The 57671-nt window shown below is 35.4% G+C and carries 58 protein-coding genes and 2 pseudogenes (1 of these 60 running past the window's edge); 48 read left to right on the forward strand and 12 right to left on the reverse strand.

Annotation, left to right across the window (positions count from 1 at the left end; all coding sequences use genetic code 11):
- Positions 1-98: 98 nt before the first annotated feature.
- Positions 99-1013, forward strand: a complete 915-nt coding sequence (locus HMPREF9171_RS110415) for an aldo/keto reductase (protein WP_000939990.1) — start codon at positions 99-101, stop codon at positions 1011-1013.
- 97 nt (positions 1014-1110) lie between these two features.
- Positions 1111-1989 (forward strand): shikimate dehydrogenase, encoded by an 879-nt coding sequence (gene aroE, locus HMPREF9171_RS110410; RefSeq protein WP_001086863.1) that lies wholly within the window; start codon positions 1111-1113, stop codon positions 1987-1989.
- A 34-nt stretch (positions 1990-2023) separates the two neighbouring features.
- Here aroE and HMPREF9171_RS110405 read toward each other — a convergent pair whose 3' ends face one another.
- On the reverse strand, positions 2024-2986 hold the full coding sequence (locus HMPREF9171_RS110405) for an asparaginase (RefSeq protein WP_000723060.1): 963 nt from the start codon (positions 2984-2986) through the stop codon (positions 2024-2026).
- Positions 2987-3054: 68 nt separating this feature from the next.
- Here HMPREF9171_RS110405 and HMPREF9171_RS110400 point away from each other — a divergent pair, with 68 nt between their 5' ends.
- Complete coding sequence (locus HMPREF9171_RS110400; protein ID WP_000974897.1) at positions 3055-4437, forward strand: HAD-IIB family hydrolase; 1383 nt, start codon at positions 3055-3057, stop codon at positions 4435-4437.
- A gap of 55 nt (positions 4438-4492) precedes the next feature.
- Here HMPREF9171_RS110400 and HMPREF9171_RS110395 read toward each other — a convergent pair whose 3' ends face one another.
- The gene (locus tag HMPREF9171_RS110395) at positions 4493-4945 is read right to left on the reverse strand and encodes a universal stress protein (protein ID WP_000080032.1); all 453 of its coding nucleotides are present in this window, start codon (positions 4943-4945) and stop codon (positions 4493-4495) included.
- Between the two features lie 266 nt (positions 4946-5211).
- On the opposite strand from HMPREF9171_RS110395, the gene HMPREF9171_RS110390 reads away from it, so the two are divergent.
- The 3 genes from HMPREF9171_RS110390 to HMPREF9171_RS110380 all read left to right on the forward strand — a co-directional run bounded on the left by HMPREF9171_RS110390 (position 5212) and on the right by HMPREF9171_RS110380 (position 7949).
- On the forward strand, positions 5212-6423 hold the full coding sequence (locus HMPREF9171_RS110390) for a pyridoxal phosphate-dependent aminotransferase (RefSeq protein ID WP_000688108.1): 1212 nt from the start codon (positions 5212-5214) through the stop codon (positions 6421-6423).
- Between the two features lie 125 nt (positions 6424-6548).
- Complete coding sequence (codY, locus tag HMPREF9171_RS110385) at positions 6549-7334, forward strand: GTP-sensing pleiotropic transcriptional regulator CodY (protein ID WP_001133183.1); 786 nt, start codon at positions 6549-6551, stop codon at positions 7332-7334.
- Between the two features lie 66 nt (positions 7335-7400).
- On the forward strand, positions 7401-7949 hold the full coding sequence (locus HMPREF9171_RS110380; protein ID WP_000158744.1) for a cysteine hydrolase family protein: 549 nt from the start codon (positions 7401-7403) through the stop codon (positions 7947-7949).
- 46 nt (positions 7950-7995) lie between these two features.
- On the opposite strand, the gene HMPREF9171_RS110375 is transcribed toward HMPREF9171_RS110380, so the two are convergent.
- Complete coding sequence (locus HMPREF9171_RS110375) at positions 7996-8976, reverse strand: 3-hydroxyacyl-CoA dehydrogenase (RefSeq protein ID WP_256365589.1); 981 nt, start codon at positions 8974-8976, stop codon at positions 7996-7998.
- Between the two features lie 173 nt (positions 8977-9149).
- Between HMPREF9171_RS110375 and ccpN the strand changes: the two genes are divergently transcribed.
- The 19 genes and pseudogenes from ccpN to HMPREF9171_RS110280 all read left to right on the forward strand — a co-directional run bounded on the left by ccpN (position 9150) and on the right by HMPREF9171_RS110280 (position 25659).
- Positions 9150-9779, forward strand: a complete 630-nt coding sequence (gene ccpN / locus HMPREF9171_RS110370) for a transcriptional regulator CcpN (protein ID WP_100224448.1) — start codon at positions 9150-9152, stop codon at positions 9777-9779.
- 10 nt (positions 9780-9789) lie between these two features.
- Entirely contained in the window at positions 9790-10620 is an 831-nt protein-coding gene (locus HMPREF9171_RS110365; RefSeq protein ID WP_000390096.1) for a pyruvate, water dikinase regulatory protein, read from the forward strand.
- Between the two features lie 12 nt (positions 10621-10632).
- Positions 10633-13277, forward strand: a pseudogene (ppdK, locus tag HMPREF9171_RS110355) (pyruvate, phosphate dikinase).
- Between the two features lie 137 nt (positions 13278-13414).
- Positions 13415-13717 (forward strand): Asp-tRNA(Asn)/Glu-tRNA(Gln) amidotransferase subunit GatC, encoded by a 303-nt coding sequence (gene gatC / locus HMPREF9171_RS110350; protein WP_000703033.1) that lies wholly within the window; start codon positions 13415-13417, stop codon positions 13715-13717.
- Positions 13717-15183: an Asp-tRNA(Asn)/Glu-tRNA(Gln) amidotransferase subunit GatA gene (gene gatA, locus HMPREF9171_RS110345; protein WP_000009533.1), complete on the forward strand. Its 1467-nt coding sequence runs from the start codon at positions 13717-13719 to the stop codon at positions 15181-15183. Before gatC ends, gatA begins: the two co-directional genes overlap by 1 nt.
- Positions 15183-16625 carry an Asp-tRNA(Asn)/Glu-tRNA(Gln) amidotransferase subunit GatB gene (gene gatB / locus HMPREF9171_RS110340; RefSeq protein ID WP_001008627.1) on the forward strand — a complete coding sequence of 481 codons (1443 nt, stop codon included), beginning with the start codon at positions 15183-15185 and terminating at the stop codon, positions 16623-16625. The genes gatA and gatB overlap by 1 nt, the downstream gene beginning before the upstream one ends.
- Positions 16626-16754: 129 nt before the next feature.
- On the forward strand, positions 16755-17669 hold the full coding sequence (locus tag HMPREF9171_RS110335) for a DMT family transporter (RefSeq protein WP_000161966.1): 915 nt from the start codon (positions 16755-16757) through the stop codon (positions 17667-17669).
- Between the two features lie 116 nt (positions 17670-17785).
- Positions 17786-18313, forward strand: coding sequence for a YqeG family HAD IIIA-type phosphatase (locus HMPREF9171_RS110330; protein ID WP_000020580.1), 528 nt, complete (start codon positions 17786-17788; stop codon positions 18311-18313).
- Positions 18313-19431, forward strand: a complete 1119-nt coding sequence (yqeH, locus tag HMPREF9171_RS110325; RefSeq protein WP_000391742.1) for a ribosome biogenesis GTPase YqeH — start codon at positions 18313-18315, stop codon at positions 19429-19431. The genes HMPREF9171_RS110330 and yqeH overlap by 1 nt, the downstream gene beginning before the upstream one ends.
- 93 nt (positions 19432-19524) lie before the next feature.
- Complete coding sequence (yhbY, locus tag HMPREF9171_RS110320) at positions 19525-19842, forward strand: ribosome assembly RNA-binding protein YhbY (protein WP_000958131.1); 318 nt, start codon at positions 19525-19527, stop codon at positions 19840-19842.
- Positions 19843-19971: 129 nt separating this feature from the next.
- The gene (locus HMPREF9171_RS110315; protein WP_001162766.1) at positions 19972-20604 is read left to right on the forward strand and encodes a nicotinate-nucleotide adenylyltransferase; all 633 of its coding nucleotides are present in this window, start codon (positions 19972-19974) and stop codon (positions 20602-20604) included.
- Entirely contained in the window at positions 20601-21188 is a 588-nt protein-coding gene (gene yqeK / locus HMPREF9171_RS110310) for a bis(5'-nucleosyl)-tetraphosphatase (symmetrical) YqeK (RefSeq protein WP_000221167.1), read from the forward strand. Before HMPREF9171_RS110315 ends, yqeK begins: the two co-directional genes overlap by 4 nt.
- Before the next feature lie 63 nt (positions 21189-21251).
- Positions 21252-21773: a cysteine hydrolase family protein gene (locus HMPREF9171_RS110305; RefSeq protein WP_000128169.1), complete on the forward strand. Its 522-nt coding sequence runs from the start codon at positions 21252-21254 to the stop codon at positions 21771-21773.
- A gap of 1 nt (position 21774) precedes the next feature.
- Positions 21775-22131: a ribosome silencing factor gene (gene rsfS / locus HMPREF9171_RS110300; RefSeq protein ID WP_000136423.1), complete on the forward strand. Its 357-nt coding sequence runs from the start codon at positions 21775-21777 to the stop codon at positions 22129-22131.
- A gap of 65 nt (positions 22132-22196) precedes the next feature.
- Entirely contained in the window at positions 22197-22931 is a 735-nt protein-coding gene (locus HMPREF9171_RS110295; protein ID WP_000257075.1) for a class I SAM-dependent DNA methyltransferase, read from the forward strand.
- A 22-nt stretch (positions 22932-22953) separates the two neighbouring features.
- Positions 22954-23205, forward strand: coding sequence for a hypothetical protein (locus HMPREF9171_RS110290; protein ID WP_000583230.1), 252 nt, complete (start codon positions 22954-22956; stop codon positions 23203-23205).
- A complete protein-coding gene (locus tag HMPREF9171_RS110285; RefSeq protein ID WP_000218980.1) occupies positions 23202-24311 on the forward strand; it encodes a nucleotidyltransferase in 1110 nt (369 codons plus the stop codon). The genes HMPREF9171_RS110290 and HMPREF9171_RS110285 overlap by 4 nt, the downstream gene beginning before the upstream one ends.
- Before the next feature lie 92 nt (positions 24312-24403).
- Positions 24404-25116: pseudogene (locus tag HMPREF9171_RS01000000112935) on the forward strand (MerR family transcriptional regulator).
- A 138-nt stretch (positions 25117-25254) separates the two neighbouring features.
- On the forward strand, positions 25255-25659 hold the full coding sequence (locus HMPREF9171_RS110280) for a cupin domain-containing protein (protein WP_000675692.1): 405 nt from the start codon (positions 25255-25257) through the stop codon (positions 25657-25659).
- Between the two features lie 264 nt (positions 25660-25923).
- Here HMPREF9171_RS110280 and HMPREF9171_RS110275 read toward each other — a convergent pair whose 3' ends face one another.
- Genes HMPREF9171_RS110275 through dhaK form a run of 4 tightly spaced genes read right to left on the reverse strand, consistent with a single transcriptional unit; the run spans position 25924 to position 28626 of the window.
- Positions 25924-26637, reverse strand: coding sequence for an MIP/aquaporin family protein (locus tag HMPREF9171_RS110275; RefSeq protein WP_000191476.1), 714 nt, complete (start codon positions 26635-26637; stop codon positions 25924-25926).
- Positions 26638-26646: 9 nt separating this feature from the next.
- Entirely contained in the window at positions 26647-27021 is a 375-nt protein-coding gene (gene dhaM, locus HMPREF9171_RS110270) for a dihydroxyacetone kinase phosphoryl donor subunit DhaM (RefSeq protein ID WP_001279901.1), read from the reverse strand.
- Entirely contained in the window at positions 27021-27599 is a 579-nt protein-coding gene (dhaL, locus tag HMPREF9171_RS110265) for a dihydroxyacetone kinase subunit DhaL (protein WP_000453279.1), read from the reverse strand. Before dhaL ends, dhaM begins: the two co-directional genes overlap by 1 nt.
- A gap of 37 nt (positions 27600-27636) precedes the next feature.
- Positions 27637-28626 (reverse strand): dihydroxyacetone kinase subunit DhaK, encoded by a 990-nt coding sequence (gene dhaK / locus HMPREF9171_RS110260; protein WP_000722656.1) that lies wholly within the window; start codon positions 28624-28626, stop codon positions 27637-27639.
- A gap of 173 nt (positions 28627-28799) precedes the next feature.
- Here dhaK and dhaS point away from each other — a divergent pair, with 173 nt between their 5' ends.
- The 9 genes from dhaS to HMPREF9171_RS110215 all read left to right on the forward strand — a co-directional run bounded on the left by dhaS (position 28800) and on the right by HMPREF9171_RS110215 (position 37173).
- Positions 28800-29336 (forward strand): dihydroxyacetone kinase transcriptional activator DhaS, encoded by a 537-nt coding sequence (gene dhaS, locus HMPREF9171_RS110255; protein ID WP_000204281.1) that lies wholly within the window; start codon positions 28800-28802, stop codon positions 29334-29336.
- Between the two features lie 9 nt (positions 29337-29345).
- On the forward strand, positions 29346-30332 hold the full coding sequence (gene dhaQ / locus HMPREF9171_RS110250) for a DhaKLM operon coactivator DhaQ (protein ID WP_001232461.1): 987 nt from the start codon (positions 29346-29348) through the stop codon (positions 30330-30332).
- Between the two features lie 117 nt (positions 30333-30449).
- Positions 30450-31166, forward strand: a complete 717-nt coding sequence (locus tag HMPREF9171_RS110245) for a YebC/PmpR family DNA-binding transcriptional regulator (RefSeq protein ID WP_000532903.1) — start codon at positions 30450-30452, stop codon at positions 31164-31166.
- Positions 31167-31320: 154 nt separating this feature from the next.
- Positions 31321-32010 carry a gamma-glutamyl-gamma-aminobutyrate hydrolase family protein gene (locus tag HMPREF9171_RS110240; RefSeq protein ID WP_000905846.1) on the forward strand — a complete coding sequence of 230 codons (690 nt, stop codon included), beginning with the start codon at positions 31321-31323 and terminating at the stop codon, positions 32008-32010.
- Between the two features lie 101 nt (positions 32011-32111).
- Entirely contained in the window at positions 32112-32945 is an 834-nt protein-coding gene (locus HMPREF9171_RS110235; RefSeq protein ID WP_000152904.1) for an amino acid ABC transporter substrate-binding protein, read from the forward strand.
- A gap of 141 nt (positions 32946-33086) precedes the next feature.
- Entirely contained in the window at positions 33087-33911 is an 825-nt protein-coding gene (locus HMPREF9171_RS110230) for a MetQ/NlpA family ABC transporter substrate-binding protein (protein ID WP_000768251.1), read from the forward strand.
- A gap of 133 nt (positions 33912-34044) precedes the next feature.
- A complete protein-coding gene (locus HMPREF9171_RS110225; RefSeq protein WP_000176418.1) occupies positions 34045-35421 on the forward strand; it encodes a M20/M25/M40 family metallo-hydrolase in 1377 nt (458 codons plus the stop codon).
- On the forward strand, positions 35414-36484 hold the full coding sequence (locus HMPREF9171_RS110220) for a methionine ABC transporter ATP-binding protein (RefSeq protein WP_000032385.1): 1071 nt from the start codon (positions 35414-35416) through the stop codon (positions 36482-36484). The genes HMPREF9171_RS110225 and HMPREF9171_RS110220 overlap by 8 nt, the downstream gene beginning before the upstream one ends.
- Positions 36481-37173: a methionine ABC transporter permease gene (locus HMPREF9171_RS110215; RefSeq protein ID WP_000574036.1), complete on the forward strand. Its 693-nt coding sequence runs from the start codon at positions 36481-36483 to the stop codon at positions 37171-37173. Before HMPREF9171_RS110220 ends, HMPREF9171_RS110215 begins: the two co-directional genes overlap by 4 nt.
- Before the next feature lie 48 nt (positions 37174-37221).
- On the opposite strand, the gene HMPREF9171_RS110210 is transcribed toward HMPREF9171_RS110215, so the two are convergent.
- Both HMPREF9171_RS110210 and brnQ read right to left on the reverse strand, forming a co-directional pair.
- Positions 37222-38277: a zinc-dependent alcohol dehydrogenase family protein gene (locus tag HMPREF9171_RS110210; protein WP_001200715.1), complete on the reverse strand. Its 1056-nt coding sequence runs from the start codon at positions 38275-38277 to the stop codon at positions 37222-37224.
- A gap of 121 nt (positions 38278-38398) precedes the next feature.
- The gene (gene brnQ / locus HMPREF9171_RS110205) at positions 38399-39757 is read right to left on the reverse strand and encodes a branched-chain amino acid transport system II carrier protein (protein WP_000769347.1); all 1359 of its coding nucleotides are present in this window, start codon (positions 39755-39757) and stop codon (positions 38399-38401) included.
- A 175-nt stretch (positions 39758-39932) separates the two neighbouring features.
- Between brnQ and sstT the strand changes: the two genes are divergently transcribed.
- From sstT to HMPREF9171_RS110185, 4 genes are all read left to right on the forward strand, one after another.
- Positions 39933-41141 carry a serine/threonine transporter SstT gene (gene sstT, locus HMPREF9171_RS110200; RefSeq protein ID WP_000819592.1) on the forward strand — a complete coding sequence of 403 codons (1209 nt, stop codon included), beginning with the start codon at positions 39933-39935 and terminating at the stop codon, positions 41139-41141.
- Positions 41142-41309: 168 nt separating this feature from the next.
- Positions 41310-41858 carry an ECF-type riboflavin transporter substrate-binding protein gene (locus HMPREF9171_RS110195; RefSeq protein ID WP_001095696.1) on the forward strand — a complete coding sequence of 183 codons (549 nt, stop codon included), beginning with the start codon at positions 41310-41312 and terminating at the stop codon, positions 41856-41858.
- Between the two features lie 16 nt (positions 41859-41874).
- Positions 41875-43551 (forward strand): ABC transporter ATP-binding protein, encoded by a 1677-nt coding sequence (locus tag HMPREF9171_RS110190; RefSeq protein WP_000651257.1) that lies wholly within the window; start codon positions 41875-41877, stop codon positions 43549-43551.
- Entirely contained in the window at positions 43544-44374 is an 831-nt protein-coding gene (locus HMPREF9171_RS110185) for an energy-coupling factor transporter transmembrane component T family protein (RefSeq protein ID WP_001118815.1), read from the forward strand. The genes HMPREF9171_RS110190 and HMPREF9171_RS110185 overlap by 8 nt, the downstream gene beginning before the upstream one ends.
- A 34-nt stretch (positions 44375-44408) precedes the next feature.
- On the opposite strand, the gene HMPREF9171_RS110180 is transcribed toward HMPREF9171_RS110185, so the two are convergent.
- The 3 genes from HMPREF9171_RS110180 to rsmG are packed head-to-tail and all read right to left on the reverse strand — an operon-like array spanning position 44409 to position 47200.
- Complete coding sequence (locus tag HMPREF9171_RS110180) at positions 44409-45080, reverse strand: potassium channel family protein (protein WP_000850144.1); 672 nt, start codon at positions 45078-45080, stop codon at positions 44409-44411.
- Between the two features lie 12 nt (positions 45081-45092).
- A complete protein-coding gene (locus tag HMPREF9171_RS110175; RefSeq protein ID WP_000680110.1) occupies positions 45093-46472 on the reverse strand; it encodes a TrkH family potassium uptake protein in 1380 nt (459 codons plus the stop codon).
- A 14-nt stretch (positions 46473-46486) separates the two neighbouring features.
- Positions 46487-47200, reverse strand: coding sequence for a 16S rRNA (guanine(527)-N(7))-methyltransferase RsmG (gene rsmG / locus HMPREF9171_RS110170; protein WP_000188798.1), 714 nt, complete (start codon positions 47198-47200; stop codon positions 46487-46489).
- Positions 47201-47327: 127 nt separating this feature from the next.
- On the opposite strand from rsmG, the gene HMPREF9171_RS110165 reads away from it, so the two are divergent.
- The 10 genes from HMPREF9171_RS110165 to HMPREF9171_RS110120 all read left to right on the forward strand — a co-directional run.
- Positions 47328-47882 carry a LemA family protein gene (locus tag HMPREF9171_RS110165; RefSeq protein WP_000537055.1) on the forward strand — a complete coding sequence of 185 codons (555 nt, stop codon included), beginning with the start codon at positions 47328-47330 and terminating at the stop codon, positions 47880-47882.
- Between the two features lie 20 nt (positions 47883-47902).
- Positions 47903-48793, forward strand: a complete 891-nt coding sequence (htpX, locus tag HMPREF9171_RS110160) for a zinc metalloprotease HtpX (protein ID WP_000966818.1) — start codon at positions 47903-47905, stop codon at positions 48791-48793.
- Between the two features lie 104 nt (positions 48794-48897).
- A complete protein-coding gene (locus tag HMPREF9171_RS110155; protein ID WP_000927544.1) occupies positions 48898-49431 on the forward strand; it encodes a YceD family protein in 534 nt (177 codons plus the stop codon).
- A 234-nt stretch (positions 49432-49665) separates the two neighbouring features.
- Positions 49666-50355 (forward strand): response regulator transcription factor, encoded by a 690-nt coding sequence (locus tag HMPREF9171_RS110150; protein ID WP_000516681.1) that lies wholly within the window; start codon positions 49666-49668, stop codon positions 50353-50355.
- Positions 50345-51850, forward strand: a complete 1506-nt coding sequence (locus HMPREF9171_RS110145) for a HAMP domain-containing sensor histidine kinase (protein WP_000791105.1) — start codon at positions 50345-50347, stop codon at positions 51848-51850. The genes HMPREF9171_RS110150 and HMPREF9171_RS110145 overlap by 11 nt, the downstream gene beginning before the upstream one ends.
- Before the next feature lie 148 nt (positions 51851-51998).
- Complete coding sequence (gene nrdR, locus HMPREF9171_RS110140) at positions 51999-52478, forward strand: transcriptional regulator NrdR (RefSeq protein ID WP_001203682.1); 480 nt, start codon at positions 51999-52001, stop codon at positions 52476-52478.
- Positions 52478-53653 carry a DnaD domain protein gene (locus HMPREF9171_RS110135; protein ID WP_000074513.1) on the forward strand — a complete coding sequence of 392 codons (1176 nt, stop codon included), beginning with the start codon at positions 52478-52480 and terminating at the stop codon, positions 53651-53653. Before nrdR ends, HMPREF9171_RS110135 begins: the two co-directional genes overlap by 1 nt.
- Positions 53650-54552, forward strand: coding sequence for a primosomal protein DnaI (gene dnaI, locus HMPREF9171_RS110130; RefSeq protein WP_000843626.1), 903 nt, complete (start codon positions 53650-53652; stop codon positions 54550-54552). The genes HMPREF9171_RS110135 and dnaI overlap by 4 nt, the downstream gene beginning before the upstream one ends.
- A gap of 47 nt (positions 54553-54599) precedes the next feature.
- Positions 54600-55910 (forward strand): ribosome biogenesis GTPase Der, encoded by a 1311-nt coding sequence (gene der / locus HMPREF9171_RS110125; protein ID WP_000244019.1) that lies wholly within the window; start codon positions 54600-54602, stop codon positions 55908-55910.
- Positions 55911-56065: 155 nt separating this feature from the next.
- Positions 56066-57671: the 5' portion of a pilus expression-regulating Snf2 family helicase gene (locus HMPREF9171_RS110120; RefSeq protein ID WP_000089127.1), read on the forward strand. 1493 nt of this gene lie beyond the right edge of the window; only the first 1606 of its 3099 coding nucleotides appear in the window; the start codon lies at positions 56066-56068; its stop codon lies beyond the right edge, outside the window.

Here is a 57671-nt window from a genome sequence, read left to right on the forward strand (position 1 = left end):
CTTTTTGCATTTGTAATAGTAAGCCTTTTCATAGAAATTTTGTTATAATGAATTGATTAATCTTTCTGTTAATACAAACAGATTAGAATGGGGTGCATATGTTACAAAACATTGGACAAACAGGCATTCAAGCAACTCGAATTGCTTTAGGTTGTATGAGAATGGGTGACTTGGAAGGAAAACAAGCTGAAGAAGTAGTTGGAACAGCATTAGATTTGGGTATTAATTTTTTTGATCATGCTGATATTTATGGGGGAGGGCTATCTGAATTACGCTTTCGAGATGCAATCAAACATTTAAATGTCAATCGTGACAAAATGATTATTCAATCTAAATGTGGGATACGAGAAGGTTACTTTGATTTTTCTAAAGAGTATATTTTATCATCAGTAGATGGTATTTTAGAAAGATTAGGGACAGAATATTTAGATTTTCTCATTCTTCATCGTCCAGATGTATTAGTTGAGCCTGAAGAAGTAGCAGAAGCATTTTCCAAACTGAGGGCAGAAGGTAAAGTAAAACACTTTGGTGTTAGCAATCAAAACCGGTTTCAAATGGAATTGTTACAATCCTACCTTGACGAGCCCTTAGCAGTGAATCAACTTCAATTATCGCCAGCACATACACCAATGTTTGATGCAGGGTTAAATGTTAACATGTTAAATAAAGCTTCAATTGAACATGATGATGGCATTGTTGATTATTGTCGTCTTAAAAGAGTTACCATTCAAGCTTGGTCTCCATTTCAAATTGATTTATCTCGTGGTTTATTTGTTAATCATCCGGATTATAAGGAATTAAATGAAACCATAGCTAAACTGGCAAAAAACTACAATGTTAGCAGCGAAGCTATTGTGATTGCATGGATTTTACGTCATCCTGCCAAAATACAGGCGATTGTTGGTTCAATGAATCCATCTCGTTTAAAGGCAATTGATAAGGCTAATGATATCGCTTTAACCCGTGAAGAAAGGTATGATATTTACCGTAGTGCAGGTAATATATTGCCTTAAACTAAGGGAGAGAGTATAAATTACATACTCTCTTTTTAATTGAGTCAGTTTTTGGTAAAATGAACTGAAATAAATTGTTAAGAAAGAAGGTTATACAATGAATTCATTAAATGGGGAAACTTTACTAACTGGTCTAATTGCCAATCCTGCACGCCACTCTCTATCCCCGTTAATGTGGAATACCTCTTTTCAAGAAAAAAACATGAATTATGCCTATCTGACATTTGAAGTAGAAGAGGGTAAATTAACAGAAGCTGTTCGAGGTGTCAGGGCATTGGGTATTCGTGGTGTTAATGTTTCAATGCCATTTAAACAGAGTGTTATCCCTTTGCTAGATGATTTATCTCCTCAAGCTAAATTAGTGGGTGCTGTAAATACTATCGTTAATCAAGGTGGAACCGGACGTTTAGTAGGCCATATGACAGATGGTATTGGTTGTTTTAAAGCTTTAGCAGCTCAAGGTTTCAGTGCTAAAAATAAAATAATTACAATAGCTGGTATTGGTGGTTCAGGTAAAGCAGTTGCAGTTCAAGCAGCTATGGAGGGAGTTGCGGAAATTAGATTATTTAATCGTAACAGCTCAAATTACGATAAGGTCATTGACTTATCAGATAAAATTAAAAAACAGTTTCAAATAAAGGTAGTCGTTGATTATCTAGAAAATAAGACAGCATTTAAAGACGCTATTAGAACTAGTCATTTTTATATTGATGCTACTAGTTTAGGAATGAAGCCATTAGATAATTATAGTTTAATTAACGATCCAGAAATTTTAACACCGAATTTAGTAGTTGTCGACTTGGTTTACAAGCCTAAAGAAACAGCATTGTTACGATTTGTTAGACAAAATGGAGTGAAACATGCTTATAATGGTCTAGGGATGCTGATTTATCAAGGAGCAGAAGCATTTCAATTAATAACGAATCAAGAAATGCCTATTAGCAGTGTTGAGAGAGTATTACAAACTGAAAATTAATAAAAAACTCTAGAAATATTTCTAGAGTTTTTTATCAACCTTCAATATAGTCTTTTAGATTTTGCCCTGTGAGACCTGCATTGAGTGCAATGAGTAATTTGAGTCTGGCTTTGGGAGCGTTTAGTTCTTTAACAAACATGACACCAGATTCTTGTAATCTTGCTCCGCCACCTTCATATCCGTAAACCGGCTCAGCAATACCGTTAAAACAGCGAGACACTAGAACAACAGGGACACCTTGCTCAATTAATTCTTCGATTTCTTGTGCAGCTTTTGGGGGCATATTCCCTGCACCGAGTGCTTCAATAACTAATCCGCTAATATTTTGAGAATTTAAAAAGCTAATGATACCACTATCACCCATGCCAGCATATGCTTTCACGATAGGAACAGTTCCTGTAATTTTATCTAAATCAAAACGAACTCTCTCTTCAGTTGCTTTAAAGAAAAGCAGGTCTTGTTTCATAATAATCCCAAGGGGTCCATGTGTAGGGGTTTGGAAGGTTGAAACGTTTGTTGTATGTGTTTTTGTGACATATTTAGCAGCATGTATCTCATCATTCATGACAACTAGCACCCCTTTGTCGGCAGCTTTAGTACTATTAGCGACACGGAGGGCTGATAGGTAATTATAAACGCCATCGCTACCAAGTTCATTTGTGCTTCTCATAGCACCGGTAATGATGATTGGGATTTTAGGGAGTATCATTGTGTCTAAAAAATATGCTGTTTCTTCTAAGGTGTCAGTCCCATGCGTAATGACAACACCATCAAAATTACTGGCATGTTGTTTCAGATAGTGATAGATATCAAGCATATGATGAGGGGTGATTTGGGGACTGGGAAGATTTAGAAAATCTACAACAGTCAAATCAAGGTCATCTAATGATAAATCAACGTATTTCATTGGGTTATCGGCGCTGGACATGACCTGTCCCTTCTCGTTAGCATTCATGGAAATCGTTCCACCTGTGTGTAGAACAAGGATTTTTTTCATTGATTTTATACTTCTTTCAAGTTGTGATATAATTTATTTTATCATAAAAAAGAGGGGATGTTGACCCAGTGGCAATTAAGGCAGTATTTTTTGATATTGATGGTACACTTCTTAATGATCGTAAGAATGTACAAAAGTCAACAATTAAAGCAATTCGAAATTTGAAAGACCAAGGAATACTAGTCGGTTTAGCAACGGGGCGAGGTCCTAGTTTTGTACAACCTTTTTTAGAAAACCTTGGTTTAGATTTTGCTGTAACCTATAATGGTCAATATATCTATAGTAGAAGTGAAATTATTTATACCAATCAATTATCTAAGACAACTGTCTATCGTCTGATTCGTTATGCTGGAGCAAGAAGAAGAGAAATTTCATTAGGAACAGCCTCGGGATTACTCGGTTCAGGTATTATTGGTCTAGGAACTAGCCGTTTGGGGCAGATTGTATCTAGCCTTGTTCCGAGAAAATGGGCAAAAGCGATTGAACGAAGCTTTAAGCATTTTATTCGTCGGATTAAACCTCAAAATATTGATAGCCTCATGGTTATCTTACGAGAACCTATTTATCAGGTCGTTTTAGTTGCAACAGAGGGCGAATCAGAGCGAATTCAAAAACAATTTCCTCGTGTTAAATTGACAAGAAGCAGTCCTTACTCAATGGATGTCATTTCTGAAGGGCAGTCAAAAGTTAAGGGAATTGAACGTGTTGGTCAACGCTATGGTTTTGATTTATCAGAAGTGATAGCATTTGGAGATTCTGATAATGATATTGAGATGTTATCTCAAGTTGGCATTGGTGTTGCCATGGGGAACGCTAGTCAGCAAGTGAAAGAAAATGCACGTTATACAACTGCTGACAATAATGATGATGGTATCTCTAAGGCATTAGCCCATTATGGACTTATTCAATTTGAGATTGAAAAAACATTCAGTAGTCGTGACGAGAATTTCAATAAAGTAAAATCCTTCCATCTATTAATGGATGGTGAAACTATTGAAACGCCACGCTTATATGACAGTAAGGAAGCTGGTTTTAGGTCGGACTTTAAAGTAGAAGAAATCGTTGAGTTCTTGTATGCTGCTAGTCAAGGTAACCAAAAAGTATTTGACCAATCTATCCGTAATTTACACTTAGCTATTGATAAAGCAAGAGATAAGGTTATTTCTAAAGACCATCCAGAAACACCATTAGTGGGAGAAGTGGATGCCTTAACAGATTTACTTTACCTGACTTATGGCTCCTTTGTTCTTATGGGAGTCGACCCAAAACCTCTTTTTGATACAGTACATGAGGCCAATATGGGTAAAATCTTTCCAGATGGCAAACCTCATTTTGATCCTGTTACTCATAAAATTTTAAAACCAGACGACTGGGAAGAACATTTCGCTCCTGAGCCATCAATTCGACGTGAATTAGATAGCCAAATTCAGAAATCCTTAAATCGAAAATAAAAATATCCTGAGTTAATATAACTCAGGATATTTTAGAAAGTGAGCGTATTTAAATTTACATTGTCTTATTAGGGTCACGTACAATGAGTAAATCTACTTTAGCGTGACGAAGGATGTATTCTGAGGAAGATCCGATAAGGAAACGTTCAAAGGTATTAAGACCTGTTGCACCAACCATAATCAAGTCTACTTTTTCTTTTTCTGGAATATCATGTGCAAGTAATGTTTTGGGATTACCAAATTCAATGACTTGTCTAACTTTATCTGCTCCTTTTTCACGAGCTTGTTTTTCATATTCCTCAAGGACATCTTTTGCTTCTTTTTCTAATTTTTCATAGATATAAGTATCAAATGTCGCAAAGCTTTGTAGAGCACGTGTATCTATAACATGTGTCAAGATTAATTCAGAATCATTGCGAAGAGCAACGTTAACTGCCTTTTCAAAAGCAAGTTCAGATTCTGTTGATCCATCAATAGCGACAAGGATGCGTTCATATTTTTGTGACATAAGCCTGTCCTCCTCTAAATATAACCAAAAGAGATAACCTCTTGCACTCAACTAGCCATCTTATCAGAAGGAGTGAGTGATGAGTAAGTTAGATATGTTGGTTATTCATTTTATAGCTATATTATAACGTTTTTTCTAGAAAAATGAAAGCGTTTTATGTTAGTTTTCTGAAATAGCTTAATATTAACTTAATCGCTTGATAAACCGCAGTAAATGTTTCAATTTTGAGAATATTTGTTTTATAATGGAAGATACGAGGTATTTTTATGAAGATATTTGATAAATCAATGAAGCTGGAACATGTGGCTTATGATATTAGAGGCCCTGTTTTAGAAGAGGCGGACCGCATGAGGGCAAATGGTGAAAAGATATTGCGGTTAAATACTGGAAATCCAGCTGCCTTTGGCTTCGAAGCGCCAGATGAAGTCATTCGTGATTTAATTACGAATGCGCGTGAATCAGAAGGTTACTCTGATTCGAAAGGTATTTTTTCAGCTCGTAAGGCTGTTATGCAGTATTACCAGTTACAAAACATCCATGTTGACATGGATGATATATACATTGTTAATGGTGTTAGTGAGGGAATCTCTATGTCAATGCAAGCTTTGCTTGATAATGATGACGAGGTTCTAGTTCCAATGCCAGATTACCCGTTATGGACAGCTTGTGTTAGCCTTGCTGGTGGAAATGCTGTGCATTATATTTGTGATGAGGAAGCTAATTGGTATCCTGATATTGATGATATCAAATCAAAAATCACATCCAAAACAAAAGCAATTGTCCTCATTAATCCAAATAATCCAACTGGAGCAGTCTATCCGCGTGAAATTCTGCAAGAGATTGTGGATATCGCTAGACAAAATGACTTGATTATTTTTTCAGACGAGGTTTATGACCGTTTAGTTATGGATGGAATGGAGCATATCCCAATTGCTTCTATTGCAGAGGATATTTTTACAGTTACTTTATCTGGCTTATCTAAATCACATCGCATCTGTGGTTTCCGCGTTGGTTGGATGGTATTGTCTGGTCCGCGACAACATGTTAAAGGTTATATTGAAGGTTTGAATATGTTAGCTAACATGAGGCTGTGTTCAAATGTTCTTGCTCAACAGGTTATTCAAACATCGTTAGGCGGACAGCAATCTATTGATAGTATGTTGTTGCCAGGAGGTCGTATCTACGAGCAACGTAATTATATCCATAAAGCAATTAATGAAATACCTGGTTTATCTGCTGTAAAACCAAATGCTGGACTGTATCTTTTCCCTAAAATTGATACAGATATGTACCGTATTGATAATGATGAAGAGTTTGTGCTTAATTTCTTAAAACAAGAAAAAGTATTACTAACACACGGTAGAGGATTTAATATGAATACCGCTGACCATTTTAGAATTGTTTACTTACCACGTGTTGATGAATTGACTGAACTACAAGAAAAAATGGCTCGCTTTTTAAGCCAATACAAGCGCTAGAATGAATTTTTATTAGATAAATATTAAATTAATAATAGAAGTTCTTAAAATGTACTGATATCGATTTGCAAAAGCTAAAATGCTTTGATATAATTGTAACGCAAAACATACAAAGGATGAAGGAAATGCCGAATTTATTAGAAAAAACTAGAAAAATTACATCCATCTTACAGCGTTCCGTAGATAGCTTAGATGCCGAATTACCATATAATACAATGGCGGCTCAATTAGCTGATATTATTGACTGTAACGCATGTATTATTAATGGTGGTGGTAACTTACTTGGCTATGCCATGAAATATAAAACAAACACTGACCGTGTGGAAGAATTTTTTGAAACAAAACAATTCCCAGATTACTATGTTAAATCTGCTAGTCGTGTTTATGATACAGAAGCTAACTTATCAGTAGATAATGATTTGTCAATTTTCCCAGTTGAGACAAAGGAAAACTTCCAAGATGGTATTACAACAATCGCTCCAATTTATGGTGGTGGAATGCGCTTGGGAACATTTATTATCTGGCGTAATGATAAAGAATTTAGCGACGATGATTTGATTTTAGTTGAAATTGCAAGCACCGTTGTTGGTATTCAATTACTTAACCTTCAAACAGAAAATCTAGAAGAAAATATTCGTAAACAAACAGCGGTGACAATGGCTATCAACACTCTATCTTATTCAGAAATGAAAGCTGTAGCTGCTATCTTAGGAGAATTAGATGGACTTGAAGGACGCCTAACGGCATCTGTTATTGCAGACCGTATTGGAATTACACGTTCCGTTATTGTAAATGCTCTTCGTAAATTGGAGTCTGCGGGAATCATTGAGAGCCGCTCACTCGGTATGAAGGGAACATACCTCAAAGTTATTAACGAAGGTATTTTTGACAAATTAAAAGAATATAATTAATCATAGCATGGGACTGGGAGTAGCTTTCAGTTCCTTTTTTGAAATCAAGAGGAGATAAGAAGAAAAATGACAAAAGCACTCATCTCAATAGACTACACATATGATTTTGTGGCAGATGATGGGAAATTAACGGCAGGTAAACCAGCGCAATCTATCGCTTCAGCTATAGCTGACGTTACAGAGAAAGCATACCGGTCAGGGGATTATATTTTTTTTGCGATTGATAATCATGATATTGGAGATGTTTTTCATCCAGAGACCAATCTTTTTCCTGAGCATAATATTAAAGGAACTTCTGGTAGAAACCTATATGGTCCTTTGGGAACTCTATATGAAACTATTAAGGAAGATAGTCGTGTTTTTTGGATAGATAAGCGCCATTATTCTGCCTTTTCTGGCACTGATTTAGATATTCGCCTACGTGAAAGACGAGTAGATACTTTGATATTGACAGGAGTACTGACAGATATTTGTGTATTACACACAGCAATTGATGCTTATAACTTAGGTTATAAAATTGAGGTCCCAGCAGCAGCTGTAGCTAGCTTAAATGATAGTAATCATCAATGGGCTTTAAATCATTTTAAAACTGTTCTTGGTGCAACTATTCTTTAGTTGAATTATAAAAGAGGTTAGATTTTTATCTAACCTCTTTTATAGTTTAGTCGTAATCATAAAAGCCGTGTCCAGCAGCTTTACCGGTACGTCCTTTATCAATGAATTCTTCTTTAAGCATTTTTGCAAGGTGAGCATGTAAACTATTAGGATCGCTGGTGGTGTCTGAATAATTCTTCATGATATTATAAGCGGTATCGATGCCAATAATATCTAAAATTTCTAAAGGTCCCATCGGTGCTCCTGTTCCTAACTTCCAGGTTTTATCAATAGTTTCAGAATCAGAAACCTTATTATAGTACAATGCTAATGCACTCTCTAAGAATGGAACTAGTATTGAATTAAGAATATAGCCAGGTTGTTCTTTATGAATATGTAAAGGTACCATACCAATATCTTTTGAGAATGCCAAAGCTTCTTTGACAACCTCGTCGTCAGTTCCCTTATGTCCCATAATTTCAACAATATTATTTTGCCAAATATTGTTAGCGAAATGCATTGCTAAAAATTTGTCAGGCCGTCCTGTTATATCAGCAAACTGACTTGGAACAAGTGTTGAAGAATTTGTTGCAAAGATTGTCTTTGAAGGTGCCACTTTAGCTAATTGTTTATAAAAATCTTCTTTTATACTAACTGTTTCTGGGACAGCTTCGATTACTAAATCGGCGTCACTTACAGCTTGGTCTAAGTTTTTTGAAAAAGTAATTTGGTTTGGTAAATCAGCAATCAAGTCTAATGAATCGGCAACTTTTGAAAGAAAAATATGGTCTAAGCTAGGCAATAAGTTTTTATTATACTTGATACTTTTAGCTTTATCACTATATGCTTCTTTTGCTGTTTCAATTTCTGATTGATAGACTTTAGCTAATTTTTTGATGCGTTCTTTTCCCTTATTTAAAGCTTCATCGTTAATGTCATAGATGGTGACAGACATTCCTTTGTAAGCTGCTTGAAAGGCGATTTGACTACCTAGAACGCCACTTCCTGCAACAGTGAGATTTTTAATTGTCATATTACAACCTCCGATACTTATATTCGAAAACGTTTTCGAAGAAAGTTTAACAAAAGATATGTCTAAAAGCAAATATATAGTATGATTATTTTTAAAATAGTATCTTTTTTTACTTGATTTCAGTAAAAAAAGATATATAATATAACATATAAAATAAATAGTATACAATATATAAAGAAGGTGATCTTATTCAATTAAATCAAAGGCAAGAAAGAATTATTGATATTATCAAACAGTTTCAGCCCATTACTGGTGAGCTAATAGCTGAGAAATTAGGAGTAACAAGAGCAGCACTAAGGTCTGATTTGGCGGTTTTAAGTATGCTAGGTATCATAGATGCAAAACCTAAGGTTGGTTATTTTTATTTAGGACAGTATCATGCTTCAATAGGGACAAGTCATTTTGAAAAGATGACAGTTTCAGAAATTATGGGGATCCCTCTGACAGTTCATCAAAAAGATTCAGTTTATGATGTTATTGTAAATATTTTTATGGAAGATACTGGTTGTGCTTTTATCTTGGATGATGATGATTTTCTCTGTGGAGTCGTGTCACGTAAAGATTTACTAAAAACCAGTATTGGCGGAGGAGATCTTTCTAAAATGCCAATAGGAATGGTGATGACACGTATGCCACACGTGACAACTGTTTTAGAAAATGAAAGTCTTTTTGCGGCAGCTGATAAATTAGTGAGCAGGAAAGTGGATAGTCTCCCTGTCGTTCGTCATGATAAGCAATATCCCGAAAAATTTAAAGTGATCGGGAAATTATCTAAAACAATCCTTGCTAGTTTGTTTTTAGAAATAAGAGATTATTAGGAGGAAACTGATGGAAGATCAACTCACTATATTTATTATTTCAGATTCTTTAGGGGAAACAGCCAAAGCTATTGCGAAAGCATGTTTGTCACAATTTCCAGGACATGATGATTGGCATTTTCAACGTTTTTCCTATATTAACAGTCAGGAACGCCTAGAACAAGTTTTTGAAGAGGCTAGCCAGAAGACAGTATTTATGATGTTTAGTTTAGTTGATGTTGCTTTGGCTTCCTATGCACAGAAACGATGTGAAAGTGAACTTTATGCTTATGTTGACTTATTAACAAATGTTATTCAAGGAATATCAAGGATATCGGGTATAGATCCTTTGGGAGAACCAGGGATTTTACGACGCTTAGACAATGATTATTTCAAAAGAGTAGAATCAATAGAATTTGCAGTAAAATATGATGATGGGAGAGATCCACGAGGTATTTTACAAGCAGTTTTAGTTATTATAGGAATTTCAAGAACTTCCAAAACGCCATTAAGTATGTTTTTAGCAGATAAAAATATTAAAGTTATTAATATTCCTTTGGTTCCAGAGGTTCCTGTTCCTAAAGAATTACGTATGATTGATTCTAGGAGGATTATCGGACTAACTAATTCGGTTGATCATCTTAATCAAGTCCGAAAAGTTCTATTAAAGTCCTTAGGTCTTTCTAGTACGGCAAATTATGCCAGTTTAGAACGGATTTTGGAGGAGACGAGGTATGCTGAAGAAGTTATGAAAAATTTAGGTTGCCCAATCATTAATGTATCTGATAAAGCAATCGAAGAAACAGCAACGATTATTTTAGAAATCTTAAAAACAAATGGACAAGTAGCTAAAAATCTGTAAAAGGAGACGCTGATGGAAACTAAGTTTGTGTATCATTTTGATGAAGGTTGTAAGGAAATGAAGGAACTGCTAGGTGGTAAGGGGGCTAATCTAGCTGAAATGACGAGTATTGGGTTACCGGTACCACAAGGTTTTACTATTACAACACAGGCTTGTAATGATTATTATGATAACGCTTGCCATATCCGAGAGAGTATTCTTAGTCAAATTGATCAAGAAATGGCACAATTGGAGGTTGAACAGAACAAGCAATTAGGAAGTGTTGATGATCCTTTGTTGGTGTCAGTTCGGTCAGGAGCAGTTTTTTCAATGCCTAGTATGATGGATACAGTTTTAAATTTAGGGTTAAATGATCGTAGTGTCCAGGGTTTAGTGAAAAAGACAGAAGACGAGCTTTTGCTTATGACAGTTATCGTCGTTTTATCCAAATGTTTGCAGATGTGGTTACAGGTATTCCAAAATATAAATTTGATACCATTTTAGATCGACTTAAGACAGATAAATGTTATCAAGATGACACAGAACTAACTGGTTCAGATTTAAAGAGACTTGTTGAATTTTACAAAGAACTATATCAAAAAGAAGCAGGAGAAAGATTTCCGCAAGATCCTAAAAGGCAGCTTTTGTTAGCAATTAAGGCAGTTTTTAAATCATGGAATAATCCAAGAGCTAAGATTTATCGTAAATTAAATGATATTTCGGAGACGCTTGGAACAGCCGTTAATATCCAAGCTATGGTTTTTGGGAATATGGGAAATAACAGCGGAACGGGAGTTGCTTTTACACGAAACCCATCAACAGGAGCAGCAAATTTATTTGGTGAGTATTTGATTAATGCACAAGGAGAAGATGTTGTTGCAGGTATCAGAACACCACAATCCATATCAAAATTGGCAGAACAAATGCCTATTATTTACCAAGAGTTTGTAAGCGTTACCCAAAAGTTAGAAGCTCATTATCGCGATATGCAAGATATGGAGTTTACAATTGAAAATGGTAATCTTTATATGCTTCAGACGAGAAGCGGTAAGCGTACAGCGAAGGCAGCTATCAAAATAGCAGTAGATCAAGTAAATGAAGGCCTAATTAGTAAAGAAGAAGCTATACTACGTATCGAGCCCAAACAATTAGATCAGTTATTACACCCTTCTTTTGACTTGAAAAGTTTAAAGAAAGCTATTCTTTTGACGACAGGACTTCCAGCTTCTCCTGGAGCTGCTTATGGGAAAGTTTATTTCCATGCAGAAGATGTTGTTCAAGAGATGAAAAAGGGAAATCCAGTGCTATTGGTCAGACAAGAGACATCACCTGAAGATATCGAGGGGATGGTTAGTGCAAACGGGATTATAACAGCAAGAGGCGGAATGACCTCCCATGCGGCAGTAGTAGCCAGAGGAATGGGGAAACCATGCGTTGCAGGTTGTAGTCAATTATTGGTTGATGAAGTAAGACGAGAAATTTCTATTGGGCATCAAACGATAAAAGAAGGTGAGATGTTATCAATCGATGGTGCTACAGGAAATGTTTATATAGGACAAGTTCCGATGGCAGAGACTAGCGTAGATCGTGATTTTGAGATATTTATGAAATGGGTAGATGAAAATCGAGATATGATGGTGTGTTCAAATGCAGATAATCCGAGAGATGCTCAAAAGGCCTTGGACTTTGGAGCCGAAGGAATAGGTCTTTGTCGCACGGAACATATGTTTTTTGACGATGAACGTATTCCAGTCGTTAGAGAAATGATTTTAGCAGATGATGTATTGAGTCGAAGGAAGGCTCTAGAAAGGCTTTTATCTTTCCAAAGAGACGATTTTTATCAAATTTTTAAAGTATTGAAAGGTAAAACTTGTACGATTCGTTTGCTTGACCCTCCTTTACATGAATTCTTACCCTATGATAAAGAGTCTATCGAATCTATGGCAAGACAAATGGGGATATCTACTTTAGCTATTGAAAAACGGATTCAAACATTAGAAGAATTCAACCCTATGTTAGGTCATCGTGGTTGTAGACTTGCGATTACCTATCCGGAAATTTACCAAATGCAGGTGAGAGCTCTTGTACAAGGCGCTATACTTGCAATGAAAGAGGGATATGAGGCAAAGCCAGAAATTATGATTCCTTTAGTGACAGCGCATGAAGAAATCTCTATAATACGTGATCTGATTGAAGAGACAATTATTGAGGAGAGTAAATCTAAAAAAATTAACTTATCATTTCCTATTAGGACAATGATTGAAACACCAAGAGCTTGTATGAAAGCGGATGATATTGCAAAGTTTGCGGATTTCTTTAGTTTTGGGACCAATGATTTAACACAAATGAGCTTTGGATTTTCACGAGATGATGCTGGAAAATTCTTAGGAGAATACGTTGATAAAGGACTTCTAAAAAAAGCCCCTTTCCAAGTTTTAGATCAAAAAGGAATAGGAAGGTTTATTGAACAGGCAGTGAGGTTAGGAAAAGAAGTTAAGCCAAACCTTAAAATAGGTATCTGTGGAGAGCATGGTGGAGAACCATCATCTATTGAGTTCTGTTACCAACAGGGGTTACATTATGTATCGTGTTCGCCGTTTAGGATTCCTATTGCTAAATTAGCGGCTGCACAGGCTAAAATCAAACAAAGCAGAAATGATATAACAATAGATAAATAAACAGTAAACGCTTCTTATCATAGGTAAGAAGCGTTTATTATGAAAAGCTGGGATAATGTGATAACATTGAGAGTTTAATATGCTATAATAGTAGAGACTATCTTAAAACGAAAATGATACAGAGATAAGGAGAACTCATGAAAATTTCTGAAGAAGAAGTGCGTCATGTTGCCAATCTGTCAAAATTGCGCTTTTCTGATCAAGAGACTAAAGAATTTGCGTCAAGTTTGTCAAAGATTGTTGATATGATTGAACTCTTAAATGAAGTTGACACAGAAGGCGTACCAGTAACAACGACCATGGCAGATCGCAAAACCGTGATGCGTGAAGATATTGCTCAACCAGGCAATAATCGTGATGACTTATTTAAAAATGTACCACAGCATCAAGATTATTATATTAAAGTACCTGCAATTCTTGAGGATGGAGGAGATGCCTAATGTCGTTTAATAATCAATCAATTGATCAGTTGCATGATCTTCTCGTTAAAAAAGAAATTTCAGCAACTGAATTAACAAAAGCTACATTGGAAGATATTCATGCGCGTGAACAAGCGGTTGGATCTTTTATTACTATTTCTGATGAGATGGCAATAGCTCAAGCCGAAGAAATTGATGATAAAGGAATTGATGCTGATAATGTTATGTCAGGTATCCCCTTAGCAGTTAAAGATAATATTTCAACAAAGGGGATTCTTACAACAGCTGCTTCTAAAATGCTCTATAACTATGAGCCAATCTTTGATGCTACGGCTGTTGAAAAGTTATATGCTAAAGATATGATTGTGATTGGTAAAGCAAACATGGATGAATTTGCCATGGGAGGCTCTACAGAAACATCTTATTTTAAAAAGACAAACAACGCTTGGGACCATAGTAAAGTTCCGGGAGGATCATCAGGTGGTTCTGCAGCAGCAGTAGCTTCAGGGCAAGTACGTTTGTCGTTGGGCTCTGATACAGGTGGTTCAATTCGCCAACCGGCTTCATTTAATGGAATCGTTGGTATGAAGCCAACTTACGGACGTGTATCACGCTTTGGTTTGTTTGCTTTCGGTAGTTCGCTTGACCAGATTGGACCGATGTCTCAAACAGTAAAAGAGAATGCACAGCTTTTGACAGTTATTTCTGGGCATGATGTAAGAGATTCAACTTCTTCTGAGCGTACTGTAGGCGATTTTACTGCTAAAATTGGTCAAGATATTCAAGGAATGAAAATTGCTTTACCAAAAGAATATTTGGGAGAAGGAATAGCGCCAGGAGTTAAAGAAACGATTATTAAGGCCGCAAAACATCTGGAAAAACTAGGTGCAGTTATTGAGGAAGTTAGTTTACCGCATTCTAAATACGGTGTTGCTGTTTATTATATTATTGCTTCATCGGAAGCTTCTTCAAACCTACAACGTTTTGATGGTATTCGTTATGGATACCGTACAGAAAATTATAAAAACTTGGATGATATCTATGTCAATACACGATCTGAAGGTTTTGGAGATGAAGTTAAGCGTCGCATTATGCTAGGAACGTTCAGTTTATCTTCTGGGTATTACGATGCTTATTATAAAAAAGCAGGTCAAGTTCGTAGTTTGATTATTCAAGATTTTGAAAAAGTTTTCGCAGATTATGACTTGATTTTAGGTCCAACAGCTCCAACAACAGCCTTTGACTTAGATTCTTTAAATCACGATCCAGTTGCAATGTACCTAGCTGATATTCTAACAATACCAGTTAATTTGGCTGGTTTACCAGGTATTTCAATCCCCGCTGGTTTTGATCAAGGTCTACCGGTTGGTATGCAGTTGATTGGTCCGAAATTCAGTGAAGAAACAATATATCAGGTTGCTGCTGCTTTCGAAGCAACGACAGATTATCATAAACAACAACCTAAAATTTTTGGAGGTGAGAACTAATGAATTTTGAAACAGTCATTGGACTTGAAGTCCATGTTGAATTAAATACGAACTCTAAAATTTTCTCACCTTCTTCCGCTCATTTTGGTCAGGAACAAAATGCTAATACAAATGTAATTGACTGGTCTTTCCCAGGTGTTCTTCCGGTTATGAATAAAGGAGTTATTGATGCAGGAATCAAGGCGGCACTTGCCTTGAATATGGATATCCATCAAAACATGCATTTTGATCGTAAAAATTATTTCTATCCAGATAATCCTAAAGCTTATCAAATTTCACAGTTTGATGAGCCTATTGGTTACAATGGTTGGATTGAAATCGAATTAGAAGATGGTACACGAAAAAAAATTCGTATTGAGCGTGCCCACCTCGAAGAAGATGCAGGAAAAAATACACATGGGACAGATGGTTATTCCTATGTTGACCTTAATAGACAAGGTGTTCCACTGATTGAAATTGTATCAGAAGCTGATATGCGTTCTCCTGAGGAAGCTTATGCTTATTTGACAGCTCTCAAAGAGATTATCCAATATACTGGAATTTCTGACGTTAAAATGGAAGAAGGTTCTATGCGTGTAGATGCCAATATTTCACTTCGTCCTTATGGTCAAGAAGAGTTTGGTACTAAAGCAGAACTTAAGAACCTTAACTCATTCAATAATGTACGTAAAGGTTTGATACATGAAGAAAAACGTCAAGCACAAGTTTTACGATCTGGTGGTCAAATTCAGCAAGAGACTCGTCGTTTTGATGAAACAACAGGTGAGACTATTTTGATGCGTGTCAAGGAAGGCTCATCAGATTACCGCTATTTCCCTGAACCAGATCTACCACTATTTGATATCTCGGATGAATGGATTGATCAAGTTCGTTTAGAATTACCAGAATTTCCACAGGAACGTCGTGCGAAATATGTATCGTCTTTTGGTCTATCATCTTATGATGCTAGCCAATTAACAGCTACAAAAGCAACTTCTGATTTCTTTGAAAAAGCTGTTGCTATTGGGGGTGATGCAAAACAAGTTTCCAATTGGTTACAAGGAGAAGTGGCGCAATTTCTTAACAGTGAATCAAAATCAATCGAAGAAATTGGTCTGACTCCTGAGAATTTGGTTGAGATGATTGGCTTGATTGCTGACGGTACAATTTCATCCAAAATTGCTAAAAAAGTTTTTGTGCACTTAGCTAAAAATGGTGGTTCAGCTGAAGAATTCGTTAAAAAGGCTGGTTTAGTTCAAATTTCAGATCCTGAAGTATTAATCCCAATTATTCATCAAGTCTTTGCAGATAATGAAGCTGCTGTGATTGACTTTAAGTCAGGAAAACGCAATGCTGATAAGGCCTTCACAGGTTATCTAATGAAAGCAACAAAAGGACAAGCTAATCCACAAGTTGCTCTGAAGCTGTTAGCGCAAGAATTAGCAAAATTAAAAGAAGAATAGAAATCAGCCTTTTGGCTGGTTTTTATTCGCTAATTTAGCACGAACACCTAGGGATAAATAATTAAGAAGCTAAGATATTTATCAGATGACTTTAACTACAGTGTTTAAGAAATAAAAATGAGGGGAAAAATGACTAAAAAAGAAAAAGGAACAATGATGACCTTAGCTGCCGGACTAGCATGGGGCATTTCTGGAATTAGCGGTCAATACTTGATGTCGCACGGAGTACACGTTAACCTTTTGACTTCTTTACGATTGTTGATAACAGGTATCTTTCTCTTGTCTTTAGCTAGATCAAAACAAAAGGAACATTTAGTAGCAGCGTGGAAACAGCCAAAATTTTTAAAGCAGGTTTTACTTTTTTCTATATTTGGTTTAGTTTTAAACCAATATGCTTTTCTCAGAGCGATTCATTTAACAAATGCTGGAACTGCAACGGTTTTGCAATATATGGCACCAATACTTATTTTGAGTATTGTTTGTATCCTAAACAGACAAAGACCAACATCTTTTGAAATAATAGCAATTGCTATGGCAATTTTAGGAACCTATATGATTGCAACGCATGGGAAGTTAGGAAGTTTAGCTATCACACCGAAAGGATTAATGTGGGGGCTTGGTTCCGCCATTACTTATTCTATTTATATTTTATTACCTGTGAAACTTATTCATGAATGGGGAAGTACGATTGTTATTGGTTCAGGAATGTTTATAGGTGGGATTTTATTTAGTTTGGTGACAAAAGCGTGGCAATACCCCTTACAAATTAATGTGATAAGTATACTTGCCTATATTGGCATTATTGGTATTGGGACTATTTTTGCTTACACTTTTTTCCTTAAAGGGGTTAGTATTGTAGGTGCTGTCAAGGGTAGCTTATTAGCATCGGTAGAGCCAGTTTCTTCGGTATTTTTGACAGTACTTGTTTTAGGAGAAATTTTTTATCCAATAGATTTACTTGGGATGTTGTTTATTTTTCTTGCTGTAACTCTAATCTCTTACAAAGATTTAATTGCATTGAAGAAAATGAAACGAGTAAAATAGTATCTTTTGGGGTTGAAACCCTAATTTAAAGGTCTTTAAAGACCTTTTTTCTTTACTCGCTATCTCTTAAGAATTATGGTAGAATGAATAGTAAAATATATTTTTTGGAGATGAAATTGAGTATAGATGATTATAGGCCGACCTTCGTGGTTGAGGCAGTTTATGATTTAAGAGCAGAAGATTTATTACGTCATGGCATTCGTGCGGTTTTAGTTGATTTAGATAATACACTCATTGCTTGGAATAATCCAGATGGTACTGCTGAGGTGCGTGCATGGTTAGATGAGATGACAACAGCGGATATTTCAGTTGTAGTAGTGTCTAACAACAATCATGCTCGCGTAGAACGTGCAGTATCACGTTTTGGTGTGGATTTTGTAAGTCGTGCGATGAAACCATTTACTCGTGGTATAAACATGGCAATTGAGCGTTATGGCTTTGATCGTGACGAGGTGATTATGGTTGGAGATCAATTGATGACAGATATTCGTGCTAGTCATCGCGCAGGAATAAAGTCCGTATTGGTAAAACCAATTGTTAAATCTGATGCTTGGAATACCAAGTTCAATCGCTTACGTGAACGTCGCGTTTGGAAAAAAATAGAAGAGAATTACGGTAAAATCGTATATCAAAAAGGAATTTAATGGAAGAGTTATTTTGTATTGGCTGCGGAGCCAGGATTCAAACTGAAAATAAAGATGCTGCTGGCTATACACCTCGTGCAGCACTTGAAAAAGGTTTAGAGACAGGAGAATTATACTGTCAGCGTTGTTTCAGATTGCGCCACTATAATGAGATTACTGACGTTCATATCACTGATGATGAATTTTTGAAATTACTACATGAGGTTGGAGATAGTGATGCCCTTGTGGTGAATGTCATTGATATTTTTGATTTCAATGGTTCAATTATTCCTGGTCTTAGTCGTTTCGTTGCAGGAAACGATGTTCTTTTAGTAGGAAATAAAAAAGATATTCTTCCCAAATCGGTTAAAGATGGAAAAGTAACACAATGGTTAACTGAGAGAGCTCATGAAGAGGGGCTTCGTCCTGTTGATGTCATCTTGACAAGTGCCCAAAATCATCATGCTATTAAGGATTTGATTGATACGATTGAAAAGTATCGTCATGGTCGAGATGTTTATGTTGTTGGGGTTACTAATGTTGGAAAGTCAACTCTCATTAACGCTATTATTCGTGAAATTACTGGTAGTCGTGATGTTATTACGACCTCACGTTTCCCAGGTACAACATTAGATAAAATAGAAATACCTCTTGATGATGGTAGCTATATTTTTGATACTCCGGGTATTATTCATCGTCATCAAATGGCTCATTATTTGACAGCAAAAAATCTTAAATATGTTAGTCCTAAAAAAGAAATAAAACCCAAAACTTATCAGCTTAATTCAGAACAAACATTATTCTTGGCTGGCCTAGCACGTTTTGATTTTATTTCTGGTCAAAAACAAGGTTTTACGGCATATTTTGATAATAACCTGAATTTACACCGCACCAAACTAGTTGGAGCAGATGAATTTTACACTAAACATGTTGGAAAATTATTGACACCACCAACAGGTAAGGAAGTTTCAGATTTTCCTAAATTAGTTCGTCATGAATTTACAATCAAAGATAAAATGGATATTGTTTATTCGGGTCTTGGTTGGATACGTGTGAAATCAGAAGCAGAAAATCCAGTAGTAGTAGCTGCTTGGGCTCCAGAAGGCGTGGCAGTTGTTTTACGCAAAGCTTTAATTTAATAACTAAATTAACCAGCAACAATATGACGATTTTTCATCTAATTTAGCTGATGATACAGTCATAATCCTATAATAGATAAAAAGGAAACTAATATGTTAACATCTAAACAACGTGCTTTCTTAAAATCAGAAGCACATTCTATGAAACCCATTATTCAAATTGGGAAAAATGGTTTAAATGATCAAATCAAAACAAGCGTACGTAATGCACTCGATGCACGTGAGCTAATCAAAGTAACCCTTTTACAAAATACCGATGAAGATATCCACGATGTCGCTGAAGTTCTGGAAGATGAAATTGGCTGCGATACTGTCCTTAAAATAGGACGTATCTTGATTCTTTATAAAGAGTCAGCGCGCAAAGAAAATCGTAAAATTTCAGTTAAAGTAAAAGCAGTAAAATCAAACTAAACTACAATAGATTAAGAAATAGAGTATAGAACTAAAAAACGATTTACCTAAGTTACACTTCCGTATGATAGCTGATCATGATAATCAGTGTTTGTTTTTTTAGAGATACTACTTGTTCATGGAGGAATTATGGCACTCGAATTGCTAACACCATTTACAAAAGTTGAATTAGAAGAGAAAAAGCGAGATACTAACCGAAAACAAATTGGAATTATGGGAGGAAATTTTAACCCTGTTCATAACGCCCACCTTGTTGTTGCAGATCAAGTACGTCAGCAATTGTGTTTAGACCAAGTTTTGTTGATGCCTGAATTTCAGCCACCACATATTGATAAAAAAGAGACAATTGATGAACAGCATCGTCTCAAGATGCTTGAATTAGCAATAGAAGGCATTGATGGTTTATCTATTGAACCAATTGAAATTGAACGTAAAGGTATCAGCTATACATACGATACGATGAAGCTTCTAATTGAAAAAAATCCAGATGTTGATTATTATTTCATTATTGGGGCAGATATGGTGGAATATCTACCTAAGTGGCATCGTATTGATGAACTTGTTAAAATGGTGCAGTTTGTTGGTGTTCAACGTCCAAAATATAAAGCTGGTACATCATATCCCGTTATTTGGGTGGATCTGCCATTGATGGATATCTCATCAAGTATGATTCGTCAATTTATTAAAAGTAATCGTCAGCCCAACTATTTACTGCCTAAAGAGGTATTAGATTATATCAGGAAAGAAGGTCTTTACAAATGACCTACAAAGATTACACAGGTTTAGATCGGACTGAACTTTTGAGTAAAGTGCGTCATATGATGTCCGACAAGCGCTTTAATCATGTGTTAGGAGTAGAGCGTGCTGCAATAGAGTTAGCAGAACGGTATGGTTATGATAAGGAAAAAGCGGGTCTAGCTGCTTTATTACATGATTATGCTAAGGAACTATCTGATGATGAATTTCTTAGATTAATTGATAAATACCAACTAGATCCCGACCTAAAAAAATGGGGTAATAATATTTGGCATGGTCTTGTTGGCATTTATAAAATACAAGAGGATCTAGCTATCAAAGATCAAGATATTTTAGCTGCTATTGCAAAACATACTGTTGGTTCAGCCCAAATGTCCACATTGGATAAAATCGTTTATGTAGCAGATTACATTGAACACAATCGAGATTTTCCAGGAGTTGAAGAAGCTCGTGAGTTAGCGAAAGTTGACCTTAATAAAGCAGTAGCTTATGAGACTGCTAGAACAGTCGCCTTTTTAGCAAGTAAGGCTCAGCCTATCTATCCTAAAACGATTGAAACCTATAATGCTTATATACCTTATCTCGACTAATTCTTTTATTGAAATAATGGTCATGATAGGTTTGGCGATGCAGTGGTCATTTTGGAGGAAAGTATGACTTGTGCACTTTTACTAATTGATATCCAACAAGGCATTATGGATAAGAAACCAAAGCATTTAACAAATTTTGCAGAGCTTTTAGATGATTTACTTTTAAGTGCCAAAGGTTCTAATTGTGAAGTGATATGGATAAGGCATCATGATAAGGAATTGCCTCAAGGTTCTCCACAGTGGGAGATTTGGGAACAACGACATCTTGTGACGCATCACAAAATAATTGATAAAACTTACAATAGTTGTTTTAAAGATACTCATTTACATGATTACTTGCAAAGTAAGCATATTAGTCAATTAATCATGATGGGACTTCAAACAGAATACTGTTTTGATACATCAGTAAAAGTTGCTTTTGAATATGGTTATGATATCTTTATTCCACAAGGTGGACACCTAACATTTGATACACTAACTTTAAGTGGGGATTCTATTAAAAAACATTACGAGAATATTTGGCATCATCGTTTTGCGACAATGGTAGCAAAAGATAGCTTATTGAAATTAATAAACGAGGAATAAAATGACAGAAAAAGACTTACTACAGCTAGTCGTTAAGGCTGCAGATGAAAAACGAGCAGAAGATATTGTAATTTTAGATTTACAGCCTGTAACGAGTGTTGCAGATTACTTTGTGATTATGAGTGCAAGTAATAGTAGGCAGTTAGAAGCAATCGCAGACAATATCCGTGAACAAGTAAAAGGAAATGGTGGGGATGCTAGCCACCTTGAAGGCGATAGTAAAGCTGGTTGGGTACTTCTTGACCTCAATAGCGTCGTGGTTCATATCTTCTCTGAAGATGAGAGACAGCACTATAACCTTGAAAAACTTTGGCATGAAGCACCATTGCTTGATGCTGAAGACTTTATGACAGAATAAAGCTAAGCAGTCTTGGGACTGCTTTTTGAGAGATGTAATATCAAGAAAGATTTGAGAACTATTATATGGCAACGTATGAAACTTTTGCAGCTGTTTATGATGCTGTCATGGATGATACTTTATATGATAAATGGACTGATTTTTCACTTCGTCATTTTCCAAAAGGTAAGAAAAAACTTTTGGAATTAGCATGTGGTACGGGAATTCAGTCTGTTCGATTTGCACAAGCTGGTTATGCTGTTACAGGACTTGATCTTAGTGGCGATATGCTGAAACTTGCCAAAAAACGTGCAACTTCTGCTCACCAAAGTATCCAGTTTATTGAAGGAAATATGTTAGATTTATCTAATGTAGGTAAATATGATCTCATCACGTGCTATTCAGACTCTATTTGTTATATGCAAGATGAAGTTGAGGTTGGTGATGTTTTTATCGAGGTCTATAAGGCCTTAGAAGAAAATGGCGTCTTTATTTTTGATGTTCATTCGACTTATCAAACAGATAAAGTATTTCCTGGTTATTCTTATCATGAAAATGCAGATGACTTTGCTATGGTGTGGGATACTTATGAAGATGATGCACCTCATTCTATTGTCCATGAATTAACATTTTTTGTTCAAGAAGAAGATGGTCGATTTACACGTCATGATGAAGTTCATGAAGAGCGTACTTATGATATTTTGACTTATGATATTTTACTTGAACAGGCAGGTTTTAAAGATGTTAAGGTGTATGCAGATTTTGAAGATAAAAAACCAACTGCAACTTCTGCTCGCTGGTTTTTTGTAGCTCATAAATAAGTAATAATTTGGAGGTAAAAAGATGATAATATTCTTATACGCTTGTCTGATGATATTTGGGATACTTTATATTATTGAACGTCGGGTAAGTCAGAAAAAGTCTAAAGTTATTTTGGGATTATTGATGAACCCTAAACTTCATTTGGATTTATTATCGGCATTAAAACCATTTGAAAAAGAAACAGATCGTCTCATATACCTTCGTAAAACTTATCACCTAGATATTATTGATGCTGTTACTTTAAATAATCAATTGAAAGAGAAAGAAGTATGACAGTTACAGGAATTGTTGCCGAATTTAATCCCTTTCATAATGGCCATAAGTACCTTTTAGAACAAGCTCAAGGAATAAAAGTAATAGCCATGTCGGGTAATTTTATGCAACGTGGTGAGCCGGCGATTGTAGATAAATGGACCCGTGCCCAGATGGCACTAGAAAATGGTGCTGATTTAGTGATTGAACTCCCTTTTCTGGTTTCGGTACAGTCAGCGGATTATTTCGCTAGTGGAGCTGTGTCTATCCTGGCACGATTAGGTGTGGATAACTTATGCTTCGGTACCGAAGAAATGCTTGATTATGACCGTATTGGGGATATTTATGTGAATAAAAAAGAGGAGATGGAAGCTTTTTTGAAAAAACAATCGGATTCTCTTTCCTATCCACAAAAAATGCAAGCTATGTGGCAAGAATTTGCAGGGATTGCATTTTCGGGACAAACCCCAAATCACATTTTAGGCTTAGCCTACACCAAAGCAGCTAGCCAAAATGGTATTCGATTAAATCCGATACAACGTCAAGGAGCTGGTTATCATTCATCAGAAAAAACAGAGATATTTGCTTCTGCAACAAGTCTTCGTAAACATCAATCTGATCGTTTCTTTGTAGAAAAAGGTATGCCTAACAGTGACTTGTTTTTGAATAGTCCACAAGTAGTTTGGCAAGATTATTTTAGTTTACTCAAATATCAGATAATGACGCATTCTGATTTGACACAAATTTATCAAGTGAATGAAGAGATAGCCAATCGTATAAAAAGTCAAATTCGTTATGTGGAGACTGTGGATGAGTTAGTTGATAAAGTCGCAACTAAACGGTATACCAAAGCAAGAATTCGACGTTTATTAACCTATATCTTGATAAATGCTGTGGAAAGTCCGATACCAAATGCTATTCATGTCTTAGGTTTTACACAAAAAGGTCAACAGCATTTAAAGTCTGTGAAGAAGTCTGTGGATATCGTGACGAGGATTGGTTCACAAACGTGGGATAGTTTGACGCAACGAGCAGATTCTGTTTATCAGATGGGAAATGCTAATATAGCAGAGCAAACATGGGGACGTATCCCTTTTCATCAATCTGTTAGTCAAAGTGACCTTTGATTTAAGCTTTATAAATTAATCATCACAAAATAATATTTTTCCCTTGACCCTTACTTAACGTTATACATTATACTCTTTTTAGAGAGGTTATTATGAAAACAGTTAAAGAAATAAGTCACATTTCTGGTATTAGTGTGCGCACACTTCATTATTATGATGAAATAGATTTGTTACCTCCTTCATTTGTAGGAGAGAATGGTTATCGTTACTATGATGATGAATCACTGATCAAGTTACAAGAAATTTTGTTATTAAGGAACTGGAATTTCCTCTTAAAAAAATAAAAGAGATAATGGATAGTCCAAATTATGATCGTAATCAAGCACTTCTTGATCAAATTAGGTGGCTGGAACTAAAGAAACAGCGACTAGAAGAAGTAATTGAACATGCAAAGTCTATCCAGAGGGGTAAAAATATGTCAGATTTTACAGCTTATAATCAAGAGGAATTAGAAGCATTTCAAGAGGAAGCTAGAACACGCTGGGGGGATACAGATAGTTACAAAGAATTTGAAAATAGCCATAGTAAGAATGATTTTTCAATGATTTCACAAGCTATGAGTCAGATTTTTAAAGACTTTGGACAGTTGAAAGAACTTTCTCCGACAGATGAGAAAGTTCAAAAACAAGTTCAGATTTTACAAGATTATATCACAGCTCAGTTTTACAACTGCACTAACGATTTATTAGCAAGTCTTGGAATAATGTACATCCAAGATGAGCGTTTCCAAAAGTCTATTGATAATTGGGGAGGCCAGGGAACAGCATTATTTGTTTCTAAAGCTATAGATAGCTATTGTCATTAGGCTATATTTTAGGTTTGCAATGAAATGATAGGAATCAAGGAACAGTAGACATTATTAAAAATGTCAGACTCTTATCTAAATTTTTGACAGTAAGGAGCAAAAAGAGTAGACTGTAGGCATAGAAAGGTAGGTATCGTTATGAAAGGATTTCATGGGAATATCGAAAAATTGACACTAGGAAATACAAATTTCCGCCAAGTCCTCTATACCGCAGAACATTGTCAACTCGTTTTAATGACACTGCCTGTTGGTGGAGAAATTGGTAGCGAGATTCATGCAGAAAATGATCAGTTTTTCCGTTTTGAAGCTGGTCATGGTAAGGTTGTCATTGATGGTAATGAATATGAAGTTGCAGATGGAGACGCTATAATAGTTCCGGCAGGTGCTGAACATAACGTAATTAACACTTCTGAAACTGAGATGTTAAAACTCTATACAATTTACAGTCCAGCTCATCACAAAGATGGTATTATCCGTGCCACAAGAGAAGAAGCTGAAGAAAATGAAGAAGATTTTGATGGAGTTACTACTGAAACTAAATAATACTAGACTAAAAAGCGCTATGTCAATAGCGCTTTTTAGCTTAATAGTAGTCATTTCTTGGAGAATATAAATAGTAATTTAGGAAGTAATTTTAATAACCGAGCTTTTAAGGAAACGTTAAGTAAGGGCGGTTATACTATAAACATCCTAAACTTTTTTCATAAAATCTCCAGAAAGAACACTAAGTATTTTGGTGTTTTTTCTATTTTGAAAGCATACTGCAACTATGAAAAACCAGAAAGTATTAACTTTCTGGTTTTTTAGTTAAACTAAAGTCAAAGCAATATTGTATAAGATAGCCCCAAGGACACCGCCGATAATTGGACCTACAACTGGAATCCAAGCGTATGACCAATCTGAGTTACCCTTATTTTCAATAGGTAAGATAGCATGCATAAGACGAGGCCCTAGGTCACGTGCAGGGTTAATAGCATAACCAGTTGTTGGACCAAGAGAGAATCCTACTGCGAAAATAACTATACCAACGATAATTGGACCAAGACCTGCTGCAACTTTACTAGGACCAATTGCCATAATTGTAATCACAAGAATAGCAGTACCGATAATTTCACCAAGGAGATTCGATGGTGTATGGCGGATAGCAGGTCCGGTTGAGAAGCTGGCAAGGATAAGTCCACTATCTTTTGTTTCTTTCCAATGAGGATAATAATGTAACCATAAAATAGTTGCCGCAACCATTGCTCCTAACATCTGTGCAATGATAAAGGGGATAACTTGTCCCCAAGAAATTGCTCCAATAGAAGCCATTGCTAATGTGACTGCTGGATTTAGATGAGCAGGACTAAATAATCCAGAAACATAAACAGCAACGGTACAAGCAATTCCCCAACCAAAAACAATAGCAGTCCATCCAGTTCCTTCTTCTTTGGTTTTACTGAGCACATTTCCTGCAACTACGCCATCCCCAAGAAGAACCAAAATAAATGTTCCTAAAAATTCCCCAAGAAATTGAGTTATAATATCTCCTTATTTATTGATAGTTAATTCAGCTAATTGTGATTGAATACTATCCAGGTCAGCACCTGCCTGTAGAAGAGCAGCAGCGGTGTAAGCTCCCTCCACTACTGGGACAGAGTTAATGATAATATTTTTTTCTGAAAAATCAGCTACTAACTCTAAATTCATTTTTGCTGAACCTAAATCAAAGAAAGCTAATAACGTCTTTTTATCATTTTGCTCTACAATCTGTTGAACTTGATCAAAAGAAGTACCGATCTCACCATTTTCTGTTCCACCCACGTAAGTTATTGAGACGTCCTTTGCTACCTCTGAAATAAGATCAACAACTCCTTGAGCAATATTTTTAGAGTGAGAAACAACAATAATACCAATATCAGACATTAGACACCTCCAACTTCTAGTAATGCTTTAAATAATAATCCTGAAGAAAATGATCCTGGATCAATGTGTCCTACTGAGCGTTCTCCAACATAAGAAGCGCGTCCTTTTGTTGCTTTCATCTCTTTTGTAGCATCTACTAAGGAATCAATACGGTCTTCAGTCAATTCATTTTTTTCAATTGCTTCAATAACACCGTGCCAAACATCAACCATTGTTTTTTCATTAAGTTCAGCTTTACCACGTTTTTGAATCATTTCAAGTCCTGCGCCAAGTGCCTCTGAAATGGTACTTTCACTCTGTTCAGCTTTTGTAATTCCCATAAATGCAGAACCATAGAGTGGTCCAGATGCTCCGCCTACTTTGCTTAAAAGTTGCATGGACACGGTTTTGAAAACATCGGCAGCACTACTAAATTCATTGTTATCAAGGTTTTCAATAACAGCAGTCATACCACGCGCCATATTGCCACCATGGTCGCCATCACCTATTGGAGTATCTAGTTCGGATAAATAGTCCTTGTTGGATTGAATTTTTTGGTTAAAAGTGTGCATCCATTCTATTGCAGTTTTTACTTCCATAAGAGTTCCTTTCTTTTGTTCTAATTAACAGGAATGATTACCAAGCAATGGTTGTAACGTCACTATTAAGTGCTTCTAACCACTCTTGATTTTCCAGTTTAATCAAGGTTAGTGATAAACCAGCCATATCAATTGAAGTCATATAGTTACCAAGTTTTTTGTAATTCACTTCAATGCCTTTATCCTCAAGGAGTTTGGCAACATCGTTAGCAAAGACATATTGTTCCATAAGTGGGGTTGCACCCATACCGTTAATAAGGACACCATATTTTTCGCCAGATTTAGCATCGAACGATTCAATTAACTTATCAACTAATTCTGTCGCTAAAGCCTTTGAAGGTTGCATTTTTTCTTTACGATAACCTGGTTCACCATGAATACCGATACCAAATTCAATTTCATCTTCTGCAAGAACAAATCCTGGCTTGCCTACTTCAGGAACAGTAGCCCCGCTTAGTGCAAGTCCAACAGTGTGAATGTTTGGTACTAATTCATCAGCAATAGCTTTGATTTCCTGAAGTGATTTGCCATGACGAGCAGCATGTCCTAGAATTTTATGGACAAGTATCGTACCAGCTACACCACGTTTTCCTTGTGTGTAAAGACTGTCTTCGACTGCAATATCATCATCAACGACCACACTTGCAACTTCAATACCTTCCATTTCAGCCATATCTTGTGCCATTTCAAAGTTCATGATATCCCCTGAATAATTTTTGATAACCATGAAAACTCCAGCCCCCTCCTCAGCTTCTTTAATTGCTTCAAGAACTTGGTCAGGAGTTGGAGAAGTAAATACTGCACCACACACAGCTGCAGATAACATTCCTTCGCCTACGAAACCAGCATGTGAAGGCTCATGTCCACTTCCTCCGCCAGAAATGAGAGCCACTTTTCCTGACTTCTCTTTATTGCGAGCAATGATATCAAAACCTTCTACGCGATGTACTAAATCATTATGAACATATGCTAATCCATCTAGCATTTCAGTAACAACATCAGTTGGTTGATTGAGAATTTTTTTCATTTGGAAACTCCTTTTATGTTTAATTCTCTTTTATTATAAAATTTGTAAGCCTTTTCTGGAATGGACAGATTTTCTTGTTTGTCCGCTTTGTTAGGGTTTTCAATAATCATAAATCATGTTACACTAAACCATAATAAATCATCAGCAATTCAATATAAAATAAAGGAGAAATTATGACTTCTTCGCTTATTACTAAGAAAAAAATAGCCAAGTCATTTAAACGTTTATTTATTTCGCAAGCTTTTGACAAAATATCGGTGAGTGATATTATGGAAGATGCAGGTATTAGACGTCAAACATTTTATAATCACTTTGTTGATAAATATGCTTTATTAGAATGGATTTTCCAAACAGAATTAAGCGAACAAGTTACGGATAATTTAGACTATATCTCAGGTTTTCAGTTGTTATCAGAGTTGTTGACTTTTTTTAAAATGAATCAAGAATTCTATATTAAATTATTTCAAATTGAAGATCAAAATGATTTTTCTTCGTATTTTGAGTCTTACTGTGAGCAGTTAGTAGATAAGCTTCTTTCTGATTATAGTAAATCTAACTTTAATCAGAAAGAAAGAGTTACATTTATCAATTATCATAGTAAAGCCCTCTCTTATTTTATAAAATATGAGTTAATAAATAACTCAAAAGAAGAATTATTTAATAGGAAAGTCATTGAAAAAATTATCAGAACATCAATAGAAAATTATTAGGACAAAGATATGAGAAAAACAGAACATCATAAAATGGAATATGTTTTTGAAACAATAAAAGCAATCACTAAAACTAACCCTAAAGTAGAGCAAATAAAAGATTTGCCCGCTATTCATTATTTAGGGCAATCCGAACAAGTAATTCCGATTTTATCAGGAGGAGGCAGCGGACATGAGCCAGCTCACTTTGGATATGTTGGTGAGGGAATGCTATCGGCAGCGATTAGTGGTCCTATTTTTGTACCACCATGTGCTAGTGATATTCTAGAGACTATTAGATTTATCAATCGAGGCAAAGGTGTCTTTGTTATTATCAAAAATTTTGAAGCTGATTTGGAAGAATTTTCCCAAGCGATTGAACAGGCTCGTCAAGAAGGTATTCCAATAAAATACATCGTTTCTCATGATGACATCTCTGTTGAAACATCAAATTTTAAAATTCGCCATCGAGGCGTTGCTGGTACTGTGTTACTACATAAAATTATTGGACAAGCTGCTTTAGAAGGAGCAAGCTTAGATGAATTAGAACAGCTAGGGCTATCTTTGACAACTTCAATGGCTACTTTAGGTGTAGCAAGTAAGTCAGCCACTATTTTAGGTCAGCATCAACCTGTTTTTGATTTAGAAGAAGGTTACATCTCATTTGGAATCGGTATTCATGGTGAGCCAGGATACCGGACAATGCCTTTCGTGTCAATGGAACATTTGGCAAACGAACTAGTTAACAAATTGAAAATGAAATTACGTTGGCAAGATGGAGAAGCATTCATTCTATTGATAAATAATCTTGGAGGAAGTTCTAAAATGGAGGAATTACTTTTTACAAATGCTGTCATGGAATTTCTGGCTTTAGACGATTTACAATTACCTTTTATTAAAACAGGCCATCTAATTACAAGTTTAGATATGGCTGGTTTATCAGTTACCTTGTGTCGTGTAAAGGATAGTAGATGGATTGATTACTTAAAACATAAGACAGATGCTAGAGCTTGGTGATAGAATTTCCATTTTACCAATTGCTATCAAAGTGCTATAATAATAGAGTTAAAATTAAGATTGCTTGCCAATATGAGCCAGCAGGTTATTAAAAATGAAATCAAAGGAGATTTTCCAATGGGACGTAAGTGGGCCAATATTGTTGCCAAAAAGACTGCTAAAGATGGTGCTAACTCAAAAGTATACGCTAAATTCGGTGTTGAAATATATGTTGCTGCAAAACAAGGTGAACCAGACCCCGAGTCAAACTCAGCTCTAAAATTCGTTTTGGACCGTGCTAAGCAAGCACAAGTTCCAAAGCATGTTATTGATAAAGCGATTGATAAAGCTAAAGGAAACACAGATGAAACTTTCGTAGAGGGACGCTATGAAGGTTTTGGTCCAAATGGTTCAATGATTATTGTGGATACTTTGACATCAAATGTTAACCGTACGGCAGCAAATGTACGTACTGCTTACGGTAAGAACGGTGGCAATATGGGAGCCTCAGGATCTGTATCCTACTTATTTGATAAAAAAGGTGTCATCGTTTTTGCTGGTGATGATGCTGACACTGTCTTCGAACAATTACTTGAAGCGGATGTAGACGTAGATGATGTTGAAGCAGAAGAGGGAACAATAACAGTTTATACCGCCCCAACAGATCTTCATAAAGGTATCCAAGCACTTCGCGATAATGGTGTAGAAGAATTCCAAGTTACTGAACTTGAAATGATTCCTCAATCAGAAGTAGTATTGGAAGGTGATGACCTTGAAACTTTTGAAAAGCTTATTGACGCACTCGAATCAGATGATGATGTTCAAAAAGTTTATCATAATGTAGCAGATTTCTAAAAAATAAAACCGTAGTATTAATACTATGGTTTTTATTTTTGTGAGAGTTGATAGGTATTGTTAAAGAAGTGATAGGTAAAAAATATTATTCAAAAAGTTTTTTTAGGTGTAAAATGATAATTATTAGACAGTTATTGGTTGATGAGGGAGCAAAATGTTAATAAAGCCTATTATTGGTATTACAGGAAATGAGAGAGAAATGTCAGATATTCCAGGTTATTATTATGATTCGGTATCTAGGCATATTTCGGAAGGAGTTAAAAACGCAGGCGGGTTACCAGTTATCCTACCAATAAGTGAAGCAGAAAGTGCCAAAGCTTATGTTGAGATGATAGATAAGCTGATCATATCTGGTGGCCAAAATGTTTTACCATCCTATTATGGTGAAGAGAAGATAATTGAGAGTGATGATTATTCACTTGCGCGTGATATTTTTGAATTTGCATTAGTCGACGAAGCGTTGAAACAAAATAAACCAATCTTTGCGATTTGTCGTGGCATGCAGTTAGTAAATGTGGCACTTGGTGGTACACTTAATCAATCTATTGATAATCACTATCAAGAGCCTTACATTGGATTTGCTCATTATTTAAATGTGGAAAAAGGGAGTTTTCTAGAAGGCTTTATATCAGGTGATTTTAAGATCAATTCTCTTCATAGACAAAGTGTTAAACTGTTAGCTGAAGGTCTGATAGTTAGTGCTAGAGATCCTAGAGATGGGACAGTAGAAGCTTATGAAAGTCGAACAGAACAATGTATTATAGGTGTTCAATGGCATCCAGAATTAATGCTTCACCAAATTGAAAACCAAACCTTATTTGGTTATTTTGTTAATGAAACGTAGCATCCATATAATAGCAAAAACTCTCAGACGATAGAAGATAAGTGTTAGTTAAAAACTTAAAGATGTTATGATGTCGTGTACAATTAAAGAGGAGAAAAAAGATGACAATAAAAAAAGTGTTAAGTGTAACAGGAATTATTTTAGTGACAGTAGCGTCTCTAGCTGCTTGTAGCTCAAAATCTCATACTACTAAGACGGGCAAAAAAGAAGTTAATTTTGCAACTGTTGGAACAACGGCACCTTTTTCTTATGTGAAGGATGGGAAACTGACTGGCTTTGATATTGAAGTAGCCAAAGCTGTTTTTAAAGGTTCAGATAACTATAAAGTCACTTTTAAAAAAACAGAATGGTCATCGGTATTTACCGGCATTGATTCAGGAAAGTTTCAAATGGGTGGAAATAATATTTCTTATTCATCAGAGAGATCTCAAAAATATTTATTTTCATACCCAATAGGCTCTACTCCTTCAGTTTTAGCAGTTCCTAAGAATAGTAACATCAAAGCTTATAATGATATTACTGGTCATAAAACACAGGTTGTCCAAGGAACGACAACTGCCAAGCAATTAGAAAATTTCAATAAAGAGCATCAGAAAAATCCTGTTACTCTAAAATATACTAATGAAAATATTACACAGATTCTAACGAATTTGAGTGATGGAAAAGCTGATTTTAAACTTTTTGACGGACCAACTGTTAACGCTATCATAAAGAATCAAGGTCTCACGAATTTAAAAACCATCCCTTTGACTATGAGAGATCAGCCTTATATTTATTTCATCTTTGGTCAGGATCAAAAAGACTTACAAAAGTATGTGAATAATCGCCTTAAACAATTACGTAAAGATGGGACACTTTCAAAAATAGCTAAAGAATACCTTGGAGGTGATTACGTACCAAATGAGAAAGATCTCGTTACTCCTAAGGAGAAGTAGTAATAAAAAACTAAGGAGATGTCAATCCTTAGTTTTTTGTTATATAGTTTAAAACTATAACAAGAGACAGTTTATAACAATTTGATTCTAATAACTTCCTATGGGATAATATCTTTATCACAAAAATTGAGGGAATTTATTATGAAGTTAAAACATATTGTCTTAGGATTAGCCTTAACAACACTTTTAGGAGTCACATTTAGTAATCAAGAAGTTTCAGCAAGCTCAACTTCAAGTAAAGTTGTTAAAGTTGGTGTTATGACCTTTTCTGACACTGAAAAAGCACGTTGGGATAAAATTGAAAAGCTAGTAGGCGATAAAGCTAAAATCAAATTCACAGAATTTACAGATTATACACAACCAAATCAAGCGACAGCCAATAAGGATGTGGATATTAATGCCTTTCAACATTACAATTTCTTAGAAAACTGGAATAAGGAAAATAAGAAAAACTTAATTCCACTTGAAAAGACTTACTTAGCTCCAATTCGTATCTATTCTGAGAAGGTAAAATCTCTTAAAAAATTGAAAAAAGGAGCCACTATTGCAATTCCAAATGATGCAACAAATGGTAGCCGTGCATTGTATGTCCTTCAGTCAGCAGGTTTAATCAAATTGAATGTTTCTGGTAAGAAGGTTGCAACAGTTGCTAATATCACATCTAATAAAAAGGATATTAATATTCAGGAGTTAGATGCGAGTCAAACACCACGTGCACTCAAAGATGTAGATGCAGCTATTATTAATAATACATACATTGAGCAAGCTAATTTAAAACCTTCAGATGCTATCTTTGTTGAGAAATCAGATAAAAATTCAAAACAATGGATTAATATCATTGCGGGACGTAAAAATTGGAAAAAGCAAAAGAACGCTAAAGCTATCCAAGCTATCTTGAATGCTTATCACACAGATGAAGTGAAAAAAGTTATCAAAGATACTTCAGCTGATATTCCACAATGGTAACGTGAATTGACTGTATAAGTTTAACAGGGAATCCTAATAGGATACAGCTTATCAGCCATATAGCCATAAAGGGCCTGGGACGAATACAATGTGCCAGGCTCTTGGATTGTTTTTGAAGGAAGGTGGATGAAAGATGACTTTAACAAAGGAAGAAAATCAAATTCAAAAGTTTCTATCTGATACTATTGTTCAGGATGATATCAATATTTTAAGAGATTTAATTGCAATTAAGTCAATTTTTGCTCAGAAAGTTGGTTTAAATGACTTAGCAAGCTATCTTGGAGAAGTTTTCAGAAAAGCTGGCGCAGAAGTCATTATAGATGACAGCTATAGCGCTCCCTTTATCGTGGCAAATTTCAAATCATCAAAAGTAGATGCTAAGCGTATTATTTTTTACAATCATTATGATACTGTACCAGCAGATGAGTTAGAACAGTGGACTGAGGACCCTTTTACACTTTCACTTCAATATGGTAAGATGTATGGACGTGGTGTAGATGATGATAAAGGTCACATTACCGCACGTTTATCAGCAGTTAAAAAATATTTATCAAGACACAAAGGGGAACTTCCTCTAGATATCACTTTTATTGTGGAAGGAGCGGAGGAATCAGCTTCAGTAGGCCTTGATTATTATTTAGAAAAGTATCAAGAGCAGCTACAAGGAGCTGATTTGATCGTGTGGGAAGATGGCCCTAAAAATCCTAAAGGACAGTTGGAAATTGCTGGTGGAAATAAAGGCATTGTCACTTTTGATTTATCAGTAAGTTCAGCGGATGTTGATATTCATTCGTCCTTTGGTGGGGTTGTTGATTCCTCGACATGGTATTTAATTCAAGCCCTCAATACGTTAAGGGATAACAAAGGTCATATATTGGTAGAAGGTATTTATGATAAAGTTATTCCGCCTACTAAGAGAGAGTTAGAATTAGTTGAAAAATATTCTTATAGATCTGCAAAGGCGCTAGAAGATGCTTACCAATTAGTTTTGCCCAGTTTAGCAGATAGTCATAAAACTTTTTTGAGAAAGCTTTATTTTGAACCTTCTATAGCCATTGAAGGTATAACCTCAGGTTATCAAGGTGAAGGCGTCAAAACAATTTTACCTGCTTATGCTAAATGTAAAGCAGAGGTTAGGTTAGTGCCAGGGTTAACCCCGAAAGGTGTACTAGATTCAATACAAAATCATTTGAAAGAGAATGGCTTTAATGACATTGAGCTAACCTATACCCTTGGTGAAATGTCTTATCGTAGTGATATGTCAGCGCCATCTATCCTAAAAGTTGTTGGTTTAGCTGAGCAATTTTATCCAGAAGGGGTATCTCTGTTACCTACCTCACCAGGTACAGGACCAATGTATTTAGTTCATCAAGCTCTAAGAGCGCCAATTGCAGCTTTTGGCATAGGACATGCCAATAGTCGAGACCATGGCGTTGATGAAAATGTTAGTATTGCTGATTATTACACCCATATTGAATTAGTGGAGGCTTTAATAGAATCATATGAGTAAAGAACCAATTATTAAATTAGACAACATTGATGTTACTTTCCACCAAAAGAAACGTGAGATTAATGCTGTTAAAGATGTTACTATCCATATTAATCAAGGTGATATATATGGAATTGTCGGTTATTCAGGAGCCGGAAAATCTACCCTTGTTCGTGTTATTAATTTGCTACAAGAACCTTCAGCAGGTAAAATTACTATTTATGACCAAGTTATTTACGACAACAAGGTGACACTGACTAGCACACAATTACGCGAACAGCGCCGTGAAATTGGAATGATTTTTCAACATTTTAACCTAATGTCACAGTTGACAGCAGAACAGAATGTAGCTTTTGCTCTTAAACATTCAGGTTTATCAAAAGAGGCGAAAGCAGCTAAGGTTACTAAATTATTAGAACTTGTTGGATTATCCGATCGTGCTCAAAACTATCCTTCACAATTATCAGGAGGGCAAAAACAGCGTGTTGCCATTGCGCGTGCATTGGCTAACGATCCTAAAATCTTAATTTCAGATGAGTCTACCTCTGCACTTGACCCTAAAACAACAAAACAAATACTTGCCCTTCTCCAAGATCTGAATAAAAAATTGGGACTTACGATTGTTTTGATTACACATGAGATGCAAATTGTCAAAGACATTGCTAATCGCGTTGCTGTTATGCAAAATGGTAAATTGATTGAAGAAGGATCAGTTTTAGACATTTTTTCACATCCTAGAGAGAGTCTTACACAAGATTTTATAAAAATAGCTACTGGGATTGATGAGGCAATGCTTAAGATTGAGCAACAAGAAGTTGTCAAAAATCTACCATTAGGTAGCAAATTAGTTCAACTGAAATACGCTGGACATAGCACGGATGAGCCGCTTTTAAATCAAATTTATAAAGAATTTGAAGTAACTGCTAACATCCTCTATGGGAATATTGAAATTTTAGATGGTATTCCAGTTGGAGAAATGGTAGTTATCTTATCAGGTGACGAAGAAAAATTAAGACAAGCCTGCCAAGCAATTACAGATTCGCAAGTTCAATTAACGTTATTGAAAGAAGGTGGTAAAGCATGATAGAGTGGATTCAAACACATTTACCAAATGTATATCAAATGGGTTGGGAAGGTGCTTACGGCTGGGAGACAGCTATTGTACAAACCCTTTATATGACTTTTTGGTCGTTCCTTATTGGAGGTTTAATGGGATTGTTAGGAGGTTTATTCCTTGTTTTAACTAGTCCTAGAGGAGTTATTGCTAATAAATTAGTATTTGGAGTTTTAGATAAAGTTGTTTCTGTTTTTAGAGCTCTGCCCTTCATTATTCTTCTTGCTTTGATTGCGCCAGTAACTCGCGTAATTGTAGGAACAACACTTGGTTCACCAGCAGCTTTGGTACCTCTTTCTTTGGCAGTTTTCCCATTTTTTGCTCGTCAAGTTCAAGTTGTTTTAGCTGAACTTGATGGTGGAGTTATTGAAGCTGCACAAGCCTCAGGTGGAACACTTTGGGATATTATTGTAGTTTATCTTCGTGAAGGTCTACCAGATTTAATTCGAGTATCAACGGTTACTTTGATTTCTTTAGTAGGGGAAACAGCTATGGCTGGCGCTATTGGTGCAGGAGGATTGGGTTCTGTTGCTATTACTAAAGGATATAACTATTCTCGTGATGATATTACTTTAGTAGCGACTATTCTGATTTTATTATTAATTTTCTTTATCCAATTTTTAGGTGATTTTTTAACACGTCGCTTGAGTCATAAATAAAAATGTGAGAAGGCTATTCTTCTCACATTTTCATTTATTTAAAAATTATCAGGCTGGAGTAATATCGTTTTCGATGATAACTTTAAGAGTATTGTTTTCTTCAGCAGCTTTAAATACCTTATAAGCTTCTTCGATTTCAGATAGCTTGAAGTGATGTGTTACTAGTTGTGTTGCATCGATTTTGCCTGTCTCAAGAACTTCAAGGAGCATTTCAGTTGTATTAGCATTAACTAATCCAGTATTAAGGGTTATATTTTTTATCCATAAATCTTGGAGGTTAAATTCAACAGGTTTACCATGAACACCAACATTTGCGATATGTCCTCCAATAGAAACTACATTTTGACAAATATCAAATGTTGCAGGATAACCAACACATTCTAATACGACATCAACGCCACTGCCTTTGGTAATTTTATCAATTTCTTCTTTAACTTCTTGAGTAGACGTTGATAGAATGGTGTGTGTTGCACCAAATTTTTTAGAGGCTTCAAGTCGTTTTTGAGATAAATCAACCATAATAATTTTGGCAGGAGAATAGAATTGTGCAGTTAGTAAGGCAGATAGTCCAATTGGTCCAGCACCTACAATACAAACAGTATCACCTGGTTTAATGTGAGATGGTAAGACGCCGATTTCGTATGAAGTTGGTAAAATATCAGATAACATAACCAATGCATCGTCACAAACACCTTCAGGTGCATGATAAAGGCTACCGTCTGCATGTGGAATATGAACATATTCTGCTTGAGTACCTTCAATAAGATGTCCTAAAATCCACCCGCCATCTTCACAATGTGAAGGCAACTGGTGCTTACAGTAGTAGCAAGTATTACAGGCAGTGACACAAGAAATAATTACTTTATCTCCGATTTTAAAATGATTGACAGCAGAACCAACTTCTTCGACGATACCAATGCCTTCATGACCTAAAGTTGTTCCTGGTTTACAAGCAGGAACATCGCCACCAAGGATATGTAGATCAGTACCACAAATAGTTGTTTTGACAAGTCTTACAACCGCATCTGTGGGTTTTATTACTTGAGGTTTAGCCTTATCAGTAAGTGATAATTCATTAGCTGAAAGATAAGTTGCAGCTCTCATATTAGAGTTCCTCCCAAAATTATTTATTTTCAAGGCTATTATACCACCAAAAGCAAGCGGTTACAATAATTATTTTAAAATAAAAGCAGTAATTTTCGTACTGCTTTAAATTATTATGCTTTTACTTTTTTAGAATAAGACCAACTAAGACACCACAAATTGCAAAACTAATCCATCCCATAGAATATTCACCTAAAGGAACAACTTTAGTAAAGAATGTGGTCAAAGCGGATGGAATGGTAAATAAACCAGTCATTTCGCCGAGTTTTGATAAGGCATCGTATAAAGCAGCGACAGCAGTGGCGGCAATAGAAGTTTGGTAGACAATGCGGCTACTTTCAAATTTTTGATCAAAAAAGACTAAGAAAATTAAGACTATAGTTAATGGATAGAGAAGATAGAGAACTGGTAGTGACCAACGGATAATCTCTGATAAACCACCAAAATAGAACGTAATAGCAATTAAAGTAAAGATTGTAGCCCAAGTAATGTGACTAATCTTTGGAAGTAATTTGTGGAAGTATTCCGCACAAGCAGTGATTAATCCAGTAGCTGTTGTTAAGCAAGCAAGAAAAATAGCCGTACCTAAAATAGCTTGTCCCACAATTCCTAAATAGAAGTTAGCTGATTGACTAAGAACATGCCCACCGTCTATTGGAGTATTATGAAGTAAGAAGGAACCATTTGCAAATTTAAACAAGCTTTGTGAAGTTGCACCAATACGTCCTACAAAAATATAAATAAAAGCTAAAAGAAATGTAGCGATAGCACCAGATTTAAGTGTCATAGAAGTAATTTCTTTTTTAGTAATTGCTCCGTACTGTTTACTTGCTTGAATAACGATAATAGCAAAAGCAATTGATGCAAGGGCATCCATTGTACCATAACCTTGAATCAGTCCTGCTAGGAATGGTAAATCCTTGAAAGCATCGCTGACATTCGTTGAAGCGTTATGTGGTGTTCCAACGATAGCAGCTGGATGGATGAGTGAGGCAATAATTAAAATACTAATAACAGTTAGTAAAAAGGGAGTTAGATATTTACCAATACGATCTACAATCTGACTAGGTCTAATAGCTAAGAAATAAGAAATACCAAAGAAAATTAAACCATAGATAATTTTGACCAAGGAGCTGTCGCCTAAGATAGGTTGAATACCAACTGAGAATGAGGTTGCCCCTGTTCGAGGAATGGCAAAGAAAGGTCCAATAGATAGGTATAGTGCTACTGCAAAGAAAATAGCATATGTTTTAGAGACAGGTTTGGTGAAGCTTTCAACATCGGTTGCTCCTGAGTACGCAACAGCTGCAACACCAAGTAGGGGTAAAGTTACGCCTGTTAAGCAGAACCCAATGATAGCCCACGCCCAATTAGAACCAGAGTAGATACCTAAGTAGGCTGGATAAATAAGATTACCGGCTCCAAAGAACAGCGCAAAAAGCATCAAGCCGATAATGATATAAGTGTTTTTTAGTTTCATCAATGTACCTTTCTGTACAAAAAAATATTTTATTTTCGAAATTGATTGAATATTTCAAAAAGTGATTATATCAGAAAAATTTAGAATTCGTCAACCTCTAAAAAATAAAAAAGGTATTTGACGAATCTTTTTTTTTATCATATTATAGAGTTCAAGAATTTTTTAGGAGTTTAGTATGAAACGATTTTTAAAAGCTTGGAGAAAAACAAGCTTGATAAAAAAAATAGCAATTGGAGTCGTTATTGGCTTATTCTTGGGTATTTTAGTCCCTAAAGCCTCTACGATTGGTTTACTTGGTCAACTTTTTGTAGGAGGGTTGAAAGCTATTGCCCCTCTTTTAGTTTTCACTTTAGTTATTAGTGCCTTGTCGCAACACCGTGAGGGCGGTAAGACCAATATGTCAACGATAATTGGTTTGTATATCACTGCAACTTTTGCAGCTGCCCTAATCGCCGTTGTTGTGAACTATATTTTCCCTTTGACACTGATATTGAAAACGCCAGCAAAGACAGACTTATTACCTCCCAAGGGGATTTCAGAAGTCTTTCAATCTCTTTTATTGAAAATTGTTGATAATCCCATTCATGCCATTACCGAGGCCAATTATATGAGTATTCTATTTTGGGCGGTTATTTTTGGTTTGGCGATGCGAAGCAGTAATCAGCGTACAAAAGATTTAATGCAAACTTTTGCTGATGCTACTTCACAAGTTGTCAAATGGATTATCAATTTGGCCCCAATTGGTATTATGGGGTTGGTTTTCACTAGCATTTCAGAAAACGGTATTGGTATACTAGGTGATTATGGTCTTTTAATATTAGTTTTGGTGGGTACGATGTTATTTGTAGCTCTTGTTGTTAACCCAATCATTGCTTTTGTTATGATGCGTAAAAATCCTTACCCTTTGGTATTACGATGCTTGAAGGATTCAGGTATTACAGCTTTCTTTACACGTAGTTCTGCGGCGAATATTCCTGTTAATATGAGACTATGTGAGGATTTAGGATTAGATAAAGACACTTACTCAGTATCTATCCCGCTTGGTGCAACTATCAATATGGCTGGGGCAGCTATTACAATTAATATCCTGACTTTAGCAGCAGTAAATACTTTAGGAATTACTGTTGATTTTCCAACAGCTTTCTTATTAAGTGTGGTTGCTGCTGTATCAGCATGTGGAGCTTCTGGTGTAACTGGTGGTTCACTTTTATTGATTCCGGTGGCATGTAGCTTATTTGGTATTTCAAATGACGTTGCAATGCAAGTCGTAGGAGTTGGTTTCATTGTAGGGGTGATACAGGATTCGTGTGAGACAGCTTTAAATTCATCGACAGATGTTCTATTCACGGCTGTAGCTGAAAAATCAGTTTTGGGAAAAAAATAAACTAATGAAGGTCTCAGGTATTCTATCTGAGACCTTTTTTGGTATTTAATATTATTTTCAATCGTTTTTCAGTTCTTCTTGTCAATAAGGTTTCAAATCAGCTTGAAATATGATAAAATAAAACAGATTGTAAGTGACTGTTTAAGCTTGTTTTTCAGAGAGGTTTTTATGAATACAAACACAATAAAAAAGGTTGTAGCGACTGGAATTGGAGCTGCACTTTTTATCATTATAGGTATGCTAGTTAATATACCAACACCAATTCCAAATACTAATATTCAATTGCAGTATGCGGTTTTAGCATTATTTGCAGTTATTTATGGACCAGGAGTTGGTTTTTTTACTGGTTTTATCGGACACGCATTGAAAGATTCGATTCAATATGGTTCTCCGTGGTGGACTTGGGTTTTAGTTAGTGGTCTTTTAGGTTTGATGATAGGCTTTTTTGCTAAAAAATTAGCTATTCAATTATCTGGCATGACTAAGAAGGATTTGCTTCTATTTAATGTAGTTCAAGTTATTGCTAACCTTATAGGTTGGTCTGTCGTTGCACCGTATGGTGATATTTTCTTTTATAGCGAACCTGCAAGCAAAGTTTTTGCACAAGGTTTCTTATCAAGCCTTGTGAATTCCATTACTATTGGAGTAGGTGGTACGCTTTTGTTGCTAGCATACGCTAAATCACGACCACAAAAAGGTAGTTTATCCAAAGATTAGGATAAGAGAGTAATCTATGAAAGATTTTATTGAATGGAAGGATTTTACCTTTCAATATGACGTTCAATCTGAACCAACTTTAAAAGGGATTAACTTAAGCATTCCTAAAGGTGAAAAGGTCTTGATATTAGGACCTTCAGGGTCGGGGAAGTCAACGCTTGGTCATTGTTTAAATGGTATTATCCCAAATACTCATAAAGGCCAATATAGTGGTATTTTTACGATTAACCATAAAAATGCTTTTGACTTGTCAATATATGACAAGTCTCATTTAGTTTCTACGGTTTTACAAGACCCAGATGGCCAATTTATAGGATTGACAGTAGCAGAAGATATTGCTTTTGCATTAGAAAATGATGTTGTAGCACAGGAAGAAATGACCTCTATCGTTGAAATGTGGGCAAAACGTTTAGAAATAGCTCCTCTTTTGTCTAAACGTCCACAAGACTTGTCGGGAGGACAAAAACAACGGGTTAGTTTAGCTGGAGTTTTAGTAGACGACAGCCCAATTCTATTATTTGATGAGCCTTTGGCTAATCTAGATCCACAATCGGGACAAGATATCATGGCATTGGTTGACCGTATTCATCAAGAGCAAGATGCGACCACTATTATTATTGAACATCGATTGGAAGATGTTCTTTATGAGCGAGTAGATCGTGTAGTTCTTTTTAGTGATGGACAAATTATTTATAATGGGGAGCCGGATCAACTTTTAAAAACTAATTTTTTATCTGAATATGGTATTCGAGAACCACTGTATATTTCTGCCCTCAAAAATTTAGGATATGACTTTGAAAAACAAAATACAATGACGTCTATTGATGACTTTGATTTCAGTGAACTATTGATACCTAAAATGCGAGCATTAGATTTAGATAAACATACAGATAAATTATTATCAGTACAGCATTTGTCGGTGTCATATGATTTAGAGAATAATACTTTAGATGATGTTTCGTTTGATTTATATAAAGGTCAGCGGTTAGCTATCGTTGGGAAAAATGGTGCAGGTAAATCTACTTTAGCTAAAGCGTTATGTCAGTTTATCCCTAATAATGCTACTCTAATTTATAATAATGAAGATGTCAGTCAAGACTCTATAAAAGAAAGAGCAGAACGAATTGGCTATGTTTTGCAAAATCCCAATCAGATGATAAGTCAAGCGATGGTTTTTGATGAAGTTGCTTTGGGTCTCCGTTTAAGAGGTTTTAGTGATAATGATATAGAAAGTCGAGTCTACGATATATTAAAGGTTTGTGGGCTCTACCAATTTAGGAATTGGCCTATATCGGCTCTATCATTCGGTCAGAAAAAACGTGTTACGATTGCTTCGATACTGATTTTAAATCCAGAAGTTATTATTTTGGATGAACCAACAGCTGGTCAAGATATGAAGCATTATACTGAAATGATGTCTTTCCTTGACAAACTAAGTTGTGATGGACATACCATTGTTATGATTACACATGATATGCAGCTTATGTTAGAGTATACAGATCGTGCAATTGTAATCGACAATGGTCTGATTGTTGCAGATGATCATCCTATTAACATCCTTTCAAATACAGAGCTTTTGAAAAAGACTCATTTAAAGAAAACGAGTTTATTTGCTTTAGCAGACAGATTAGGGATATCTCCACAGAAACTAACACAATGGTACATTGATAATCAAGGAGGTAAGAATGGCTAAACAATTAATTGGTTATCAAGAGGGTTATGGCTTTCTATACAGACTATCAGGTGCCAGTAAGTTACTATTTTTTATTTTAGTTTCTGTTGCTTGCATGACCACTTATGATACAAGATTTTTAATTGTTGTTTCATTGGGATCGCTAGTCTTATTTAGATTAGCAAAAATCAAATGGCAACAGGTGTCCTTTGTTATGACTTTAGTTGTTGTATTCGCTGTTCTAAATATTATAATGGTCTATCTTTTTGCTCCCCATTATGGTGATAAGATTTATGGTAGTTCTTCTTTATTGTTAAAAGGAATTGGCCCATATGATGTGACTAGCCAAGAGTTGTTTTACCTCTTTAATCTGATTTTAAAATACTTTTGTACAGTGCCTTTAGCTCTTTTGTTTTTGATGACAACTAATCCTAGTCAGTTCGCATCAAGTTTAAATCAATTAGGTTTATCATATAAAGTAGCTTATGCTGTTAGTTTGACCCTTAGATATATACCTGATGTTCAAGAAGAATTTTATACAATACGTCGAGCACAAGAGGCAAGAGGAATAGAATTATCAAAAAAATCGAACTTAGTAGCACGCATTAAGGGGAATTTGCAGATTGTCACACCATTAATTTTTAGCTCTCTAGAACGTATTGATACAGTAGCAACTGCTATGGAACTTCGACGATTTGGTAAAAATAAAAGACGTACTTGGTACTCTAAGCAATCTTTGGAAAAAAGTGACATTGTCTTAATCATACTTGCTCTAGCTAGTCTGTTTGTAAGCCTTTATTTAATTCACCTTAATCATGGACGTTTCTATAACCCATGGCAATAAAAAACTGACCTTAATAGTCAGTTTTTTATTTTCTTTAGTTAAAGTATCCTAAATAGTCATAGCGTTGGAAGGCATCTGAGTTAGCGATAGCCACTAGAATAATACCTTCTTCAAGTGGACTATTGATTGGAACTTCGGTATCGACAGGTTTGTTTTTTGCTTTTCTGATACCTATGAGGTTAAGATCAAACTTGTGACGGATATTTAATTGTTCGACAGTTTTCCCTACCCATGATTTGGGAATTTTAAATTCAATGACAGAAATATCAGATTCAATCTGGAAGACATCTGTAATTTTATTTCTCATGAGGTTTGCAGCAACATTTTGCCCAGATTCTCGCTCCGGAGAGATAACCAAATCAGCACCAATTTCATAGAGTACTTCTTCGTATACAAGGTTTCGAGCTTTAGCAATAACTTGTGGGACGCCTAGCTTTTTACAGTGCATTACGGCCAATACTGAGCTCTCTAAACTGTTTCCTGTAGCAATAATAACAGTATCACAGTCACTGATCCCGATGTGTTTTAGGAAAGCTAAATCAGTAATGTCTCCGATAGCTGCTTTTGTAACAACTTCAGCGACAGCTTGTACATTTTCAGGATTGCTGTCGATAGCAATAACATCTTGTTCAAAGTTACTTAGTTCTTGTGCGAGTGTTTGTCCAAATATTCCTAGACCAAGTACACCAATAATTTTTGTTTTCATAAAAGACCTTTTCTAACCTAGAATAATTTCTGTTTCAGCATAGCGAATTTCCTTCTCTTTTTTCTGAAGAATTGATAGCAGTACGGTAATTGGACCGACTCGACCAATAAACATGAGGAACATAATTACAATTCGACCGTCCAGAGTTAATTGATTGGTAGTGTTCATTGTTACACCCACGGTTGCTAAGGCACTAGATGCCTCAAAGAAAAGAGAAAAAGGATCTATATGGGGATTGAGTTCCAGAAGAAGGAGATAGCCGCTAATAAGTATGATAAAAAAGAAAGTTAAAATCGATAGTGTTTGTTTAATAATACTGGAAGGAATTGTTCGATAATGAAAAGTCACTTGGCTTTGGCCACTCAATTCAGCTTTAAATAATAAGAGTAAAATGGCGATAACAGTGACTTTAAATCCCCCTGCCGTTCCACCAGGAGCTCCTCCAATTAACATTTGGATAATATAAACAAGATTGGTTGCGAAATCAGTTTGGGTATAATCAATAGTTGAAAATCCAGCGGTACGCATCGTAACTGTTTGGAAAAAGCTGACCATTAGTTGTTTAGGTAGAGATAAATTAGCAATTGTTCTAAAATTTCCAAACTCTAATAACCAAGAAAGCAAAGTTCCTGTTAGTAAAATAATGGTTGTTGTTTTTAAAACCAGTTTAGAATGGTTGCTGAGGCGTTTTGGAAATGTCTTGATTAATTTTGGTCCCTTGTGAGATGTTTGTATAGTAGCTTCAATTAAATCTTTCCATACGGCAAATCCAAGTCCTCCTGAAATAATTAAGAAACAAACGATAATGTTAACCAAAGGATTTAGTTTAAATTGAGCTAAGCTCGTTGCCCCTAGATTATCAAAACCGGCATTACAAAAGGCTGAGACAGCTAAGAATATACTATTAAAGATACCATGACCCAAACCAAATCGAGGAATAAAATCTATGGCTAAAATGCTGGCTGCTAAAACTTCTAAAGTTAAAGTTACTTTAAAAATCATATAGAGATATTTTTTTAAATCTGTCGAACTGTTATAAGTTATCGCCGACTGCAAAAGGGTTTGATCATTTAACGACATTTTACGTCTTAGGGTATAGTAAGACAATGACATTAGTGTTACTAAACCAAGTCCCCCTGTTTGCATGAGTAAAATAGCTACAATCTGCCCCCAACCGTTATAAACCTTACTGATAGGAAAAACAGATAAACCAGTTACACATACCATTGAAACAGTCGTGAAAAGGTGATCGATGTAATGTGTTTTAGGGGCGTTAGCATATTGAAAAATTGGAAGTGAAAGTAAAATACTTCCCAATAGGATAACAGCGATAAAACTAATGCTGAGTTTACGTGCGACAGACATTGTCTTGTAATCAAAGAAATGTTTCATACTAGCTCCCAACTTTACAAAGGCTTCTTGTTTGGAGTACCAGCTTTACGAGGGTATTTATTAGGCGTTTCTTTTTTCTTGCTAACGATTGTGATATTTCGGTCATCACCATTAGGTAACTTATAATTTTTATTTACAGTTACTTGTGAAAATAGTGTTTTCAAAGCTTTTTCAGCAGAAATTAATTCCTCTTCAGCAGCTGCAGCTTTCAGTGCAATCAAGCGCCCATTAATTTTAAGAAAAGGTATTGTCAATTCTGCTAGAACCTGCATTCTAGCTACTGCACGAGCTGTTACGATATCAAATTTAGCTCGAAATACTTTATCTTGACCAAAGTCCTCAGCGCGCCCATGGAAGAAGTGAACTCCTGAAAGTTCAAGTTCATTAGCTAATATGTTTAGAAAATTAATGCGTTTATTCAGTGAATCAATAATAGTAATATCAATTTCAGGATAAAGGATTTTCATAGGAATACTAGGAAAACCTGCACCAGCACCAATATCTAAAATGCTAAGAGGACTATTGTCAATATAACCTTGTAAAATCGGCGCAATAGAATCATAGAAGTGCTTTAAGTAAACCCCTTCTTTATCTGTAATAGCTGTTAGGTTAATTTTCTCATTCCATTCAACAAGAAGTCTAAAATAAGTTTCAAATTGTTTTTTCTGTTTGTCAGTAAGTGTAATACCATGCTCTATCAGAACTTGATAAAATGCTTGGGGTGTCATAGTAAACCTCAATTTCTATATCGTATAATGACTCTATTTTATCACAAATACTAATAATGGGAATAACAGGACTTTCCTAATCTAAAGAAAATTGCTATAATGGAAAAAATGTAAAGGAGCTACTACTATGGGAACTATGATTTTAATAGCAATTATTGCTTTGTTTGTTATTTGGTTGATTGTTGCTTATAACAGTTTAGTTAGAAGTCGCATGCATACTAAAGAATCATGGAGTCAAATAGACGTTCAATTGAAACGTCGTAACGATTTAATTCCAAACCTAATCGAAACTGTTAAAGGCTATGCTGCGTACGAAGGGAAAACACTTGAGAAGATTGCAGAACTGCGTGCTCAAGTTGCTAAAGCTAACACACCTGCTGAAGCAATGACAGCAAGTAATGAGTTAACAAGACAGCTTTCAAGTATTTTAGCGGTTGCTGAAAATTACCCAGATTTAAAAGCCAACAATAGCTTTGTTAAACTTCAAGAAGAACTAACTAATACGGAAAATAAAATTTCTTATTCACGTCAGTTATATAACACAACAACATCCAATTATAATGTGAAATTAGAAACTTTCCCAAGTAATATTGTTGGAAAACTATTTGGGTTCAAACCAAGCCAATTCTTAGAAACTCCTGAAGAAGAAAAAGAAGTGCCAAAAGTTTCCTTTGACTTTTAATTGAGAAGGGAGAGAGGCTTTTGCTGTATCAACAAATTGCAAGTAATAAGAGAAAAACAGTTGTCTTGTTAATTGTCTTCTTCTGTCTTTTAGCAGCTATTGGAGCAGCTGTAGGTTATTTGGTATTAGGCAGCTACCAATTTGGGCTTGTTCTAGCTCTAATTATTGGGGTTATCTATGCAGTAAGTATGATTTTTCAATCAACTAATGTTGTTATGTCAATGAACAATGCGCGTGAAGTTACAGAAGATGAGGCGCCAAATTATTTTCATATTGTTGAAGATATGGCAATGGTAGCTCAGATACCTATGCCACGCGTTTTCATTGTTGAAGATGACTCCCTAAATGCCTTTGCCACAGGCTCTAAGCCAGAAAATGCTGCTGTTGCAGCAACAACGGGCCTATTAGCTGTTATGAACCGCGAAGAGCTAGAGGGTGTTATTGGACATGAGGTTAGTCATATTCGTAATTATGATATCCGTATTTCAACCATTGCAGTAGCTTTAGCGAGTGCTGTAACTCTAATATCAAGCATTGGTAGCCGTATGCTATTTTACGGCGGAGGTCGTAGGCGTGATGATGACAGAGAAGATGGTGGAAACATCTTGGTTTTGATTTTCTCTATTTTATCACTAATCCTTGCACCATTAGCCGCTAGTTTAGTTCAGTTAGCTATTTCAAGACAGCGCGAATACTTAGCAGACGCCAGTTCTGTTGAGTTAACAAGAAATCCACAAGGAATGATCTCTGCTTTAGAAAAACTTGATCGTTCTGAACCTATGGGGCATCCAGTAGATGATGCTAGTGCGGCTCTCTATATCAATGACCCAATGAAAAAAGAAGGGTTAAAGTCTTTATTTTATACGCATCCACCAATTGCAGATCGTATTGAGCGTTTGCGTCATATGTAGTCGTTAACAAAACGTAGGGTAGGTATGCCTTGCGTTTTGTTTTTTTAAGACAAAGCCTGTAAAACTTGATATAATATGACATATACTATAAAGGGAGATGGCACGTGTTACTTACAGAAATCAAAAAATCACCAGAGGGGCTTTATTTTGATAAAAAAATAGATATCAAAGAGTCGCTTATGGAGCGTCATTCAGAGATAATGGATATTTCTGATATTCAAGTTTCAGGTCATGTGGTGTATGAAGATGGTCTCTATCTACTTGACTATAATATGGCTTACGATATTACATTACCGTCTAGTCGTTCTATGAAACCAGTTGTTTTATCTGAAAAGCAAACTATTAATGAAGTTTTTATTGAAGCTGAAAACGTTAGCACAAAAAAAGAGCTCGTTGATCAGGATTTGGTCTTAATATTAGAGGAAGATGATATTAATTTAGAAGAAAGCGTTATCGATAATATCTTGTTAAATATACCTCTTCGTGTTCTGGCAGCTGATGAGGTTGGGGTAGAAGCGGATTTATCAGGTAAAAATTGGTCGTTAATGACTGAAAAGCAGTATGAAGAAAAACAAGCTAAAGAAAAAGAAAAATCTAATCCTTTCGCAGTCTTAGAAGGTATGTTTGATAGTGATTAGATAAAAATTATTAATAACATCAGTTGATATTTTAATTTTTTTTTAGTAGAATTGAAAAGTGACAGAGGACACTACTCAATAATAAAAATTAAGTCTCGCTATCGAACAATTGTTTGGGATGGCGATTTATTTATTTAAAGAAACGTTAGTAAAATGTGGGCTATCTTGTTTTTTATCTAGATATTCTAAAAAATAATTGATAGTGTTAAGTAAAGAATAAGAAGGTTGGTGTAGATGGGTAAAAAGATCTTAATAATCGAAGATGAGAAAAATTTAGCTCGCTTCGTCTCGTTAGAACTACTACATGAAGGATATGATGTTGTTGTTGAAACAAACGGTCGTGAAGGATTGGACACAGCATTAGAAAAAGATTTTGATTTGATTCTACTGGATTTAATGCTTCCAGAGATGGATGGTTTCGAAATCACACGTCGCCTGCAGGCTGAAAAAACAACCTATATCATGATGATGACAGCACGTGATTCTGTTATGGATATTGTAGCTGGTCTTGATCGTGGAGCAGATGATTATATTGTTAAGCCGTTTGCAATCGAAGAATTATTAGCACGTGTTAGAGCGATTTTCCGACGCCAAGAAATTGAAACGAAGACAAAAGAAAAAGGTGATAGCGGTAGTTTCCGTGATTTATCATTAAATACTCATAATCGTTCAGCGATGCGTGGTGATGAGGAAATTTCACTAACAAAACGTGAATTTGATTTGTTGAATGTCTTGATGACAAATATGAATCGTGTTATGACACGAGAAGAGTTGTTAGAACATGTTTGGAAATACGATGTGGCAGCAGAGACAAACGTTGTTGATGTTTATATCCGTTACCTAAGAGGTAAAATTGATATCCCAGGTCGTGAATCATATATTCAAACTGTTCGCGGAATGGGCTATGTGATTCGTGAAAAATAAAAAAGATCAGTTTATAGGGGTAAAACAACCTCTGTCAAAAAAATTATCGCAATTAGTTTTTATCTTATTTTTTAGCCTATTTACAGTATTTTCTGTTTTAGTTTATACTTCGGCAACAAGATACGTCCTTCACAGGGAAAAAATTAATGTCGGTAGGTTATTAGAAAAAACTAGAGTTCGTTTGTCGCAAGCGAACTCTAGTTTGACATCCGATGATATTTTAGAGATCCTGTACAACCAGGTTTTTGCGGATGACATCTATCCTCATAAGCGTCAAAATGGAATTGTTAGAACGGGCGAGTCAATTGATAGTATTCTTTATGTTAATCAAGAAATGACCCTATACGATGTCAACAGGAAACCAGTTTTTTCTACACTGAGAACGGGTATGCCAACTATTGGTAAATCCATGGGAAAAGTTATCATTTCTAAAGTTGCAGATATGGAAGGTTTTGTTGGTACAAAAGCAATCTACTCTCAAAAAACAGGACAGTTGCTTGGATACGTTCAAATTTTCTATAATTTAGGTCGTTATTATAGTATGAGGCAAAACATCATTGTTTTCTTGATTATGATGGAAGTTTTAGGGACTGTTTTAGCCTTGGTCGTTATTAATAGTGCTACTAAGCGTATTGTTCGTCCGGTTAAAAATTTACACGACTTAATGCATCAGATATCTGAAAATCCTAGTAACTTAGAAATTAGAAGTAAGGTCCGTTCAGAAGACGAAATTGGAGAATTGTCTAGGATTTTTGATGGGATGTTGGATCAGTTGGAAGACTATACTCGTCGACAATCACAATTCATTAGTGATGTTAGTCATGAATTAAGAACGCCTGTCGCTGTTGTAAAGGGTCATATTGGTTTATTACAACGTTGGGGGAAAGATGATCCAGAAATTCTTGAAGAAAGTTTAGCAGCGGCATACCATGAGGCAGATCGTATGTCCTTAATGATTAATGACATGTTAAATATGATCCGTGTCCAAGGAAGCTTGGAACTTCATCAAGATGAAGTGACAGATTTATCAAGCTCTATATCAGTTGTTATTGAAAATTTCCGTATTTTGAGAGAAGATTTTCAATTTATTTTTGAAAATAATATTTCAGATATCGTCTGGGGAAAGATATATAAGATACATTTTGAGCAAGCTCTCATGATCTTAATTGATAACGCTATCAAGTACTCTCCTAGTTATAAAGAAGTCAGTGTTGTTTTATCAGTAGACAATGATTTTGCGACAGTAGTTGTAAAAGATAAAGGAGAAGGTATCTCAGATGAAGATATTGAGTTTATCTTTGATCGTTTTTATCGAACTGATAAATCACGTAACAGAGAAAGTACACAAGCTGGTTTAGGTATCGGGCTTTCAGTGTTTAAACAAATTATGGATGCTTACCATTTAAAGGTGGATATTAAAAGTGAACTAAATCAAGGGACTGAATTCATTGTTCGCATTCCTATAAAAAAATTTGAAGAAACTAAAGAAATATAAGAAAAATCCTTATGCTTAATGATAAAAGGCATAAGGATTATTTTGTGTTTTGATATGATGAGGTGATAAGAGAGGCGCTTCTTTTGTTATTACTGAATTTATGTTAAAATAAGATGATTAAATGATATGATAGAATAGGGGTGTTGACATGCGTTGTCCAAAATGTGGCTATAATAAATCTAGTGTGGTTGATAGCCGACAAGCTGAAGAAGGTACGACTATTAGACGCCGGAGAGAGTGCGAAAAATGTGGCAACCGCTTTACAACATTTGAACGTTTGGAAGAATTGCCTCTTTTAGTCATAAAGAAAGATGGTACTCGCGAGCAATTTTCTCGAGATAAAATTTTGAATGGTATTATTCAGAGTGCTCAAAAACGCCCTGTTTCGAGCGAAGATATTGAAAATTGTATCTTACGTATCGAACGTAAAATTAGGAGTGAGTATGAAGATGAGGTTTCTAGTATCACTATCGGAAATTTAGTGATGGATGAACTCGCCGAATTAGATGAGATTACTTATGTGCGCTTTGCTAGTGTTTATAAATCTTTTAAAGATGTAGATGAAATTGAAGAACTACTTCAACAAATTACAAAGCGCGTACGGAGTAAAAAGAGTGGTAGCGTGTGATGAGTCCAATAGATGAGTTTACATATATTAAGCAAAATAAGATTGTTTATGATAGTAATAGTTTAATACAATTGTATTTCCCAATTATGGGAAGTGATGCCATGGCACTCTATGATTATTTTGTTCATTTTTTTGATGACGGAATACGACGTCATAAATTTTCAGAGGTTCTCAATCATCTGCAATACGGGATGCCAAGATTTCAAGATGCATTGGTAATGTTAACAGCTTTGGATTTGTTGACTGTTTACCAAGCCACAGGTACTTACCTTGTTAAGTTGAATCAAGCTATGTCAAATGAGTTGTTTTTATCTAATCCCATCTATCGTCGTTTGTTAGAAAAACGTATAGGAGAGGTAGCAGTGGCAGAATTAGATATGAAAATACCTAAAAATGCTAGAGATATCTCTAAAAAATTTACAGATGTTTTCTCGGATTTAGGACAACCAAAACAAGAGGTAAACCGAAGTAAAAATGTTTTTGACTTGGAAAGTTTCAAACGTTTGATGATGCGAGATAGCTTACGTTTTAACAATGAAAAAGATGATGTCTTAGGTATTTATAGTGTATCAGAACTTTATCATTTAAATTGGTATGATACCTATCAATTAGCAAAACAAACAGCTATCAATGGAATGATTGCGCCTCAGCGAATGAAAGTTCAACAAAATGAGGGGCAGCATATTAAAGATAATCAGAGTTTTACAAATAATGAAAAGGTCATACTAAGGGAATCTAAAAATGATAGTGCTCTAGTGTTCCTTGAAAAAATCAAGAGAAGCCGTAAGGCAGTGACAACAAGTGGTGAGAAGACTTTACTTGAGGATTTGGCAAAAATGAATTTCCTAGACGAAGTCATTAATGTTATGGTTTTATATACCTTGAATAAGACAAAATCTGCTAACTTAAATAAGGCCTATATCATGAAAGTTGCTAATGATTTTGCCTTTCAGAATGTTATGACGGCCGAAGATGCTGTGCTTAAAATTCGTGATTTTTCAGATCAAAAAGTAAGGACTAAAACAGAAACGAAGAAGAAACAATCGAATGTTCCTGAATGGAGTAATCCTGATTATAAAGATGAGGTTAGCCCAGAAAAAGAAATTGAATTAGAACAGTTTAAAACAGATGCCCTCAAGCGTTTAGAACGATTAGGAAAGGATGGTGAATCATGAAATCAGTGGGACAAGCATTAGAAAATCAAGGGAGAGTGCCTCGTAATACAAATGATGAGCTTATTCAAATGATTTTAGCAGATGCTCAGGTAGCGGAGTTCATTAAAACCCACCAACTTTCTCAGCGTGAAATAAATATCAGCATGTCTAAATTTAATCAATTTTTGATTGAGCGTCAGAAATTTAAAAATAAGGATAGTCAATATATTGCTAAAGGCTATGAGCCTATTTTGGTTATGAATGAAGGTTATGCAGATGTTTCTTATTTAGAAACACGAGAGTTAATTGAAGCACAAAAAAAACAAGCTATCAGTGATCGTATTAATTTAGTTAATCTACCCAAGTCCTATCGGAATATCAGAATGACTGACTTTGATATTAATAACGAGAGTCGAATGAAAGCTATGTCACAACTGCTTGATTTTGTAGAGACTTATCCTTCATATAATCATAAGGGGCTTTATTTATATGGAGATATGGGGGTTGGGAAATCCTATTTAATGGCAGCAATGGCGAGGGAATTATCAGAGAGAAAGGGTGTGTCAACGACTCTTCTTCATTTCCCTAGTTTTGCTATTGATGTCAAAAATGCTATTTCAAGCGGAACTGTAAAAGATGAAATTGATGCTGTGAAAAGTGTTCCAATTTTGATTTTAGATGATATTGGGGCTGAACAGGCAACGTCTTGGGTTCGTGACGAGATTTTACAAGTTATATTACAACATCGTATGCTAGAAGAATTGCCCACTTTCTTTACGTCAAATTATAGTTTTAACGATTTGGAAAGAAAATGGGCTAATATAAAAGGAAGCGACGAAACTTGGCAAGCAAAACGAGTTATGGAGCGCGTACGATATTTAGCGATAGAATTCCACTTAGAAGGACCGAATCGCCGTTAATAAAATAGAATGGAATTGGGAGTATTCCCAATAGTGAGAGGAGAATTATGGTATTACCTACAGTTGCTATTGTTGGTCGTCCGAATGTTGGAAAATCAACATTATTTAACAGAATTGCAGGAGAACGTATTTCCATTGTTGAGGACGTTGAAGGAGTCACTCGTGATCGTATCTATACAACGGGTGAGTGGCTAAATCGTAAGTTTTCATTAATTGATACTGGTGGGATTGATGATGTTGATGCACCGTTTATGGAGCAAATTAAGCACCAAGCAGACATTGCTATGACAGAGGCTGATGTTATTGTGTTTGTTGTGTCGGGTAAAGAAGGTGTGACTGATGCAGATGAGTATGTCTCACGTATTCTTTATAAGACCAATAAACCGGTTATTTTAGCTGTTAATAAGGTAGATAATCCTGAGATGCGTAATGATATTTACGATTTCTACTCTCTTGGTTTAGGGGATCCTTATCCCTTGTCATCAGTTCATGGTATTGGTACTGGTGATATATTGGATGCTATTGTGGAAAATCTTCCGGTAGAAGAGGAAAATGAAAATCCAGATATTATTCGTTTTAGTTTGATTGGACGTCCAAATGTTGGGAAATCTAGTTTAATTAATGCCATCCTTGGGGAAGACCGTGTTATTGCTAGCCCAGTTGCTGGTACTACGCGCGATGCTATTGATACTAATTTCGTTGATAGCCAGGGGCAAGAGTATACCATGATTGATACTGCTGGTATGCGTAAATCTGGTAAGGTATATGAAAACACAGAGAAATATTCTGTTATGCGTTCTATGCGCGCCATCGACCGCTCAGATGTTGTTCTTATGGTGATTAATGCAGAGGAAGGTATTCGTGAGTATGACAAGCGTATTGCAGGGTTTGCACATGAAGCTGGTAAAGGTATTATTATTGTAGTTAATAAATGGGATACTATCGAAAAAGACAATCATACTGTCAGTCAGTGGGAAGCTGATATACGTGATAACTTCCAATTCTTGTCTTATGCGCCAATTATCTTTGTTTCTGCAGAGACAAAACAACGTTTGCACAAGCTACCAGATATGATTAAACGTATTAGCGAAAGTCAAAACAAACGTATTCCGTCTGCTGTATTAAATGATGTGATTATGGATGCTATTGCTATTAATCCAACACCAACTGATAAAGGAAAACGTCTTAAGATTTTCTACGCAACTCAAGTTGCTGTTAAACCACCAACTTTCGTTGTTTTTGTTAACGAAGAAGAATTGATGCACTTTTCATATCTTCGTTTCTTAGAAAATCAAATCCGTGAAGCATTTGTTTTTGAAGGAACACCAATTAATCTAATAGCACGTAAACGTAAATAACATCTTATTGTTGAAATTGAAATAGAAGGTTAGGACAGTTGTTTTAGCCTTTTTTAATTTGTTACTGTATCAAAAAACAATCAATTTAGTTTTTTTACAAGAAATTGGACTTGAATTTTGTTATAATTAAGGGATAAGATGAAGGTGGTAGCATAATGAGTAGAATGATTCCAGGACGTATTCGAAATCAAGGTATAGAACTCTACGAACAAGGTTTGGTGTCCTTGATTTCTCAAGAAGGTAATCTATTAAAAGCTAAAGTTGGGGATTGTCAGATTGAATATTCATTAGTAACAGAAGAAACAAAATGTTCTTGTGATTTTTTTGCAAGAAAAGGCTATTGTCAACATTTAGCTGCTCTGGAGCATTTCTTGAAAAACGATCCAGAGGGTAAAGCAATCTTATCTAAAGTTCAAGTTCAACAAGAAAGTCAACAAGAAACTAAGAAGAAAACCTCTTTTGGTAGTGTTTTTTTAGATAGTCTAATTATTAATGAAGATGATACTATAAAATATCAATTATCGGCTCAAGGAGAACAAAATCCTTATGCTAATGATATCTGGTGGACTTTAAAAATTAGACGACTGCCTGATGATAGAAGTTATGTTATTCGTGACATCAAAGCCTTTTTAAATACTGTTCGAAAAGAAGCTTATTATCAGATTGGAAAACAATACTTTGAAACTTTGTCTTTGATACAGTTTGATGAGACCAGTCAAGAATTGATAGAATTTTTATGGAGGCTCATTCCAAGTCATTCAAGCAAAATTGATCTAGAGTTTATTTTACCAAATCAAGGTCGTCACCTTAGTCTCACTCGTGGTTTTTTTGAAGAGGGCGTTACTTTGATGAATGCTTTAGAAAATTTTTCATTTGAAAGTGATTTTCATCAATTTAATCACCTCTACTTTAAGGAATTAGAAGGTGAGGATCATCTTTATCAATTTAAGGTTATTGTCCATAGGCAATCAATTGAATTAGAAATCAAAGAGAAAGACTTAAAACCACTATTTGCGAATTCTTATTTGTTTTATCGCGATACTTTCTACCATCTTAATTTGAAGCAGGAAAAGATGGTAACGGCTATTCGTAGTCTTCCCATTGAGGGAGATTTAGCAAAACATATCCATTTTGATTTAGATGATCAAGATAAGTTAGCAGCTCATTTACTGGATTTTAAGGAGATTGGACTAGTGGATGCTCCACGGAGCTTCTCTATTCATGATTTTAAGGTAAATTTTGAGTTCGATATTAATGGTCAAAATGAAATTTTATTGCAAATGGTATTTGATTATGGTAATGATTTAACTGTTCATAATCGTCAAGAACTAGAACAGTTAACATTTGCTAGTCACTTCAAACATGAAGAAAAAGTATTTAAACTCTTAGAAAGATATGGCTTTGCACCCCACTTTTCAACCAGCCATCCAGCATACAGTGCACAAGAATTATATGATTTTTATACCTATATGCTTCCACAATTTAAAAAAATGGGAACAGTAAGCTTATCCGCAAAATTGGAAAGTTATCGTCTCATAGAACGACCGCAAATTGATATTGAAGCTAAGGGAAGCCTGCTAGATATTTCTTTTGATTTCTCTGATTTACTGGAAAACGATGTTGATCAAGCTCTGGTAGCCTTGTTTGACAATAATTCTTATTTTGTGAATAAATCAGGGCAATTAGTTATTTTTGATGAAGAGACTAAGAAAGTAAGTGCAACTTTGCAAGGGTTGAGAGCTAGACGAGCAAAGAATGGGC

The sequence above is a fragment of the Streptococcus agalactiae ATCC 13813 genome, assembly GCF_000186445.1.
GTDB classification, from domain to species: Bacteria; Bacillota; Bacilli; order Lactobacillales; family Streptococcaceae; genus Streptococcus; species Streptococcus agalactiae.

Excerpts from the sequence above, each read along its gene's own strand:
- HMPREF9171_RS110315 (WP_001162766.1), top strand. The coding sequence starts at position 19,972 with ATGGCACTCGAATTGCTAACACCATTTACAAAAGTTGAATTAGAAGAG.
- der (WP_000244019.1), top strand. The coding sequence starts at position 54,600 with ATGGTATTACCTACAGTTGCTATTGTTGGTCGTCCGAATGTTGGAAAA.
- HMPREF9171_RS110210 (WP_001200715.1), bottom strand. The coding sequence starts at position 38,277 with ATGAGAGCTGCAACTTATCTTTCAGCTAATGAATTATCACTTACTGAT.
- gatC (WP_000703033.1), top strand. The coding sequence starts at position 13,415 with ATGAAAATTTCTGAAGAAGAAGTGCGTCATGTTGCCAATCTGTCAAAA.
- dhaK (WP_000722656.1), bottom strand. The coding sequence starts at position 28,626 with ATGAAAAAAATTCTCAATCAACCAACTGATGTTGTTACTGAAATGCTA.
- rsmG (WP_000188798.1), bottom strand. The coding sequence starts at position 47,200 with ATGACACCCCAAGCATTTTATCAAGTTCTGATAGAGCATGGTATTACA.
- HMPREF9171_RS110235 (WP_000152904.1), top strand. The coding sequence starts at position 32,112 with ATGACAATAAAAAAAGTGTTAAGTGTAACAGGAATTATTTTAGTGACA.
- dhaM (WP_001279901.1), bottom strand. The coding sequence starts at position 27,021 with ATGTCTGATATTGGTATTATTGTTGTTTCTCACTCTAAAAATATTGCT.
- HMPREF9171_RS110295 (WP_000257075.1), top strand. The coding sequence starts at position 22,197 with ATGGCAACGTATGAAACTTTTGCAGCTGTTTATGATGCTGTCATGGAT.
- HMPREF9171_RS110185 (WP_001118815.1), top strand. The coding sequence starts at position 43,544 with ATGGCTAAACAATTAATTGGTTATCAAGAGGGTTATGGCTTTCTATAC.
- codY (WP_001133183.1), top strand. The coding sequence starts at position 6,549 with ATGCCGAATTTATTAGAAAAAACTAGAAAAATTACATCCATCTTACAG.
- HMPREF9171_RS110305 (WP_000128169.1), top strand. The coding sequence starts at position 21,252 with ATGACTTGTGCACTTTTACTAATTGATATCCAACAAGGCATTATGGAT.
- HMPREF9171_RS110175 (WP_000680110.1), bottom strand. The coding sequence starts at position 46,472 with ATGAAACATTTCTTTGATTACAAGACAATGTCTGTCGCACGTAAACTC.
- dhaL (WP_000453279.1), bottom strand. The coding sequence starts at position 27,599 with ATGGAAGTAAAAACTGCAATAGAATGGATGCACACTTTTAACCAAAAA.
- HMPREF9171_RS110395 (WP_000080032.1), bottom strand. The coding sequence starts at position 4,945 with ATGTCACAAAAATATGAACGCATCCTTGTCGCTATTGATGGATCAACA.
- sstT (WP_000819592.1), top strand. The coding sequence starts at position 39,933 with ATGAAACGATTTTTAAAAGCTTGGAGAAAAACAAGCTTGATAAAAAAA.
- yqeH (WP_000391742.1), top strand. The coding sequence starts at position 18,313 with ATGGAAGAGTTATTTTGTATTGGCTGCGGAGCCAGGATTCAAACTGAA.
- dnaI (WP_000843626.1), top strand. The coding sequence starts at position 53,650 with ATGAAATCAGTGGGACAAGCATTAGAAAATCAAGGGAGAGTGCCTCGT.
- gatB (WP_001008627.1), top strand. The coding sequence starts at position 15,183 with ATGAATTTTGAAACAGTCATTGGACTTGAAGTCCATGTTGAATTAAAT.
- nrdR (WP_001203682.1), top strand. The coding sequence starts at position 51,999 with ATGCGTTGTCCAAAATGTGGCTATAATAAATCTAGTGTGGTTGATAGC.
- brnQ (WP_000769347.1), bottom strand. The coding sequence starts at position 39,757 with ATGAAACTAAAAAACACTTATATCATTATCGGCTTGATGCTTTTTGCG.
- HMPREF9171_RS110290 (WP_000583230.1), top strand. The coding sequence starts at position 22,954 with ATGATAATATTCTTATACGCTTGTCTGATGATATTTGGGATACTTTAT.
- HMPREF9171_RS110415 (WP_000939990.1), top strand. The coding sequence starts at position 99 with ATGTTACAAAACATTGGACAAACAGGCATTCAAGCAACTCGAATTGCT.
- gatA (WP_000009533.1), top strand. The coding sequence starts at position 13,717 with ATGTCGTTTAATAATCAATCAATTGATCAGTTGCATGATCTTCTCGTT.
- HMPREF9171_RS110390 (WP_000688108.1), top strand. The coding sequence starts at position 5,212 with ATGAAGATATTTGATAAATCAATGAAGCTGGAACATGTGGCTTATGAT.
- HMPREF9171_RS110245 (WP_000532903.1), top strand. The coding sequence starts at position 30,450 with ATGGGACGTAAGTGGGCCAATATTGTTGCCAAAAAGACTGCTAAAGAT.
- yhbY (WP_000958131.1), top strand. The coding sequence starts at position 19,525 with ATGTTAACATCTAAACAACGTGCTTTCTTAAAATCAGAAGCACATTCT.
- HMPREF9171_RS110240 (WP_000905846.1), top strand. The coding sequence starts at position 31,321 with ATGTTAATAAAGCCTATTATTGGTATTACAGGAAATGAGAGAGAAATG.
- HMPREF9171_RS110195 (WP_001095696.1), top strand. The coding sequence starts at position 41,310 with ATGAATACAAACACAATAAAAAAGGTTGTAGCGACTGGAATTGGAGCT.
- HMPREF9171_RS110190 (WP_000651257.1), top strand. The coding sequence starts at position 41,875 with ATGAAAGATTTTATTGAATGGAAGGATTTTACCTTTCAATATGACGTT.
- HMPREF9171_RS110135 (WP_000074513.1), top strand. The coding sequence starts at position 52,478 with ATGAGTCCAATAGATGAGTTTACATATATTAAGCAAAATAAGATTGTT.
- aroE (WP_001086863.1), top strand. The coding sequence starts at position 1,111 with ATGAATTCATTAAATGGGGAAACTTTACTAACTGGTCTAATTGCCAAT.
- HMPREF9171_RS110230 (WP_000768251.1), top strand. The coding sequence starts at position 33,087 with ATGAAGTTAAAACATATTGTCTTAGGATTAGCCTTAACAACACTTTTA.
- rsfS (WP_000136423.1), top strand. The coding sequence starts at position 21,775 with ATGACAGAAAAAGACTTACTACAGCTAGTCGTTAAGGCTGCAGATGAA.
- HMPREF9171_RS110180 (WP_000850144.1), bottom strand. The coding sequence starts at position 45,080 with ATGAAAACAAAAATTATTGGTGTACTTGGTCTAGGAATATTTGGACAA.
- HMPREF9171_RS110165 (WP_000537055.1), top strand. The coding sequence starts at position 47,328 with ATGGGAACTATGATTTTAATAGCAATTATTGCTTTGTTTGTTATTTGG.
- HMPREF9171_RS110285 (WP_000218980.1), top strand. The coding sequence starts at position 23,202 with ATGACAGTTACAGGAATTGTTGCCGAATTTAATCCCTTTCATAATGGC.
- HMPREF9171_RS110225 (WP_000176418.1), top strand. The coding sequence starts at position 34,045 with ATGACTTTAACAAAGGAAGAAAATCAAATTCAAAAGTTTCTATCTGAT.
- HMPREF9171_RS110215 (WP_000574036.1), top strand. The coding sequence starts at position 36,481 with ATGATAGAGTGGATTCAAACACATTTACCAAATGTATATCAAATGGGT.
- dhaQ (WP_001232461.1), top strand. The coding sequence starts at position 29,346 with ATGAGAAAAACAGAACATCATAAAATGGAATATGTTTTTGAAACAATA.
- HMPREF9171_RS110380 (WP_000158744.1), top strand. The coding sequence starts at position 7,401 with ATGACAAAAGCACTCATCTCAATAGACTACACATATGATTTTGTGGCA.
- HMPREF9171_RS110220 (WP_000032385.1), top strand. The coding sequence starts at position 35,414 with ATGAGTAAAGAACCAATTATTAAATTAGACAACATTGATGTTACTTTC.
- HMPREF9171_RS110365 (WP_000390096.1), top strand. The coding sequence starts at position 9,790 with ATGGAAGATCAACTCACTATATTTATTATTTCAGATTCTTTAGGGGAA.
- HMPREF9171_RS110335 (WP_000161966.1), top strand. The coding sequence starts at position 16,755 with ATGACTAAAAAAGAAAAAGGAACAATGATGACCTTAGCTGCCGGACTA.
- HMPREF9171_RS110405 (WP_000723060.1), bottom strand. The coding sequence starts at position 2,986 with ATGAAAAAAATCCTTGTTCTACACACAGGTGGAACGATTTCCATGAAT.
- HMPREF9171_RS110150 (WP_000516681.1), top strand. The coding sequence starts at position 49,666 with ATGGGTAAAAAGATCTTAATAATCGAAGATGAGAAAAATTTAGCTCGC.
- HMPREF9171_RS110280 (WP_000675692.1), top strand. The coding sequence starts at position 25,255 with ATGAAAGGATTTCATGGGAATATCGAAAAATTGACACTAGGAAATACA.
- yqeK (WP_000221167.1), top strand. The coding sequence starts at position 20,601 with ATGACCTACAAAGATTACACAGGTTTAGATCGGACTGAACTTTTGAGT.
- dhaS (WP_000204281.1), top strand. The coding sequence starts at position 28,800 with ATGACTTCTTCGCTTATTACTAAGAAAAAAATAGCCAAGTCATTTAAA.